The 57,671-nt window shown below is 41.9% G+C and carries 42 protein-coding genes, 1 tRNA gene and 2 pseudogenes (1 of these 45 running past the window's edge); 30 read left to right on the forward strand and 15 right to left on the reverse strand.

Annotated elements, in window-relative coordinates; translation table 11 throughout:
• Positions 1-347: 347 nt before the first annotated feature.
• The 3 genes and pseudogenes from uvrB (at position 348) to Q0017_RS03490 (ending at position 5,165) form a co-directional block, all read left to right on the forward strand.
• A complete protein-coding gene (gene uvrB / locus Q0017_RS03480) occupies positions 348-2,369 on the forward strand; it encodes an excinuclease ABC subunit UvrB (protein ID WP_298142739.1) in 2,022 nt (673 codons plus the stop codon).
• 152 nt (positions 2,370-2,521) lie between these two features.
• Positions 2,522-3,456 (forward strand): annotated as a pseudogene (gene rarD / locus Q0017_RS03485) (EamA family transporter RarD).
• Between the two features lie 251 nt (positions 3,457-3,707).
• Positions 3,708-5,165: a glyceraldehyde-3-phosphate dehydrogenase gene (locus Q0017_RS03490; RefSeq protein WP_298142743.1), complete on the forward strand. Its 1,458-nt coding sequence runs from the start codon at positions 3,708-3,710 to the stop codon at positions 5,163-5,165.
• A gap of 52 nt (positions 5,166-5,217) precedes the next feature.
• Here the strand turns inward: Q0017_RS03490 and Q0017_RS03495 are convergent, their stop codons facing one another.
• The gene (locus tag Q0017_RS03495; protein WP_298142862.1) at positions 5,218-6,402 is read right to left on the reverse strand and encodes an MFS transporter; all 1,185 of its coding nucleotides are present in this window, start codon (positions 6,400-6,402) and stop codon (positions 5,218-5,220) included.
• Between the two features lie 255 nt (positions 6,403-6,657).
• Between Q0017_RS03495 and cgtA the strand changes: the two genes are divergently transcribed.
• Together cgtA and proB are read left to right on the forward strand one after the other, a co-directional pair.
• Positions 6,658-7,878, forward strand: coding sequence for an Obg family GTPase CgtA (gene cgtA / locus Q0017_RS03500; protein ID WP_298142746.1), 1,221 nt, complete (start codon positions 6,658-6,660; stop codon positions 7,876-7,878).
• 28 nt (positions 7,879-7,906) lie between these two features.
• On the forward strand, positions 7,907-9,040 hold the full coding sequence (proB, locus tag Q0017_RS03505) for a glutamate 5-kinase (RefSeq protein WP_298142749.1): 1,134 nt from the start codon (positions 7,907-7,909) through the stop codon (positions 9,038-9,040).
• A gap of 42 nt (positions 9,041-9,082) precedes the next feature.
• Here proB and Q0017_RS03510 read toward each other — a convergent pair whose 3' ends face one another.
• A complete protein-coding gene (locus tag Q0017_RS03510) occupies positions 9,083-9,784 on the reverse strand; it encodes an SIMPL domain-containing protein (RefSeq protein ID WP_298142752.1) in 702 nt (233 codons plus the stop codon).
• A 456-nt stretch (positions 9,785-10,240) separates the two neighbouring features.
• Between Q0017_RS03510 and Q0017_RS03515 the strand changes: the two genes are divergently transcribed.
• The 9 genes and pseudogenes from Q0017_RS03515 (at position 10,241) to Q0017_RS03555 (ending at position 23,267) form a co-directional block, all read left to right on the forward strand.
• The gene (locus tag Q0017_RS03515; RefSeq protein ID WP_298142754.1) at positions 10,241-11,608 is read left to right on the forward strand and encodes a diaminobutyrate--2-oxoglutarate transaminase; all 1,368 of its coding nucleotides are present in this window, start codon (positions 10,241-10,243) and stop codon (positions 11,606-11,608) included.
• Positions 11,609-11,610: 2 nt separating this feature from the next.
• The gene (locus tag Q0017_RS03520; protein WP_298142757.1) at positions 11,611-13,143 is read left to right on the forward strand and encodes an aspartate aminotransferase family protein; all 1,533 of its coding nucleotides are present in this window, start codon (positions 11,611-11,613) and stop codon (positions 13,141-13,143) included.
• A gap of 183 nt (positions 13,144-13,326) precedes the next feature.
• Positions 13,327-14,601, forward strand: a complete 1,275-nt coding sequence (locus Q0017_RS03525; RefSeq protein ID WP_298142761.1) for an amidohydrolase family protein — start codon at positions 13,327-13,329, stop codon at positions 14,599-14,601.
• A 578-nt stretch (positions 14,602-15,179) separates the two neighbouring features.
• The gene (locus Q0017_RS03530) at positions 15,180-16,202 is read left to right on the forward strand and encodes a substrate-binding domain-containing protein (protein ID WP_298142764.1); all 1,023 of its coding nucleotides are present in this window, start codon (positions 15,180-15,182) and stop codon (positions 16,200-16,202) included.
• A gap of 92 nt (positions 16,203-16,294) precedes the next feature.
• Complete coding sequence (pstC, locus tag Q0017_RS03535; RefSeq protein WP_298142767.1) at positions 16,295-17,674, forward strand: phosphate ABC transporter permease subunit PstC; 1,380 nt, start codon at positions 16,295-16,297, stop codon at positions 17,672-17,674.
• Positions 17,671-19,059, forward strand: a complete 1,389-nt coding sequence (pstA, locus tag Q0017_RS03540) for a phosphate ABC transporter permease PstA (protein WP_298142770.1) — start codon at positions 17,671-17,673, stop codon at positions 19,057-19,059. Before pstC ends, pstA begins: the two co-directional genes overlap by 4 nt.
• A gap of 80 nt (positions 19,060-19,139) precedes the next feature.
• Positions 19,140-19,952: pseudogene (gene pstB / locus Q0017_RS03545) on the forward strand (phosphate ABC transporter ATP-binding protein PstB); the annotation flags it as partial.
• 113 nt (positions 19,953-20,065) lie between these two features.
• Positions 20,066-21,028: a protease SohB gene (gene sohB, locus Q0017_RS03550; RefSeq protein ID WP_298142776.1), complete on the forward strand. Its 963-nt coding sequence runs from the start codon at positions 20,066-20,068 to the stop codon at positions 21,026-21,028.
• A gap of 124 nt (positions 21,029-21,152) precedes the next feature.
• Positions 21,153-23,267, forward strand: coding sequence for an Ig-like domain-containing protein (locus Q0017_RS03555; protein ID WP_298142780.1), 2,115 nt, complete (start codon positions 21,153-21,155; stop codon positions 23,265-23,267).
• Between the two features lie 49 nt (positions 23,268-23,316).
• On the opposite strand, the gene purB is transcribed toward Q0017_RS03555, so the two are convergent.
• The 6 genes from purB to dacC form a co-directional block, all read right to left on the reverse strand.
• The gene (purB, locus tag Q0017_RS03560; protein WP_298142783.1) at positions 23,317-24,705 is read right to left on the reverse strand and encodes an adenylosuccinate lyase; all 1,389 of its coding nucleotides are present in this window, start codon (positions 24,703-24,705) and stop codon (positions 23,317-23,319) included.
• A 46-nt stretch (positions 24,706-24,751) separates the two neighbouring features.
• Positions 24,752-25,489: a high frequency lysogenization protein HflD gene (gene hflD / locus Q0017_RS03565; RefSeq protein ID WP_298142786.1), complete on the reverse strand. Its 738-nt coding sequence runs from the start codon at positions 25,487-25,489 to the stop codon at positions 24,752-24,754.
• A gap of 10 nt (positions 25,490-25,499) precedes the next feature.
• Positions 25,500-26,633 (reverse strand): tRNA 2-thiouridine(34) synthase MnmA, encoded by a 1,134-nt coding sequence (gene mnmA, locus Q0017_RS03570; protein ID WP_298142788.1) that lies wholly within the window; start codon positions 26,631-26,633, stop codon positions 25,500-25,502.
• Positions 26,634-26,637: 4 nt separating this feature from the next.
• Positions 26,638-27,123, reverse strand: coding sequence for an NUDIX hydrolase (locus Q0017_RS03575; RefSeq protein WP_298142791.1), 486 nt, complete (start codon positions 27,121-27,123; stop codon positions 26,638-26,640).
• A 266-nt stretch (positions 27,124-27,389) separates the two neighbouring features.
• Positions 27,390-27,929: a gamma carbonic anhydrase family protein gene (locus tag Q0017_RS03580; RefSeq protein WP_298142792.1), complete on the reverse strand. Its 540-nt coding sequence runs from the start codon at positions 27,927-27,929 to the stop codon at positions 27,390-27,392.
• A 76-nt stretch (positions 27,930-28,005) separates the two neighbouring features.
• Positions 28,006-29,154 (reverse strand): D-alanyl-D-alanine carboxypeptidase PBP5/6, encoded by a 1,149-nt coding sequence (gene dacC / locus Q0017_RS03585; protein WP_298142795.1) that lies wholly within the window; start codon positions 29,152-29,154, stop codon positions 28,006-28,008.
• Between the two features lie 327 nt (positions 29,155-29,481).
• Between dacC and surE the strand changes: the two genes are divergently transcribed.
• From surE to Q0017_RS03600, 3 genes are all read left to right on the forward strand, one after another.
• Positions 29,482-30,261, forward strand: coding sequence for a 5'/3'-nucleotidase SurE (gene surE / locus Q0017_RS03590; protein WP_298142798.1), 780 nt, complete (start codon positions 29,482-29,484; stop codon positions 30,259-30,261).
• A 104-nt stretch (positions 30,262-30,365) separates the two neighbouring features.
• Entirely contained in the window at positions 30,366-31,196 is an 831-nt protein-coding gene (locus tag Q0017_RS03595) for a peptidoglycan DD-metalloendopeptidase family protein (RefSeq protein WP_298142801.1), read from the forward strand.
• 99 nt (positions 31,197-31,295) lie between these two features.
• Positions 31,296-32,225 carry a LysR family transcriptional regulator gene (locus tag Q0017_RS03600; protein WP_298142804.1) on the forward strand — a complete coding sequence of 310 codons (930 nt, stop codon included), beginning with the start codon at positions 31,296-31,298 and terminating at the stop codon, positions 32,223-32,225.
• Positions 32,226-32,283: 58 nt separating this feature from the next.
• Here the strand turns inward: Q0017_RS03600 and Q0017_RS03605 are convergent, their stop codons facing one another.
• The gene (locus tag Q0017_RS03605) at positions 32,284-33,495 is read right to left on the reverse strand and encodes an aspartate aminotransferase family protein (protein ID WP_298142807.1); all 1,212 of its coding nucleotides are present in this window, start codon (positions 33,493-33,495) and stop codon (positions 32,284-32,286) included.
• Between the two features lie 195 nt (positions 33,496-33,690).
• Between Q0017_RS03605 and grxD the strand changes: the two genes are divergently transcribed.
• Complete coding sequence (gene grxD / locus Q0017_RS03610) at positions 33,691-34,032, forward strand: Grx4 family monothiol glutaredoxin (protein ID WP_297424426.1); 342 nt, start codon at positions 33,691-33,693, stop codon at positions 34,030-34,032.
• A gap of 47 nt (positions 34,033-34,079) precedes the next feature.
• Here the strand turns inward: grxD and Q0017_RS03615 are convergent, their stop codons facing one another.
• Positions 34,080-36,671, reverse strand: a complete 2,592-nt coding sequence (locus Q0017_RS03615) for a Lon protease family protein (protein WP_298142809.1) — start codon at positions 36,669-36,671, stop codon at positions 34,080-34,082.
• A 185-nt stretch (positions 36,672-36,856) separates the two neighbouring features.
• Between Q0017_RS03615 and Q0017_RS03620 the strand changes: the two genes are divergently transcribed.
• The 4 genes from Q0017_RS03620 (at position 36,857) to rpmE (ending at position 40,966) form a co-directional block, all read left to right on the forward strand.
• On the forward strand, positions 36,857-39,010 hold the full coding sequence (locus Q0017_RS03620; protein ID WP_298142811.1) for an MFS transporter: 2,154 nt from the start codon (positions 36,857-36,859) through the stop codon (positions 39,008-39,010).
• Positions 39,011-39,090: 80 nt separating this feature from the next.
• A complete protein-coding gene (gene gloA / locus Q0017_RS03625; protein ID WP_298142864.1) occupies positions 39,091-39,492 on the forward strand; it encodes a lactoylglutathione lyase in 402 nt (133 codons plus the stop codon).
• Between the two features lie 80 nt (positions 39,493-39,572).
• Entirely contained in the window at positions 39,573-40,544 is a 972-nt protein-coding gene (locus Q0017_RS03630) for a bile acid:sodium symporter family protein (RefSeq protein WP_298142814.1), read from the forward strand.
• Positions 40,545-40,738: 194 nt separating this feature from the next.
• The gene (rpmE, locus tag Q0017_RS03635; RefSeq protein WP_298142816.1) at positions 40,739-40,966 is read left to right on the forward strand and encodes a 50S ribosomal protein L31; all 228 of its coding nucleotides are present in this window, start codon (positions 40,739-40,741) and stop codon (positions 40,964-40,966) included.
• A 73-nt stretch (positions 40,967-41,039) separates the two neighbouring features.
• Here rpmE and Q0017_RS03640 read toward each other — a convergent pair whose 3' ends face one another.
• The 3 genes from Q0017_RS03640 to epmB are packed head-to-tail and all read right to left on the reverse strand — an operon-like array spanning position 41,040 to position 45,862.
• The gene (locus Q0017_RS03640; RefSeq protein ID WP_298142819.1) at positions 41,040-43,124 is read right to left on the reverse strand and encodes an EAL domain-containing protein; all 2,085 of its coding nucleotides are present in this window, start codon (positions 43,122-43,124) and stop codon (positions 41,040-41,042) included.
• Positions 43,106-44,839 (reverse strand): GTPase, encoded by a 1,734-nt coding sequence (locus Q0017_RS03645; RefSeq protein WP_298142822.1) that lies wholly within the window; start codon positions 44,837-44,839, stop codon positions 43,106-43,108. The genes Q0017_RS03640 and Q0017_RS03645 overlap by 19 nt, the downstream gene beginning before the upstream one ends.
• A gap of 9 nt (positions 44,840-44,848) precedes the next feature.
• Positions 44,849-45,862: an EF-P beta-lysylation protein EpmB gene (gene epmB / locus Q0017_RS03650; protein ID WP_298142825.1), complete on the reverse strand. Its 1,014-nt coding sequence runs from the start codon at positions 45,860-45,862 to the stop codon at positions 44,849-44,851.
• Between the two features lie 336 nt (positions 45,863-46,198).
• Here epmB and efp point away from each other — a divergent pair, with 336 nt between their 5' ends.
• From efp to Q0017_RS03690, 8 genes are all read left to right on the forward strand, one after another.
• On the forward strand, positions 46,199-46,768 hold the full coding sequence (gene efp / locus Q0017_RS03655) for an elongation factor P (RefSeq protein WP_297424396.1): 570 nt from the start codon (positions 46,199-46,201) through the stop codon (positions 46,766-46,768).
• A 166-nt stretch (positions 46,769-46,934) separates the two neighbouring features.
• Entirely contained in the window at positions 46,935-49,034 is a 2,100-nt protein-coding gene (locus Q0017_RS03660; protein WP_298142828.1) for a carbon starvation CstA family protein, read from the forward strand.
• Positions 49,035-49,044: 10 nt separating this feature from the next.
• A complete protein-coding gene (locus tag Q0017_RS03665) occupies positions 49,045-49,347 on the forward strand; it encodes a CstA-like transporter-associated (seleno)protein (protein WP_298142832.1) in 303 nt (100 codons plus the stop codon).
• A 115-nt stretch (positions 49,348-49,462) separates the two neighbouring features.
• On the forward strand, positions 49,463-50,380 hold the full coding sequence (locus tag Q0017_RS03670) for a MoxR family ATPase (protein ID WP_298142834.1): 918 nt from the start codon (positions 49,463-49,465) through the stop codon (positions 50,378-50,380).
• A gap of 1 nt (position 50,381) precedes the next feature.
• The gene (locus tag Q0017_RS03675) at positions 50,382-51,287 is read left to right on the forward strand and encodes a DUF58 domain-containing protein (protein WP_298142837.1); all 906 of its coding nucleotides are present in this window, start codon (positions 50,382-50,384) and stop codon (positions 51,285-51,287) included.
• 3 nt (positions 51,288-51,290) lie between these two features.
• Complete coding sequence (locus tag Q0017_RS03680; protein ID WP_298142840.1) at positions 51,291-53,240, forward strand: DUF3488 and transglutaminase-like domain-containing protein; 1,950 nt, start codon at positions 51,291-51,293, stop codon at positions 53,238-53,240.
• A 33-nt stretch (positions 53,241-53,273) separates the two neighbouring features.
• A tRNA-Val gene (locus Q0017_RS03685) sits at positions 53,274-53,350 on the forward strand.
• 320 nt (positions 53,351-53,670) lie between these two features.
• Complete coding sequence (locus tag Q0017_RS03690) at positions 53,671-55,908, forward strand: NADP-dependent isocitrate dehydrogenase (RefSeq protein WP_298142843.1); 2,238 nt, start codon at positions 53,671-53,673, stop codon at positions 55,906-55,908.
• A 52-nt stretch (positions 55,909-55,960) separates the two neighbouring features.
• On the opposite strand, the gene Q0017_RS03695 is transcribed toward Q0017_RS03690, so the two are convergent.
• Positions 55,961-57,460 carry a gamma-aminobutyraldehyde dehydrogenase gene (locus Q0017_RS03695; protein ID WP_298142846.1) on the reverse strand — a complete coding sequence of 500 codons (1,500 nt, stop codon included), beginning with the start codon at positions 57,458-57,460 and terminating at the stop codon, positions 55,961-55,963.
• Positions 57,461-57,491: 31 nt separating this feature from the next.
• A protein-coding gene (locus Q0017_RS03700) for a hypothetical protein (protein WP_298142849.1) crosses the window boundary here: on the reverse strand, positions 57,492-57,671 show its 3' portion. Its footprint extends 120 nt past the window's final position; the window shows 180 of its 300 coding nt (coding positions 121-300); its start codon lies beyond the right edge, outside the window; it ends in the stop codon at positions 57,492-57,494.

The raw sequence follows: 57,671 nt of genomic DNA on the forward strand, positions 1-57,671 counted from the left end.
AGATTAACACTCATGGTGCAGTTGCCAAGTCTATTGGTCAAGTGATGATGGTTATTTTTTATTGCAAATTGCAATCAAACACAGTTGCTGTGGAAGAACTTTACTGGATGAAATTTTAAACATAGCGCGCAACACATCTTAGCAATCAGTTTAAGTATTGTGGTGGCATCAACAACTAAGTTGGCTACCTCAAGCTATTTTTGACGATAAAAACCATTATATGAGCCTTATACAGCTGGCTAGCCAAAGTTACGAAGTTTAGCAAAACAAAGCCAAGAATAGCATTGTGTGCACAGGCTTGAGGCTCGTACAATGCAGAACTTGTCCTTGTTGAAGTTTTGATTGTTATGCATGAGCGTCAGCCGTTTCAATTAGTTACCGATTATCAACCTGCAGGTGATCAGCCACAGGCAATTGAAAAGCTTGTACGAGGCGTGCAACAAGGCATGCACGATCAGTTGTTGCTTGGGGTAACAGGTTCGGGTAAAACCTATACCATGGCCAATGTGATTGCCCAAACACAACGTCCGACCATTGTCATGGCGCATAACAAAACTTTAGCGGCACAGCTTTATGGTGAATTTAAGGCATTTTTCCCCAACAATGCGGTGGAATATTTTGTGTCTTATTATGATTATTATCAGCCAGAAGCTTACGTGCCTTCATCAGATACTTTTATTGAAAAAGACTCTGCCATTAATGATCATATCGATCAAATGCGTTTATCGGCCACGCGTGCTTTGTTAGAGCGCCGTGATGCGATTATTGTGGCTTCGGTTTCGGCAATTTATGGTTTAGGTGACCCTGAAGCGTATATGAGTATGTTGCTGCATATTGTGCAAGGTGACCGTGTGCATCGTGACGATTTGATTCGTCGTTTGGTCGAAATGCAATATACCCGCAACGAACTTGAATTTTTACGTGCGACCTACCGTATTCGTGGTGAAGTGATTGATATTTTCCCTGCCGAATCGGACCAACATGCCATTCGTGTGGAACTGTTTGACGATGAAGTCGATTCCATTCGTTGGTTTGACCCACTCACCGGTAAAATGGTGAAAAAAGTACCGCGCGTCACCATTTATCCCAAAAGCCACTATGTGACGCCAAAACATAATTTAGAACGTGCCATTGGCACCATTAAGACTGAACTTAAACAACAATTAGAATTTTTCCGCGCTCATGACAAACTGCTTGAAGCACAGCGTATTGAACAACGCACCCGTTATGACATTGAAATGATGCAACAGTTGGGCTATACCAACGGTATTGAAAACTATTCACGCCATTTATCCGGTCGTCCATCCGGTGAAGCACCGCCCACTTTATTTGATTATGTACCCGAAGACGCTTTACTGATTATTGATGAATCCCATGTCACCGTGTCACAAATTGGCGCGATGTATAAAGGTGACCGCTCGCGTAAAGAAAACTTGGTCAATTATGGTTTCCGTTTGCCAAGTGCCCTAGACAACCGCCCAATGAAATTTGAAGAATGGGAGCGCATTGCACCGCAAACCATTTATGTGAGTGCTACACCGGCCAAATATGAGCTTGAAAAAGCCGAACAAATTGCTGAACAGGTGGTACGCCCAACAGGCCTAGTTGACCCTGAAATTGAGATTCGTCCGGTGTTAACCCAAGTGGATGATGTGCTCTCAGAAATTAATTTACGTAAAGATTCTGATGAGCGTGTATTGGTCACCACCTTAACCAAACGCATGGCTGAGGATTTAAGTTCTTATTTAAAAGAATACGGCATTAAAGTTGCTTATTTACACTCAGATATTGATACAGTGGAGCGAGTGAAAATCATTCATGAGCTGCGTACTGGCGTTTATGATGTCTTGGTGGGAATTAACTTATTACGTGAAGGTTTGGATATGCCAGAGGTGTCTTTGGTGGCCATTTTAGATGCCGACAAAGAAGGTTTTTTACGTTCTGAGCGTTCTTTAATTCAAACCATTGGTCGTGCAGCACGTAACTTAAAAGGCAAAGCGATTTTATATGCCGATCGCATCACCGACTCTATGCAAAAAGCCATTGATGAAACTGATCGTCGTCGTCGCAAGCAAATAGAATTTAACGAGTTACATGGCATCACGCCACGCAGTGCTAAACGTCAGGTAATTAAAGAAATTGATACTGGTGAAGTGTTAGATGACGATCAAATTGATGCAAACATCTCAGCACAAGCCAAAGCTTTAAATGCCGACGAGCAACACTTATTGGCCAATCCAAAAGTGTTAGCCAAACATATGGCCAAACTTGAAAAAGACATGCTAAAAGCCTCTAAAGAATTGCAATTTGAGCAAGCAGCACGTTTACGCGATGAAATCTTACGTTTAAAAGCGCAAATGTTGCAATAAGCCCTTAGGTGGAACATACAGATGCTGACGAAATTTTGCGTGATGGCACTATTGATCCGCCATATTTATCATTAGACACTGACAATTTTTTATAAAGACCAAATTGGGGTTTAGCATCTATACTACAGCTACGTCTTCAAGGAGCATAAACGATGTATAAGGGCGTGATGTTGTCAGTATTGGCATCGTTTACCTTTGGGGTGTTGTATTTTTATACCGAATTTTTAAAACCGCTTGATAGTGAACAGACCTTTGCATGGCGGATGTTGTCGACTTTGCCATTTTTAACGTTGTTTATGTGGTGGAGTGGTGATTTAAGTCGTGTTGCAGAGGTTTTTCAGCGCGTCATTAAACAACCCAAAATGTTGCTGTGGTTAATGTGTAGTTCATTTTTATGTACCACGCAATTGTGGTTGTTTTTATGGGGACCTATTAATGGTCGTGGCTTAGAAGTTTCCTTGGGCTATTTTTTACTGCCGTTGGTCATGGTTTTGGTGGGTTGCCTGCTGTATAAAGAAAAACTCAGCGCGTGGCAAATTGCTGCCATTGGTTTGGCATTGTTGGGTGTGTCACATGAAATTTGGCGCATGGGCTATATGGCATGGGAAACTGCCTATATTGCTGTGGCTTATCCTTTATATTTCTTTTTACGCCGTGTGTTTAAAACTGATCATTTAGGTGGGATTTGGCTTTGGTGATTCCGGTTGCCATTTATTTAGCCTTTATGCACAGCGATAGTTTTAGCATTATTGTTGATGTTCCATATTTGATTTGGGCGGTGATTGGACTTGGCTTTTTAAGCTGTTTGGGATTGGGCAGCTATATGTTGGCCAGTCGTTATTTGCCATTTGTGATCTTTGGTTTACTCAGTTATTTAGAGCCAGTCCTGTTGGCATTTTCTTCAATGATGTTGGGTGAGCGTATTGCCCATGATGAATGGTTGACCTACATACCCATTTGGTTGGCAGTATTATTATTGGTGATTGAAGGCAGCTTACACGTGATTAAACAGCAGCAAAAACAACGTGCTTTAGCCAAAAATAGTCAGGCTTTAGCACTTGAAATTGAAAAAAATCAGCAAAAATAGTGCTTATGTGTCTTTTGTGTAATTAAACAGCACTTGGCTGATGTTGTAATTTTACTGAAAAATAAGGATTTTTTATTTTTCTGTAGAGAAATCATTTAAATAATTACAACTATTTTGCAGCTTTATAGTGAATATCGTACAAAATTGCCGAGCTTTTCCGAGCTTTTGATTCAAACTTGCTAAGAATTCCATTACAATTGTCAGGTTTTGAAATTTATGCCTAGATATACAATTAATTAGAGGACGTATCTGTGAGCAAAGAGACTATCATCGCCCTACATGCAGAGCACCAAGGTCGCTGGAAAAACCGTGAAGAACTTGCGGAACAAATGATCGCATTAATCGGTCAGTTATACCGTGAAAAAAATATCGTGGTTTCAGTATTCGGTCGTTCTTTAGTTAACCGTTCTGTGATCCAGATTTTAAAAGCACACCGTCGTACACGTGTACTTGATGTTGAGCTTTCTGTTGTCAACACTTTCCCAATCTTAGAAGCATTGGCACAAGTGGACAACATTGGTACAGCTGAAGTTGATCTAGGTAAACTTGCAGTTGCATTTGCAGCACAAGGTGGCGATGTAAATGCATTTGTTGCTGACGCAGTAAAAGCAGCTGAAGGTCGTCCAACATCTGTTGAAGGTCGTGACGTTGTGCTTTACGGTTTCGGTCGTATCGGTCGTATCCTTGCACGTTTAATCATTGGTCAATCAGGTCTTGGCCGTGGCTTAAACTTAAAAGCAATTGTGGTACGTAAAACTGCAGATGGCGATTTAGAAAAACGTGCGTCTTTATTACGCCGTGACTCAATCCATGGTCCATTTGCAGGCACGATTTCTGTTGATGAAGAAAACGAAGCAATTATTGCTAACGGTCAATTCATCAAAGTGATCTATGCATCTAAACCAACAGAAGTAGATTACACCGCTTATGGTATCAACGATGCATTAATCATTGATAACACAGGTAAATGGCGTGATGCAGAAGGTCTTGCACAACACCTAGAATGCCCAGGCGCGGCGCGCGTGATCTTAACTGCACCTGGTAAAGGTGAGATGAAGAACGTGGTATTTGGTGTGAACCAAGCGGACATCTTAGATGAAGATAGCATCATCTCTGCTGCAAGCTGCACAACCAATGCCATCACACCAACACTTAAAGTGTTAGATGACAAATACAAAGTGATCAATGGTCATGTTGAAACAGTTCACTCGTTCACAAACGACCAAAACTTAATCGACAACTACCATAAAGCGGATCGTCGTGGTCGTGCTGCAACATTAAACATGGTGATTACTGAAACAGGTGCAGCTAAAGCAGTGGCTAAAGCACTTCCTGCACTTAAAGGTAAGTTAACAGGTAACTCGGTACGTGTTCCAACACCTAACGTATCGCTTGCTATTCTTAACTTAACTTTAGACCAAGAAGTTGATCGTGACGAAGTGAATGAATACATTCGCCAAATCTCAATCAGCTCAAGCCTTCAAGGTCAAATTGGCTATACCAACTCAACTGAAGTGGTATCGTCTGACTTTATTGGTTCACGCACTGCAGGTGTATTTGATGCGCAAGCAACGATTACCTCTGGCAACCGTTTAACAGCATATGTTTGGTACGACAACGAAGTGGGTTATAGCTGCCAAGTATTACGTATCGCTGAACAAATGGGTGGCGTAACCTATCCAAAAATTCCTGCTGAAACAAATGCATAATTTGTAAAGCTAAGAAAAAGCGCCTCTTGAGGCGCTTTTTTTATTTTAAAGATTATGTGTTTTGCATGTGTTTAAAATCAAAGCGATCAATCATCAAAATGCCCACAGAAAAAATTGAACCCAAAACCACACAGCCTAACCATTGATAATGTTGCCAAGCATAGACTGCGCCTAATGAACCTAAGGCAGCGCCAGTAAAATAAATGGTCATATAAACCGCATTAATGCGTGAGCGTGCTTTGCCATCTATACGATAAACCAAGTTTTGATTTAACACATGAAAAGCGGTTAAACCAAAATAGCTCATTAAGACCCCAATGGCATAAATGATTAAACTGTGTTGCGCAAAATATAAGGGTATGCAAGACAACAGCATTAACGTAATACACAGTTTTGCGACAAAGTTTTCTTTACCTTGTCCAACCGTTTTGCCTGACCAACTCGATGAATAAATGCCAATCACACCCAGTAAGCCAAATAAGCCAATTTCAAAGTCGCTAAAGTAATATGGTGCACTGCCCAAGACAAAAGTCATTGAGGTAAATACCATAGACAACACGCCAAAACCTAAAGCACCGGCACTAGCACGACGAATTAAATGTGGATTTTGTCGAGCTAAACTAAACAATGAGCGATAAATATCACCGATCTTTAAGCTAGCTTGACGTTGGGTGTCGGGGAGTTTTTTCCACATCAGCCCGGCAAATAACAAGGTTAAAATCCCACTACTCAAATACACCCCTTGCCATGACCAATAGGTCGAGACAAAACCTGCAAAGGTGCGCGATAAAATAATCCCCATCACCAAACCACTCATGAGTTTACCCACTGTGGCAGCACTTGATGCAGGTGGACTAATGCTGGATGCAAATGGAATTAACACTTGTGCTGAAATGGCGCCAAAAGTGGCACATAAAGTAAAGACATATAAACTGCTTAAACTGCTGCTTGTGGACAATAAAATTTGTGAGATGCCTGCAAAGCACATGAGGCTGACCACAAGTTTACGTTTATTAAAAAAGTCGCCTAAAGGCACCAATAACATTAAACCAAGCATATAGCCAATTTGCGCCACCACCACAGCAAAACCGGCTTGACTGGTCTGAATATTAAGACTTTTTTCAATTGAATAAATGAGCGGTTGGTTAAAATAGGCTGAACCTGCACATAAACCGCAAGCCAGCGCCATGATAAGTACAAATTGCGATGAGAGTGCTTGAGTTGGAGAAGAAGACATGTTTGGCATGGAAACACTTAAACAAGATTTGTAAGTGACTATAGAGGCTCATTCTGCCTACAACAAATAACAAAAAACGATCAATTGATTGTTATAGCGAATATAGATCTTTGAAAAAGCATCAAAACGAGGAATAAAAAATAAAATTCTTAAAAAATAACCGCGCTTATCACAGAGCATGTACTGAATATAGTCGAGAAATTTTGAAAAATATGGCAGAATAAGCGGTTTTAAAGTTTTTAGAGGATTGGCAGTATGCGCTTTGTTGATGAAGCAGTCATTACCGTAGAGGCTGGCGACGGTGGCAATGGCGTAGCCAGTTTTCGCCGTGAAAAGTTCGTACCATTTGGTGGTCCAGATGGTGGTGATGGTGGTCGTGGCGGTAATGTCATTATTGAAGCCGACGAGAACACAGGCACCCTAGTAGATTATCGTTATACCCGTAGATTCCGTGCTGAGCGCGGTAAAAATGGTCGTGGCGCAAACTGTGCTGGCCGTGGTGGAGAATCTGTAGTTCTTAAAGTTCCGGTGGGAACCACCATTGTCGATATTGAATCTGGCGATATTATTGGCGATTTGGTAGAAGCAGGTCAAAGCGTAATCGTGGCACAAGGCGGTGATGGAGGTTTAGGGAATACCCACTTTAAATCATCAACCAACCGTTCACCACGTAAATGTACGCATGGTTTTAAAGGCGAATTTCGTGAAGTTCGTCTTGAATTAAAAGTATTGGCAGACGTAGGTTTGTTGGGTATGCCAAATGCGGGTAAATCAACCTTTATCCGTGCGGTGTCGGCCGCGAAACCAAAAGTAGCTGACTATCCATTTACCACCATGGTGCCTAACCTAGGTGTGGTGGATGCCGACAGTCATCGCTCATTTGTCATGGCTGATATTCCAGGTTTGATCGAAGGGGCATCGGAAGGTGCAGGTTTAGGGATTCGTTTCTTAAAACACTTAGCCCGTACGCGTATTTTGTTACACATCGTTGATGTACAACCGATTGATGGTTCTGATCCTGCACATAATGCCAAAGCAATTTTAGCTGAATTGAATAACTTCTCGTCAACGTTATCTCAATTGCCAATTGTGTTGGTATTGAACAAAGTCGACCAGTTGGCAAGCGATACCCGTGATGAGTGGTGTGATCACCTGCTTGCAGAAATGCAGTGGACAGGTCCGGTGTTTAAAACCTCTGGTTTAACCTTTGAAGGCACCAAAGACGTTGTGTATTACTTAATGGATCAAATTGAGCAGCAACGCGAGCGTGAGCTTGAAGATCCTGAATATGCAGCACAAATGAAAGCGTTCCGTGATCAGCTTGAAGCTGAAACACGTGAGCAAACCATTGCCGCCAAAGAAGCGTATCGTGAGATGCGTCGTCAACAACGTCTTGCTGGTATTTTAGGTGACGACGAAGATGATGAAGATGGCGATGACCAAGACAATGGCGTAGAAGTGTTCTACGTACGTTAATCGGTAAAAGTAAGAGTCTGAGGACAAGATGATAGAAGTGGTAGATGGGCAACGTCAGCTCAAGGATTGCAAACGAATCGTTGTAAAAATCGGATCATCTTTACTCACAGCAAACGGGCAGGGTTTAGATCTAGATGCCATCTCGCATTGGGCGGGACAAATCGCAGATCTACATAATGCCGGACACGAAATTATTTTAGTGTCCTCAGGTGCTGTGGCTGAAGGGATGGTACGTATGAAGTTTGACAGCCGACCCACAGATTTACCTAGTCTTCAGGCGTGTGCCGCGATTGGTCAAATGGGCTTAATTCAAACTTGGTCAAGCGTGCTTGAACAACATGAAATCGGTAGCGCACAAGTGCTGCTGACCCATGATGACTTAGCGGATCGTCGTCGTTATCTCAATTCATGTGATGCCTTGCAGCACCTGATTGATTGGCGTGTGATTCCTGTGATCAATGAAAATGACACGGTTTCAACCGACGAAATTCGCTTTGGTGACAATGACACACTTGCTGCGATGGTTGCCGGTCAAGTGCATGCCGATCTTTTGATTATTTTAACCGATCAAGAGGGCATGTTTGACGCCGACCCACGATCTAATCCAAATGCCAAACTGTTTAGTACAGTGCGTGCCATGGACGAAAGTTTGTTTGACATGGCAGGTGGTGGCGGTAAATTTGGCCGTGGCGGAATGCTGACCAAAGTTCGTGCAGCACGTTTAGCCGCTAAATCGGGTTGTCCAACCTTAATTGCCAGTGGCGACAGTGATGCAGTATTGTCACGTCTCATGGCAGGTGAGATGCTGGGTACCTTATTTATTACCGACGATGATCGCATCACTGCACATCAGCAATGGTTAGCGGCACATTTACAAACCGCAGGTCGTTTGGTGATTGATGATGGTGCCATTCAAGCCATTAAAGATAATCATCGTAGTTTATTGCCGGTTGGTGTAAAAGCCGTAGAAGGGCACTTTGAGCGTGGTGATGTGGTGGAATGTGTGGATACACAGGGTCATCGCATTGCAGTAGGACGCGTTAATTTTAGCTCGCGTTCTGCTGACATTGTTAAAGGTTTAGCTTCAGATAAGGTACATCAGGTCTTAGGTGAAGCACGCTCTTTAGAGATGATTCATCGTAACCATATGGCGATTTACTAATTTAAAAAAATCCCGCTTTCGAGCGGGATTTTTTTATTGATGTTATTGCAGTTGAATTGAGCCGCTAGCACTGACACTCATTTTTGAATCACCGGCTGCCACATTTTGTTCTGTCACACTATTATCAGCTGATGCTTTCATCATCGCGACACGTGGCACAGCAGCGGCATAATAATAGTTATTGCTACTGATGTTTAAACTGACCAACTGATAATTGGCCTTATTCCACGCTTTTGCCATGGTCTTGGCACGTTGTTGAAAGTTCTGAGACGCTTCCATGATCAATTCATTTTCAACCTGTTTACGTTTCTGATCGGATACCGAAAAATGAATCGAACTGGTTTGTAAGTACTGCTGTAGTTCACTAATCAGTTGGCTTGAGGCTCTAAAATCAGCACTTTCTAGGCGAATCTCACTGCGTCCACGCCATTCTTTAAGCTTACGATTGTCCGTGTCATAAATTGGATAGGTGCTTTGAGCACCTGTTTCAATTTTAACTTGCGGGTATTTTTTAGCAGCAAGCGTGGCTTGATTGAGCAATTGGTTAATATCATTGGCCAATTGGGCAGGTTGTTTATGTGATTTTTCTACATACAAGACGGCGTGCATTAAATCATTAGACACTTCGCGTTCAGCTTCAGCTTGAATATTAATCAGGTTGTAATGTAAGTCATTGTCGTTGGCATAGCTGGTTATAGGTGATAAAACAGTCAAACTTAAAGCAGCAAATAATATTTTATTCATAGCAGGCATAATCAATCGAGGAAGGAACGGATTGTTCCATCTTAGGCTGCATTTTAGGCATAAATAAGCAGAGTTTGTGGTAGGAATGTAAAAAATATAAGAGCATTAAATTTTGATAAACATAAACAAAAATAGAGGTTTATAAAAATCGTATTTAGTTTGCTACCAAACGGTTAAAAAGTGGTTAAAAAAATTATAAAAAATAAGCATTTCTTTCAATTGTCATAATGTGCGATGATAATTCAATCTATTGGTTAGTATGATCAGTTTTTTGAATGAATTTGAGCATGATAAAACACCGAAAATTGTTTATTTTTCGCAAAAATTCGGTATCATCGCGCTCCTAGTTATGACGAATAACAAGTGATCGTCTAACAAGTATATAAAGCACCGAGTCAAAGACCGAAAGTCCCCCGACTTATTCCTTTCAACCCATATCAGAGATGGTAATTCGATATGAGCGTTACTTCAGTAAACCCTGCCTCTACTAACGAGTACTATTTGACTCGCCAAAGTCAAATGGAATCAAATGTGCGTAGTTATCCACGTAAATTACCGTTAGCGATCGCAAAAGCGCAAGGGTGTTGGGTTGCCGATGTTGAAGGTACACAGTACCTTGATTGTTTAGCTGGGGCAGGTACCTTGGCGTTAGGTCATAACCATCCTGCGGTTATTCAAAGTATTCAAGACACGCTTGCAAGCGGTCTACCATTGCATACTTTAGACTTAACGACTCCTTTAAAAGATGCCTTTACCGAAGCGTTGCTTGAGCAATTGCCCGGTGGCAAAGAAGAATACTGTTTACAGTTCTGTGGTCCATCTGGTGCAGATGCAACAGAAGCTGCGATTAAACTGGCTAAAACCTTTACTGGTCGTGGCACAGTGATCAGCTTCTCTGGTGGTTACCATGGTATGACGCACGGTTCATTGGCAATGACAGGTAACTTGTCTGCAAAAAATGCAGTCAACAACTTGATGCCAGGTGTGCAATTTATGCCATATCCGCATGAGTACCGTTGCCCATTGGGTCTAGGCGGTGAAGCGGGTGTAGATGCGTTAACATATTTCTTCGAAAACTTTATTGAAGATGTAGAAAGCGGTGTAACTAAGCCTGCAGCTGTGATTCTTGAAGCAATTCAAGGTGAAGGCGGCGTGGTGACTGCACCTGTAAAATGGTTAAAGAAAATCCGTGAAGTGACTGAAAAGCACAACATCGTGCTTATTCTTGACGAAGTTCAAGCAGGCTTTGCACGTTCAGGTAAAATGTTTGCCTATGAACACGCAGGTATTGAACCAGATGTTGTGGTAATGTCAAAAGCGGTAGGTGGTAGTTTACCACTTGCAGTATTGGGTATTAAACGTAAGTTTGATGCTTGGCAGCCAGCAGGTCACACCGGTACATTCCGTGGTAACCAGTTGGCAATGGGTACAGGTCTTGCAACGATTAATACCATTAAAGAACAAAACCTTGCCCAAAACGCGCAAGAACGTGGTGATTATCTACAAGCTGAATTTAAAAAATTAGCAGTAGAATTCCCATGTATCGGTAACGTTCGTGGCCGTGGCTTAATGATTGGTGTTGAAATTGTGGATGAGCGTAAAGCTGCTGATCACATGGGTTCATTACCGGCTGATTCTCAATTGGCGGCTGCGATTCAAACTGCATGTTTCAACAACAAATTGTTGTTAGAAAAAGGTGGTCGTAACGGTACAGTGATTCGTTTACTTTGCCCACTCATCATCACTCATGATGAATGTGTTGAAGCTGTTGCTCGTTTCAAGAAAGCACTTGCTGAAGCGCTTGTTGCAGTTCGAGGTGCATAATAATGGTTGATTTTGCAGAACATCGTAAAGCTTTGCTCTGTAATGATGCTGCCTCTATTGCTGACTATACGTCAGCAATGGAGCAAGCAACCCAAGCGGTTGCAGCATGGTTACAAAATGACAAAATGTACACAGGCGGTAGCATCAATGAGCTACGCAGTGCCATCGCGTTTAATCCTTCTAAACAAGGTTTGGGCGTAGAAAAGTCGCTTGAGCGTATGGTTGAGCTTTTTTTAAACAAAAGCTTAAAAGTACATCACCCGCATTCGCTTGCGCATTTGCATTGTCCAACCATGGTCACAAGCCAAATCGCGGAAGTGTTAATTAACGCGACTAACCAATCAATGGACTCTTGGGATCAAAGCCCAGCCGGTTCATTGATGGAAGTGCAACTCATTGATTGGTTACGTCAAAAAGTAGGCTACGGTGCAGGTCAAGCTGGTGTATTCACCTCTGGCGGTACCCAGTCTAACTTGATGGGTGTGCTTCTTGCGCGTGATGCATGCATTGCAAAAAACTGGAAAGACGAAAACGGCAAGCCGTGGTCTGTTCAGCGTGATGGCGTGCCATCTGATGCAATGCGTAACGTGAAAGTCATTTGTTCTGAAAATGCACATTTTTCTGTGCAAAAGAACATGGCGATGATGGGCATGGGTTTCCAATCAGTTGTGACTGTTCCTGTTGACGCAAATGCGCGCATGGACATGGATGCACTTGAAAAAACCATGGCGCACCTTCAAGCGGAAGGTAAAATTGTGGCATGTGTGGTTGCAACTGCGGGTACAACCGATGCAGGCGCAATTGATCCACTGAAAAAAGTACGTGAAATCACCAATAAATATGGCGCGTGGATGCATATCGATGCGGCATGGGGTGGTGCTTTAATTCTGTCTAACGATCACCGTGATATGTTGGATGGCATTGAGCTATCTGATTCGATCACGCTTGATTTCCATAAGCATTATTTCCAAACCATTTCTTGTGGCGCATTCTTACTCAAAGATGAAGCGAACTATCGTTTCATGCATTATGAAGCAGAGTATTTGAACTCAGCTTATGATGAAGAGCATGGCGTACCAAACTTGGTGTCGAAGTCACTCCAAACAACACGTCGTTTTGATGCGTTGAAATTGTGGATGACGATTGAAGCACTTGGTGAAGAGCTTTATGGTTCAATGATTGACCACGGTGTAACGCTTACTCGTGATGTTGCGGCGTATATCGATGCAACTGATGGTTTAGAGATGTTGGTTGAGCCACAATTTGCATCGGTATTATTCCGTGTGATTCCTGAAGGTTACCCAACAGAATTACTTGATACCTTAAACCAAAACGTGGCAGATGAATTGTTTGCACGCGGTGAAGCCAATATTGGTGTGACTAAAGTTGGTCAAGTTCAATCTTTGAAAATGACCACTTTAAGCCCAGTGGCAACGTTAGACAACGTGAAGAACTTGTTGGCACTTGTGCTAAGCGAATCTGATCGTATTAACGTGTCAATTGCAGATGGTACTTATACACCACCAATTGCTTAATTAGATGCTGTGTAAGAAAAAGGAGCTCAATTGAGCTCCTTTTTTATGTGCTATTGGTCGTGGCATGGCAATGTTTTGCGAGTGATGAGCATGTTTTTGAGAAAATCTTATATAATTTTTAAATTACAACCAAAACCCCAAAAGTATAAATAAACCAAAAACTAGAATGAATGGATGGAAAAAATGAATATTAAAAATATTGCACTGCAAACTTGCTTTATAAGTGCATTGCTCAGCTCTCCTGCCTATGCTGCAGATCTGATGATTAAAAATGCGACTGTCTTTGATGGTACAGGTTCAGCATTAATTAAAAATGCGCATGTACTGATTGAAGATGGCAAAGTAAAAGCAGTTAAAACTGGAAAAATCAAAGACAAAGCCGATCGAGTGATTGATGCTCAGGGCAAAACTGTGATGCCAGGTTTAATTAATGCACATTTGCATCTTTTTTGGAATTTTTATGACTTTCCTATAAAAATGCCCGCGACCAGTAATGCTGAGGCAAAAACATTTATTCAGGGTGAATTAACTGAGCGATTAAATGGACATTTACAATATGGCATTACCTCTATCTTATCGCCGATTGATTTTGCACCCTATATTTATGAAGTCAGAGAGTTGGTTGAAAAAGGTGAAATTAAAGGACCACGCATCATCGCAGCAGGGCCGGTATTGCTGAAATCTGGTGACTATTATGCTTGTGCAGGATTAACAGGCAAACAAGAGCAATGGTGCAATACCCATGTCCGCTTATCAATAGATACACCACAGCAAGCGCGTGCGTCTGTGCAAAAGCTCGTGCAAGATAACGCAGATGTGGTGGTTTTTGATGGTGTCACCAATCAAACGCAATTGAGTAAAGCGGTGATGAGCGCCATTGTGGATGAAGCGCATAAGCATAAATTGAACGTTTTAGCACATAATGCCGATGCCAAAGATGTGAACATGTTGTTAGAGGTTGGGATTGACGGCTTTGTTCATCCACCCACTGTAACCAAAGATACCGATGGCAGCTTATTACTCAAAGCCGGTCAGCAACAAAAGCCGGTTGCCATTACATTGGGTTTTTTACAGCGTTTTATTGGTTTAGGTTATGCCGAAGATAAAGACAAACACGATTATGATGTGCTGCGCAATAATGTGCAGGTCATGCTCAAAGCGGGAGCACAGCCATTATTTACCTCTGATATGCCAGGTATTCCTCCCAAAGAGGTAGTTCCAACCGTGACTCGAGTCATGAAAGGTGAGGGTATTGATAATCGAAGCATATTGTTATCTGCAACCTCTATTGCAGCCAAAGCACTAGGACAACACAATTTAGGAACCTTAGAAAAAGGTAAAATAGCCGATCTGATTATCTTGGATGGCAATCCGCTTCAAGATATTAGTGCCTTAGAACGTGTAGAGGTGGTTATTAAGGATGGTCGAGTTGAATTTGATCAATTTAAGGCAAAATAATTACAGATACATGAAAAGACGAAAGGCTGATCAAGCCTTTCCTCTTTTTGTAATGATATGTCAGTCAATTAGAAAAAATCTTTGCGCAATTTTTGGGTGTTATGCTTTAAATCTACTAAATATGACCTAACTGGATGAGTAAGTTTACGCAAAATAGCGTAAATGACGTGCTGTGTCGGCATGTATTTGTATTGTAAAGACGCTTCAATTGTTTAGTCATTGTTACAATGTTTAGAGGTGGGTGTTGTAGTCACTAGCACAAAGATTAATCACTCAGTGTTTAATTGTGTAATCAAATAGATGCTCATTGACTGAGCAAAGCCAAAATCATGTGATGATTTAATTTTTTAAAATATAAATAAAATACAATTATTTAAGATAAAGTCACCTTAATACATGGATTTTTTTTGAGGAAACATAAAACCTTGCTTGTTCAAATGTCAGGCACAATTATCATAAAAGCGTCATATTGCTGTAACCTCACTGTCATATTTTAAAATCAAAATGCTCATATCGAAAAAAGTACACAACTTAACAATTCTGATGCTGTACTTTCGGCCTAATCAAGAGAGATGAGAATGCGTTTAACCCACATTGCAATCGCCCTGACCGCTTGTACTTTGGCAGCAACGACTGCAAATGCAGCACGTGACACTATTCAAATTGCCGGTTCTTCAACTGTTCTGCCATATTCAAGTATTGTTGCAGAAGAGTTTGGCAATACGTTCCCTCAATTTAAGGCACCTGTTGTTGGCTCTGGCGGTTCATCAGGTGGTTTAAAACAGTTCTGTAATGGTGTAGGCGACAATACAATTGATATTGCCAACTCATCGCGTCAAATTAAATCAACAGAATTAGAAAGCTGTCATCAGGCAGGCGTAAAACAAGTTTTAGAAATTAAAATTGGTTATGACGGTATTGTTTTTGCGTCAAATGCTCAAAAAAGCGAATATAAATTAAAGCCTTATCATGTTTTTGCAGCATTAGCAGCACAGTTGCCGTCAAAAGGCACAATGGTTGATAACCCATATACCCATTGGAACCAAATTGATAAAAGCTTACCAAATGAGCCAATTACTTTAGTAATTCCAGCATCTAACCATGGTACGCGTGAAGTGTTCCAAGAAAAAATGGTAGATGCAGGTTGTAATGCTTATGCAGCGATTAAAGCGCTTGATAAAGATGCACATAAAGATGCATGTACAACATTCCGTAAAGATGGTCGTGTAGTTGAAATTTCAGGTGACTACACAGAAACATTGGCACGCTTAACCACATCGCCAAGCGCGGTGGGTGTGTTTGGTTTAGGTTTCTATGACCAAAACCGTGACAAATTACGTGTTGCGACAGTAAACAATGTGGTGCCATCTGAAAACACGATTTTAAATGGCGCGTATCCTGTTTCACGTCCGTTGTTCTTCTACGTGAAAGGCGAGCACTTAAAGTCAATTAAAGGTCTAAACGAATTTACTGAATACTACCTGAGCAAAAAAGTATCAGGCAAAGGTTCAAAGCTTGAAAAAGCGGGCTTAATCGCATTGTCAGATGCTGAGCGTGCACAAATCTTAAGTGATTTTAAAGCAGGCAAAGCTGTAAAATAAGTTAAGCGTAAAACGGCCAATGCAGGGTATATCCCTTCATTGGCTTTTTTTAAATTTTTTTTCAAGTCACTTGAAAAAATGCTGGAGAAGACATGAATCTGCTACTTATAGGCGTATTATTGGCGTTGATTGCCATTGGCTATCAGCTCGGTTTACGTAAAAGTCGTCAATTAGCAGGTCAGGGGAATAACTCGGCAATGCTGCATTCGCGCCCAGGTTATTATGGTGCGTTGGTGGCGTTATGGTGTGGTATCCCTGCAATTTTAATTTTGTTGCTATGGAATGTAATTGAGCCAAGTATTTTGCGTCATGTGGTCATGGATAATGTACCAAGTGACATTGCAGCAGGTTTAGACCCTGCAAGTACAGCAGTACTCATGGATCGTGTACAAGCGATTGCGTCAGGTTTCGGGGTGAGTGATCAACCGCTCAGCTACGAGTTGGCAGCAGCAACGGAACTTGCAAAAATGGCCACAGTTGCCTCTTTTGCAAAATTTGCAGTGGTGTTATCGGCAGCGATTGCAGGTTTATTATTGGCGAAAAAGCGTTTAAGCCAACATTACCGTGCACGTAACCAAGTCGAAAAAACCATTAATGTCGCTTTAGCATTATGTTCAGGTGTGGCAATTTTGACCACCATCGGCATTGTCATGTCGATGTTTAGTGAAGCCATGCGCTTCTTTAGTTTTGTTAGTCCGCTCGATTTCTTCTTTGGAACCGAATGGAACCCAGGTTTTAGCACATCAGGTTCAGCCGACGGTCAGTACGGTTTATTGCCGCTGATTTGGGGTACTTTAATGGTCAGTGGTATTGCCTTATTGGTGGCAGTACCTGTGGGTTTGATGATTGCGATTTACTTAGCAGAATATGCATCATCAAGTTTCCGTGCTTGGGCAAAACCTGCCATTGAAATTTTGGCGGGTATTCCAACGATCGTTTATGGTGTATTTGCCTTAATGGTGATTGGTCCTTTCTTAAAAATGTTAGGCAGTCAAATAGGTTTAGACATTAATGCCACCAGTGCACTGACCGCAGGTTTAGTGATGGGTATTATGATCATTCCTTTTGTTTCATCATTGTCGGATGACATTATTACGCAAGTACCACGCGCATTACGTGATGGTTCTTTAGGCTTAGGTGCAACCAAATCAGAAACGATTCGTCAGGTGGTGTTGCCTGCAGCATTGCCGGGTATTATCGGTGCATTCTTATTGGCAGCGTCGCGTGCCATTGGTGAAACCATGATTGTGGTACTTGCCGCAGGTAATAGCCCACTGTTGCACGCCAATCCTTTAGAAGCAGTATCTACGGTCACCATTACCATTGTGAATCAATTAACAGGTGATACCGACTTTGCTAGCCCGCAAGCCTTGGTTGCCTTTGCACTTGGTTTAACCTTATTTGTGATTACATTGGGTCTCAACATCATTGCACTATACATTGTGCGTAAATATCGCGAGCAATACGAATGAGTACATCAAATCAATCTACGCTGCCACAGTTTGATCCTAAGGCAGCAGCGGTCGCACGCGATAAGCGCAAACAAGTGATTGCAAACTCATTGGCTAAACGTCACCGTAAAGAAAAAGCCTTTAAATTTTTTGGCTTTACTGCGGTACTGTCAGGCTTATTCTTTGTTGTATTACTATTTAGTAGTATTTTATACAAAGGTTTGCCGGCATTTTGGCAAACCAGTATGACGCTGCCGATTACCTTCGATGCGCAAGTTATTGACGTTGGTCCAAAACCTGTTGCCATGGAAAACGAAAATCCTGCACAATATGAACAGCGTTATATTGATTGGCAAATGAAAATGGGTATGGTCGATTGGGATGCCTTGATCGTAAATGCCATGATTGCCAAAGACCCAAGCATTGCTGCGTATCGTGATGATTTATCGGGCTTGTATACCAGTTCTGAATCTTATCGCTTACGTGATATGGTGTTTAAAGATCCAAACTTAATTGGTCAAACCAAAGACATTAACGTGTTGGCCGATGCAAATGTTGATGTTTGGTTGGCAGGAAATATTGATCGTTCATTGCCTGATGCACAGCAACAATTAAGCCCTGAAATTCGTCAACTTGCCGATGACTTAAAAGCCAAAGGCCTGTTAGAAAATACCTTTAATACCAATATTTTCTATAGCGCAGACTCACGTAGTTCACCTGCAACCTCAGGTTTGGCTGGTGCGTTCATGGGCTCGCTGTTTATGATGCTGATCGTGATTTTTATCTCGATTCCAATTGGTGTGGCATCTGCGATTTACTTAGAAGAGTTTGCGCCAAAAAATGTCATTACTGATATTATTGAAGTTAACATTAACAACCTTGCGGCTGTTCCTTCAATTGTATTTGGTTTGTTAGGTGCAGCAATCTTTATTGGTTGGATGCATTTACCACTTTCAGCACCTTTGGTCGGTGGTTTAGTGCTGAGTTTAATGACCTTACCGACCGTGATTATTACCACGCGTGCTTCATTAAAAGCGGTACCTCCTTCGATCCGTCAAGCGGCATTAGGTTTAGGTGCATCGCGTGTACAAACGGTATTTCACCATGTATTACCGTTGGCCCTACCGGGTATTTTAACCGGTGCTATTATTGGGGTCGCGCAAGCTTTAGGTGAAACAGCACCGTTATTGTTAATCGGCATGAGTGCCTTCGTATCGAGCGTACCTACAACGCCGTTTGATCAATCAACAGCATTACCTGTGCAAATTTTCTTATGGCAAGGTAATGAGTTACGTAACTTCTTTGAAGGACGTACCGCAGCCGCGATTATTGTGTTGTTGGCGATGATGATTAGTTTAAATGCCTTTGCAGTTTGGTTACGTAAGAAATTCGAAGTGCGTTGGTAATTGAGGATAAATTGATGAATACAGTTGTAAAAGATAACGTGAATCCAGTGAATACCGATGCAAATGCTGCATCAACAGGCAGTAGCTTCAGCGCGCAATTTGATATGCAGCCAAGCAAACAAAAGCCTGCAAATGCTAATGTTAAAATCAGCACTTCAGATGTTCATGTGTATTATGGTGAAACTGAAGCGATTAAAGGCATTGACTTAAATATCTACGAAAATGAAGTGATTGCATTCATTGGGCCATCAGGTTGTGGTAAATCGACATTCTTACGTACCTTAAACCGTATGAATGACACGATTGATAGCTGCCGCGTAACCGGTAAAGTGATGCTTGAGAGTCAAGATATTTATGATCCAAATCTTGATGTGGTGTTATTGCGTGCGCAAGTGGGTATGGTATTCCAAAAGCCAAACCCATTTCCAAAATCTATTTTTGAAAACGTAGCCTATGGACCAAAATTACATGGTTTGGCACGCGATAAATATGATTTAGAAGAGATTGTAGAAAGCAGTTTACGTAAAGCCGGTCTTTGGGATGAAGTGAAAGATCGTTTGAATCAACCAGGTACGGGTTTATCTGGTGGTCAGCAGCAGCGTTTATGTATTGCACGTACCATTGCAGTCAGCCCTGATGTGATCTTAATGGATGAACCATGTTCAGCCCTCGATCCGATTGCAACGGCAAAAGTGGAAGAATTAATTTCTGAACTTTCTAATCAATACACCATTGCGATTGTCACCCACTCGATGCAACAAGCAGCGCGTGTGTCTGATCGTACAGCATACTTCCATTTGGGTGACTTAATTGAAGTGAACTCAACTGAAAAAGTCTTTACCCAACCGGATCATCAATTGACCGAAGCGTATATTACTGGACGTTTTGGTTAAGCTTGAATCAGTTAAAAAGAGCCTACGGGCTCTTTTTTATTTGTAAAAAAACATTGAATTTTCTTTGATTTGACCTCATGTTGATGAGGAACATAAAAATATACGAGAGCGTTATGCTATTTCATGCCCCTAAAATTGCTGCAGAACTTTCGATTCGTCATTTAAATGCCCGCGTGAATGAGCAGCGTAAAAAAGTGGCACAGATGACGGCATCTAAGCTAGAACTGTTACAGTTAAGTCAGCAGCTGGCTAAAGAGGCGCGTGCGCGCAAAAAGAATAATGAAAAAGTCTATGTACTTGACTTTAAAGGTGACACTGCTGCGTCTGCGGTAGAAAGTTTACGTGAGGAAATTACCCTGATTTTAGCCACTGCTGAAGCTGGGCGTGATCGTGTGGTGGTTCGTTTAGAAAGCCCCGGCGGTATGGTACATGGCTATGGTCTTGCAGCTGCACAATTGGTACGTTTACGTGAAGCTGGTTTTCATTTAACCATTTGTGTCGATAAAGTGGCTGCTAGTGGTGGTTATATGATGGCCTGTATTGCCAATCATATTATCTCAGCACCGTTTGCTGTGGTCGGTTCAATTGGTGTTGTGGCACAAGTGCCTAACTTTAATCGTTTACTGAAAGAACACAACATCGATTTTGAGCTTTATACGGCAGGCGAGTACAAACGTACCGTGACCATCTTTGGTGAAAACACTCAAGAAGGTAAAGCTAAATTTGAACAAGAGTTACAACAAACGCATGCCTTATTTAAGCACTTTGTTGAAAAATACCGTAATCAATTAAACATTGAACAAGTTGCCACTGGTGAGCATTGGTATGGTCAAGACGCTTTAGATTTAAACTTAGTGGATGAGCTGAAAACTTCCGACGAATACTTACTCAGCTTATTGGCAGCGCATGACGTTTATAGCATTGAAACGCGTAAAAAACCGACCTTAGGTGAAAAGTTAGGTCTTCAAGCTGCACAGGTGGCTGACCATGTAGTACCTACTTTGGTCAATAAAGTTTTACAGACCTTAAGCCAAGCCAACAGCAGTTTAGTGCAATTACGTGACCCAAAACTTTGAGTCACTTGACTTCAAAAGAAACCAGCATCTTGCTGGTTTTTTTTGTTTTAAGCATTGTTGCTTTTTTAGGCTTTTGCTAAGTTAGATGCTTGAGCATGATGCTATAAAAAAAATTGAGGAATCTATGGCGATTATCGTCGTTTTAAATAAAGAAAATTTAGCCACTTTACATAATACCGATACCCAATGGGTGGCATTAAATCAGGCATCTATTGTACAACTGAGTCATAGTCGCGAAGATATTAGTAACATAGTACGTTCAGGTCATCAACTGATTATAACTTTAAAGAATGGTCAAAAAATTACCCTTGAACAGTTCTTTCACGCGGATGGTTCAACAGCACATAGTTTGGTTTTACCTGAGCAAAATGGCACATTTAATGTGGTGGAATTTGATCAAAAGGGTAAGGTGATTGACTATAACCCGATTCAGTATCTCAATCAGTTGGCAAGCGGTCAAACTTGGCTAAACCCACAACCTAGCACGGTCGTGGCACAAGAACCGATGGAAAAAACCGCATGGTATGACAAATCTTGGGTCAAACCAGCTTTAGTGGTGTTAGGGGTGGAAGCCATTTACCTCACCGCATTTGATGATGACAACAGTACTGACCAAGTAAAAGATACCACTGCACCTACAGCACCAAGCGCGAGCATAGATGCCCAAGGTCAAGTGGTGACAGGTAAAACTGAAGCCAAAGCCAAAGTTTATGTACAAGATTTACAAGGTAATTTGTTAGGAGAGACGACTGCAGATGCCAGTGGTAATTACAGTGTTCAATTAAAACGTGATGTCACCGATGGTGAAACTGTGGCTGTGTATGCCAAAGATGCTGCAGGCAATCAATCCAATTTGGTGGCTGTTAAAGGTGAAAAAGACACCATTGCACCTCAAGCAGTAGAAGCACAATTTAATGATGCTGGCAGCATCGTATCGGGTCGTGCTGAAGCAGGTACTCAGGTTCGCTTATACAGTGCAGATGGCAAGACTGTATTGGCAGGTCCAGTGACAGCAGGCTCAGATGGTTCATTTGCCATCAGTGTAAATCCGCCTTTAACTACAAATACCGCGGCAAAAGTCATTAGCCAAGATGCTGCAGGTCATCTATCTGTAGACACTATTGTAATTGTTGGGCAAGATACTTTAGCACCCGCTCAACCAACATTAGAAGTCAACAGTGTAGGAACTCAAATAAAAGGCTATGCCGAAGCCAATAGCAGCATTGAAATCCAAGATGAGCACGGTCAAGTTATTACTAGCACAACAGCCAATGCTGAAGGTTATTTTGAGATTCAGCTCACAGCTGCATTGACAGATGCTAGTACAGCCCAGCTTGTTGTTAAAGACGCCGCAGGTAATAGTAGTGATGCGCTGAGTTTAAAGCCAAAGCTTGACACCTTAGCACCTGAGGCAGCTAAAACGACGATCAATGCAGAGGGTACACAGGTCACAGGTACAGCTGAGCCAAATAGCAAAATTAAAATATCAATCATCAGCAATGGACAAGAAAGTACCATTGGCTCAGGTCAAGCTGACAGTACAGGTCAATTTAGTATTAACTTAACGCAGCCACTGATCAATAACAGCATCGCCAATCTGTATGTCATAGATGCTGCCAATAATCAGTCAGTTGCCAGCCAAGTGATTGGGCGTAAAGACACCATTGCACCAAGCAAAATTAATTTAAACACGCTGAGTGTGCATGATGGCGTGGGGGATAAAACAGGCAATCTGAGCCAAAATGCCCAAACAGATGATGCACGCCCCAAATTTGAGGGACGCGCTGAAGCCAATGCCACCTTAACTATTTATGATCAAGGCATTGCTGTGACAACTGTAAAAGTTAAATCCGATGGTACGTGGAGTTATACGCCTGATGCTGAATTAGCTTTAGGCTCCCATCAGTTTAGCTTTACTCAAATGGATCAAAGTGGCAATACCAGTGCTATGAGTGATACCTTCAAATTGAATATTGTGCCCGTTGTTCAGCCAACTGTAGCAAGCCTAGATTTTGATACGCTCAGCTTGGATTTTGTTACACAAGAGAGTAGCTTTTTTTATACCACAACCCAAAGTCTAGTTTTGGAGCAGCCTCAAGACAATAGCATTGAACCGATTTTGGCCACTTTGTTGGGTGGGGCAGAGGCTTTAAGTAGTACTAGTGTATTGATAGAACCTGTTGTGCTCACCACAACTTTCAAACAAGATGATTGGTTACAAGCGTACAGCTATATTTAAAGTGCATAAAAAAAGCGGCGTTTAAACGCCGCTTTTTTAGGACAACAGTTTAGATTTTTGAGATTAAATCTTGAACTTGTTTAGCTTGTTCAGCGGCATTACCTGTATAGGTTGCCGGTGTCATGGTTGCTAAACGCGCACGATCTTCAGCAGGTACGGCTTGTAATTCGTTACCGTTGACAAAATCAACCATCATCTCGCGTGTCATCGCTTGACCACGAGTAAGGGCTTTTAGTTTTTCGTAAGGTTTTTCAACGTTGTAACGACGCATTACAGTTTGGATTGGTTCAGCCAATACTTCTTGCGCATTGTCTAAATCTTCGTTAATGCGTGCAGCATTCAATTCAAGTTTACCAATACCTTTGGCACATGCTTCAAATGCGATTAAGCTTTGTGCAAAACCAACACCCATGTTACGAAGCACAGTTGAGTCAGTTAAGTCACGCTGCCAGCGAGATACTGGAAGTTTTTCGCCAAGGTGAGCAAGCACTGCATTCGCAATACCTAAGTTACCTTCTGAGTTTTCAAAGTCAATTGGATTCACTTTGTGTGGCATAGTTGATGAGCCCACTTCGCCATCTTTTAACTTTTGTTTGAAGAAACCAAGTGAGATATAACCCCAAACGTCACGGTTAAAGTCGATTAAGATGGTGTTGAAACGACGTAGAGCATCAAACAATTCAGCCATATAGTCATGTGGCTCAATTTGTGTGGTGTACGGGTTAAATGTCAAACCTAAAGATTCAACAAATGCTTGTGAATGCGCAGGCCAGTTGATATCTGGGTAAGCAGAAAGGTGAGCATTGTAGTTACCTACTGCACCATTGATTTTACCTAATAATTCAACATTGTTGAATTGTTTGATTTGGCGCGCTAAGCGATACGCAACGTTTGCCATTTCTTTACCCAATGTAGTTGGGCTTGCAGTTTGACCATGTGTACGAGACAACATGGGTTGGTCTGCATGTTTCTCAGCTAAAGCTACAATTGAATCAATGATTTGTTGCATAGATGCTGCAAGCACTTCACGACCGCTTTTGAGCATTAAAGCATGCGACAAGTTGTTGATGTCTTCAGAAGTACATGCAAAGTGAATGAATTCGCCTGCATTTTTTAATTCTTCAATACCCGCAATTTTTTCTTTTAAGAAATATTCAACCGCTTTTACATCGTGGTTGGTAGTACGTTCAATTTCTTTAATGCGGTTAGCGTCATCTTCAGAGAAGTCAGCTACGATGGCATCTAAAGCTGTATTTGTTTCGCTTGAGAACGCAGGAACTTCAGTGATTTCTGGGCGGTTGGCAAGTGCTTGCAACCAGCGTACTTCAACAGTCACACGGGCATGGATGAGACCAAACTCAGATAGGAAAGGACGGAGAGCATCACATTTGCTCGCATAGCGTCCATCTAATGGAGAAAGTGCAGTTAAAGCGTTCATAGCAATTCCTTAAACTTTGGAATGAAACGTAAAAAATCTAAAAACATCAAGTTGCTGTCTGATATTGCAGGCGAGCAAGGTCTTGAATATCGCGTACAAGCTTGCGCTTGCCTAAAAAAATAAGATTCCATGAACTTCCGCCCACTTGGCGCCATAAATGCGCCATTTGTAAGCCAGTAAATAAAGAGGCACGAATCCGATTGGTATGTGCTACATCTTTAAATGCTTCGGCATTGCCACGCACCATAATGCGCGGATTGATTGATCCGGCAGTCTCTACATAGGTTTGGGCAAGATTAGCGATAATACTGGGGTGGGAATAGTTGTGATCGAAAAAAGACAGCTGTTTTAATATTTTTTGCTGAGATTGCTCAATAATTTTAACAAATTCGGGGTTTTGATAGACTTTCTTTTCTAAATGCAATAAAGCCATAGCATAGCTCATGGGTAATTTGGTGTTGGCTAATTTTGGCAGTCTAGATTTTGGTGCAGTATTAAATGGTTGGTTTAAACAGTTTTCAAAGGATTTTAAGCCTAAGGACAGATCGGACAATTGATGAAAAAAATCTAAGGTTTGTTGGCTATTATGGGTGGGGCGAATATTGAGACTGGCTTTAATCAGCTGTTCAAAATAGAACTGACCACTGTCTCCCATACCCTGTCGACCACCTAAAGCGGTCATATGGGTGAGTTGGGTGGCTTGAAAGACACCGGCTAACGCCAAGGCACGGTTTTGCCGTGGCGTTAATGCTATGGTCGACTGCTGAAAAGGCAAGCCAGTCATGTTGAATCCTTTAGATAAATGCTGGTGTTGGTGCATTGGTATGGTGAATGACACCACCACCTAAACACACTTCACCTAAATAAAACACCACACTTTGTCCGGGTGTGACTGCGCGTTGGGGTTCATCAAACTCAACCCGTACACCATGTTCAGAATTTTCATCTTTAAATACAGTACAGGCTTGATCTGGCTGACGGTAGCGTGTTTTGGCGGTGCAGCGGAATCCTGTGGTCGGAATATCTTGTTCGCCTGCCACCCAATCAATGCTTTGGCTCCAAAGCATGCTGCTTTGCATCAGAGGATGCTCATGTCCTTGACCCACCACCAAACGATTGCCCGGAATGTCTTTATATAAAACAAACCATGCGCCTTCTGCTGCACCTTTTAAGCCGCCAATGCCAATACCACCACGTTGACCTAAGGTGTAGTACATGAGGCCGTGATGTTCACCAATTTCGGTGCCGTCTTCTAAGACAATTTTACCCGGTTGTGCCGGTAAATATTGCTGTAAGAAATCGTTAAAACGGCGTTCACCAATAAAGCAAATACCGGTTGAGTCTTTTTTCTTAGCAGTGATTAAATCGAGTTCTTCGGCAATTTTGCGCACTTGTGGTTTTTCAATTTCACCTACAGGGAACAACGTCTTGTTAATTTCCCGACCATGTACCGCATGTAAGAAATAGGTTTGGTCTTTATTGTTATCGACACCACGTAACAGCGGTGCATATTCTTCACCGCGTGAATTGGTTTGGGTTTCACCACGACGGCAATAATGACCTGTGGCAATAAAGTCTGCACCTAAGTTCACCGCATGATCTAAGAAGGCACGGAATTTAATTTCTTTATTACATAAAATATCTGGGTTTGGGGTACGACCTGCGGCATATTCCGCTAAGAAATGCTCAAAGACACGATCCCAATATTCCATGGCAAAATTGGCAGTGTGTAATTTGATGCCAATTTTATCGCATACGGCTTGGGCATCGGCCAAATCGTCCATCGCTGTGCAATATTCCGTGCCGTCATCTTCTTCCCAGTTCTTCATGAACAAGCCTTCAACTTGATAACCTTGTTGAAGTAGAAGGGCAGCAGACACAGATGAGTCTACACCACCAGACATACCGACGATGACACGTTGTTGCATAGGATTAGGCATCCAAATTTGAAATTAAGGGAGAGTTTTGGTGCTCATCAATGAGCGATAAAGGATAACGCTTGCCGGCTTTGGCATCTTGAATTGCTTTAATGACCAAAGGACTACGCGCGCGTGCAGTCTCTAACAGTTCATCTAAGCTCATCCAAACAGCACCTAAAATACCTGTATCGAGTTGAGCATCTGGAATTTGCTCAAGTACTTTGCCAATAAAACAAAAGCGATAATAAGTACGATCAGGAAACAAAGGTGGGGTATAGGTATAAATGCCAAGTAACGATTCAATCTCGATACGGTAACCGGTTTCTTCCATGGTTTCACGGATTGCAGCGTCTATAATCGTTTCGCCTGCTTCAACGTGGCCTGCGGGTTGGTTAAATACGCTATGCACAACGCCTTCGGTCTGTTCTTCAACAAACAAAAATTTACCGTCTTGTTCAATAACGGTGGCAACAGTCACATGCGCAGTCCAAGCAGTCATCGCAAAGCACCATGGAATAAAACGCATATTCTACGCAATTTCTATGAAGTTGGCTATGCTCAGCTCTGATTTGTTGCTTAGATGGCTGATTTTTGATGAAAATAGGTCAAAATAAGTTGCTGTTAACATTTAGTTTAATCGCAATGATATGCTTTAAAAGCCCATTATTTTGAGCAGTTAGCCAAAAGCTCAGCATAGTTTTGAGGTGAATTTTAGCATTTTCATAACAAGTTAAGCTGAGTACTTGAGCACTCAGCAACAGTCGCTTAATTTTGCTGTAAATAATCGCGTGACACTTTGACATAATTTTGTGCAGAATAAGGTAAAAATGCGCGTTCTTTTTCAGTGAGCTCACGTACTTTTTTGACCGGACTGCCCATATATAAATAACCACTTTCTAAGCGCTTACCCGGTGGCACTAAAGATCCTGCCCCAATCATCACATCATCTTCAATCACCACATCGTCTAGTACCACTGTATTAATGCCTACCAAGACACGATTGCCAATGGTGCAGCCATGTAAAGTCACATGATGTCCAATGGTGACATCTTCACCAATAATTAAAGGTGAGCCTTGTGGTTTGGTGGCAGTTTTATGACTCACATGCAGCATGGCATGGTCTTGTACATTGGAATTTTTGCCAATTCGAATATGATTGACATCGCCACGGATACAGGCAAATGGCCAAACCGAAACATGATCGGCTAAATGCACATCACCAATGACCACAGACATCGGGTCAAGATAGCAATTGGGTGCCACTTGTGGATAAACATTTAAATAGGGACGAACAGAAGCAGCCATCGATTTTTTCCTTAAAGTCGTTTGTGAAGATAAAAAAAAGCATGCTCAAGAGCATGCTTAATGTAGCGTGTTTTAATTAAAACAAGTTACTAAAAAATTGTTTAATGTGATCAAGCATACGTGCAAAGAAGCCGGCTTCTTCAACTGGTTTAAGCGCAACCAGTGGTTTTTCAGCAATCACTTTGCCATCTAAAGATGCCACATATTTACCAACCACTTGACCTTGCGTTAAAGGTGCGGTGAGTTTAGGTTGCACCACCAATTGGGTTTTAATGGCGTTGGCCTGACCTTTGGGTAAAGTGACACTAAAGTTTTCGGCTAAGCCAATCTCTACGTCATTGGTTTGGCCGTACCATACTTTGGCTTTGGCTAAAACTTGATTGGCAGGTTGTACTTTTACAGTTTCAAAATTGGCATAGCCCCACGCCAACAAATCACGGGTTTGTGTGGCACGTTGTTGGATGTTGGGTGCACCAAAGATCACCGAAATAAGGCGCATTGGACCACGTTTAGAAGATGTGGTTAAGCAGTAACCTGCTTCTTCGGTGTGACCTGTTTTTAAACCATCGACACTTGGGTCGGTATACAACAGGGCATTACGGTTGCCTTGCTTGATGCCATTAAAGGTGAATTCTTTTTCAGAATAAATTGGATAATATTTTGAACTGTCATGAATGATATGCTGGGCCAATGTCGCCATATCTTTGGCAGTTGAAAAATGCCCTTCAGCTGGCATACCCGTCGAGTTCATAAACTGAGTATTGCTCATGCCTATACGCTTGGCTTCTTCGTTCATCATATGTACGAAGGTGCCTTCATTGCCAGCAATATGTTCAGCCATAGCTTTAGAGGCATCATTGCCTGATTGCACAATAATACCGCGCAGCATTTCAAGTACCGTCGCCGTGCCATCTAAAGGCACATACATACATGATTCAGTACTGCTGCCACGGCACCATGCCGACTCATTCATACGAACTTTTTCGTCTTCGGTGAGTTCACCTTTCAATAGTTTTTGTTCGATGATGAAGCTGGTCATCATTTTGGTCATTGATGCGGGTGCTAATTTTTCATTTTCGTTTTTTGAAGCAAGGATTTGACCTGTTTCATAGTCCATCAAAACATAAGATTTGTTATTGAGTCCTGGTGGTGCTGATAACACAGTTGCTGCATATGAAAAACTAGGCAAGAGCAAGAATGCAGCAAGGGCACTTTTACGGGTCATTCTAGAGGGTTCCAATATCATGAGGTGAGCACAATGAGCCTAGCATTCTAGGACAAACGACACACAACTGCTATGGGGCAAAGCCAGTCAGACTCAACATATTGTTCGCATTTTGTGAGATTGCCTTAAAATGGGCGTAGATGCCTGATCCTAAAATGCAATAATTGAATTTTTAATTGATACCTAGATGACTAAGCTACTCAAAAATCAGGCTATAGCATGATAAAAATAACCAAAGATTAAACATTGTGCCAGCATTTTAGATTGAGAAAAAGGCAATGCGCTTTAGAATAAGCCAAACAGTATTTGAGTATAAAGGATCAGAATATGAATATTTTAATTGCCAATGATGACGGAGTATTTGCACCCGGCATTCAAGCCCTAGCACAGGCATTACGACCTTTAGGACGAGTGGTGGTAGTGGCACCTGAAGCAGAACGTAGTGGCTATTCATCGGCGCTGACCTTAGATCGTCCTTTACGTCCTGTTGAAATTTCCCCTGATGTATGGGCAATTAATGGAACGCCCGCTGATTGTGTCTATTTATCGATGAATGGCTTATTTGATTTTGAATTTGATTTGGTGGTCAGTGGGATTAATAGTGGTGCCAACTTAGGCGATGATGTGTTGTATTCAGGCACGGTGGGTGCAGCTTTTGAAGGGCGTTTAATGAAACAACCGGCCATTGCAGTATCTTTAGCAGGCGCCAATGTACGTGGTTATTTAAGTCCACAAGATTATCAAGTGGCTGCAAATTGGGTGCATGATTTTATTGCCAAAGGCATGCCTGAGCTACCAGCGCGCCATATTTTAAATATTAATATTCCAGATGTGGCGAAGCTTAAAGGACATAAAATTACCTATCAAGGACGTAAACATTTATCTAAACCGATCACCAGTCAAGTCGATCCACGCGGGCGTCAAGTATTTTGGATTGGTTTATCCGGTGAGGCAGTGACTGAGGCCAAAATGGGTTTAGGTGAAATTGGTTCAGATTTTGCAGCGGTGCAACAAGGTTATGTCAGCATCACACCAATTCAAATGGATGCGACCAATTATGCAGTTCTACCTGACTTATATCAGCAATTTTGCGCAGATTTAGCGTGAATGTTATAACTTTGTGATAAAAACAAAGAACTGAAGATTTACAGCTTTTATTTTTGTTAGTCTGCTTTATTCTAACTGAATTTACTTTGTGGAGAGTTTGATTGATGTCCATCCTACATATGGTGCAAAACACGCCAAATACGGTGTTTAAATCGGTTTTTTTATCTGCAGCATTGCTTGCAGTCGTAGGTGTGACGGGATGTGCGTCAAAACCACAAGTCAACAATAGTGCGCGTTATGCTGTAGCCCCTGACTTTTATACGGTACGCTCAGGCGATACTTTAAGTGGGATTGCAGCACGCTATGGTCTCAATTATCAAAGCATTGCTGATATGAATGACATTGCCGCGCCGTACCGAATTTTTGTGGGTCAGTCATTGCGCTTAAAAAATACCGGTGCTAAGCGCAGCATCAGTACACAGCCAATCACACAAACTGCGCCTATTCAACGTCAAAGTATTGCGCTACCAAGCACCACTACCACTGTGACCCAAACACCTAAAGCCCCAACCACGCCTACAGTGGTCACGCCAAAAACACCAGTGGCTACAGCGACCACCCAACAAAACTTGCGTTGGGTACGTCCAAGCCAAGGCACTGTATTACAAGGCTTTGATGTAGCCAAAGACGTTAAGGGTATACGTTTTGGAGGCAAGATTGGTGATCCAGTATTGGCTGCGGCACAAGGTCAAGTCATTTATGCGGCTGATGGTTTAAAAGAATACGGTCAATTGGTGTTGATTAAACATGTAGATGGTTATATTACTGCCTATGCACATAACAATAAGTTATTGGTGAGTAGCGGCCAGCAGGTTACAGCAGGGCAAAAAATTGCTGAGATGGGCAATAGTGGGACCAATCAAACCATGCTTGAATTTCAAGTACGTTTAGATGGAAAACCAGTGAATCCAAATAGTGTTATACGAATTGATTAAATTTAACGAATACAAAGCATAAATTTCACCGTATAATACAACGAGTTGCTTTTATCAATTTCTTTTGTTAAAAGCACTCATAAGTTCAGAGGGAAATTTATGTTAGATCAACTTCGAGCAATGGGAGTATTTGCTTGTGTGGTTGAAAAAAGCTCATTTAGCGGTGCTGCGCGTGAACTTGGAATCACGACCAGTGCGGTGAGCCAGCAAATTCGTTCGCTTGAACACGAGATGGAAGTAACTCTACTGCATCGTTCAACACGTAAATTGAGTTTGACTGAGGCCGGACAAGCCTTTTTTTATAGCTGCCAAGAGATGCTTGCTGCTGCAGAGCGCGGTAAAGTCCGCATTAATGAATTGCGTGATGACTTAATTGGTGAATTACGTATTTCAGCCACACCAGAACTTGCAGCACAACATGCTGTACCGGCATTATCGCATTGGATGCAGGCACATCGTGGTTTGGCGGTACATTTTGAAACTGATAATGACAATGTTGATTTAATTGATAGTCGCATTGATATTGCCTTGCGTGTTGCTACAGAAATAGATGATACGCAATTTTGTGTACAACCATTATTACGCGCAGAACAAATTTTGGTGGCGTCGCCGAGCTATTTAAATCAAAATAATCCGGTATCTCGTCCAGAAGATTTAAAGCAACATGATTTATTGTTGGTCAATACACTTAAAAATCAGCACGAACTGAATTTTACCCATGTGACCAAAGCAGAGCAGCTTAATTTGAGCATGCATAATCGTTTAAGTAGCAACAGTGCTGCCGTAGCGCGTGCTTTATGCTTACATGGTCATGGTATTGCTCGAGTCTTTTATTTAGATGTACAAAAAGATTTAATGAGTGGCGCATTGGTAGAGGTATTACCCGAGTGGAAACTACCGCCTTTAAATCTGTATGCGGTCACCTTAAAGCATGAACAATCTCCAATGAAAGTGGATCGTTGTTTAGATGCCTTAAAACAATACTTTTGCCAAATGGCAGCAGGGCGTGTTTACCAAGAAGCCAGTTAAAAAATAAAGTTTTATCCTAAAAAAAGCCGCATATTGCGGCTTTTTTTATGTGGGTGTTTTAAGCCAAGAATTTTTTAATCATGCTTACTAAGCGTTCAATCAGTTGATCCGCTTGGGCTTGGGTAATGTTTAATGTTGGTAATAAACGCACCACATTACCCGCAGTCACATTAATGATCATATGATATTCATCACGTGCAACATCGACCAATTCAGCGCAAGCTTTTGGTAATTCAATGCCAATCATTAAACCAAAACCGCGTACAGTCACGCTGTGATCGGCAAGTTGTTCACGTAATTGATTGACAATATAGGCGCCTTGTTGTGCTGCATTTTCAACTAAGTTTTCTTTTTGCAGGGTATCAATCACCGTATACACCACGCGTGAACCTAAGGCACTACCGCTATAAGTTGAACCATGGTTACCTGCTGTAAGTACACCCACGCCACGACCTTGAGTCATGACAGCACCAATTGGGAAACCATTGCCTAAGCCTTTAGCTGTGGTGAGCACGTCTGGCACAATGTTGGTGTGTTGATAAGCAAAGAATTGACCTGTACGACCATTACCGGTTTGCACTTCATCAAGCATCATTAACCAATTGTGTTGGTTACAGAGATGACGGATATCTTCTAAATAGCTAAAGCCTTGCGGTGCTGTGTTGACACCACCTTCGCCTTGAATCGGTTCAACTAAAATTGCCACAATATCCGGATGATTGATAGCAGCTTCTTCAATTGCTTCGATGTCACCAAACGGTACACGGATAAAGCCTTCAACAAGCGGGCCAAAGCCTTCTTGTACTTTTTTATTGCCTGTAGCTGACAAGGTTGCCATGGTACGACCATGGAATGAATGATCGGCTACAATAATTTTTGGATTATTGATGCCTTGCATATGACCAAATTTACGTGCAATTTTAATCGCGCCTTCATTTGATTCAGCCCCACTGTTAGAGAAGAACACTTCTTCCATTCCAGCAACTTCAGCTAATTTTTGTGCTGCTGCAATCTGCCAAGGCACTTCAAATAAGTTACTGGTGTGAATTAAAGTGGCTGCTTGTTCAGCAATCGCCGCACTCACCGCAGGGTGTGCATGACCTAAACCACACACAGCAATACCCGTTAAAGCATCAAGATATTCTGTACCATCTTCTGTATATAAATATGCACCTTGTCCTCGCACAAAGCTGATCTTTTGGCGGCCAAAGACCGGCATCAAATGCGAGGGTTGATCAGTTTGTACGGGCGCAACGGTGAGATTATTCATGACGAACTCTTATCTGAGGAATAAAAAAAATAAGTCTGTACTGTGCCAAAAAGGCGTAAAATACAGAGTCTATATAAGCAAAAAGTGTTTCATATTGAAAGTATAATTGGAAATAAAAATAGAAATATTGCTTTTGTCATACTGTTTTATACGGTTTTGGGTATAATGCAGCACAGATTAGTTGAGGATTTATCAATGACTGAACAAGTACGCGATACTGAAGCGTTAATTCGCGATCAAATTGCTAAACATGCAGTATTACTTTACATGAAAGGCACACCACAATTTCCACAGTGTGGTTTCTCTGCGCGCGCGGTTGAAGCTCTCAGTCAAATTGGCCGTCCGTTTGCTTATGTAAACATTTTAGAAAACCAAGACATTCGTGCAACTTTACCGCAAATTGCAAATTGGCCGACTTTTCCACAATTGTGGATCAATGGCGAGTTGATCGGCGGTAGCGATATTATTCTTGATATGTTCCAAAAAGGTGAATTACAACCTTTAGTTGAACAGTACAGCCCAGCGCCTGAAGCTTAAGCTTTGTGTTGAGTGATAAAAAAAGCGCCCGAAGGCGCTTTTTTTATTTATGGGGTTTCTGTGACATGCTCAATTGCATCTTCAACCGCATTTTTGGCTTTTTTATCTTTAGCCTTTTTCTTGTTCTTTTTTTTCTTTTTCTTCGGTTCTTCCTCAAAAGCTGCACCATCTTCTAAGGCTTGCCAATATTCCAACTGATTCATCACTGCTGCAAAAATAGAGCCTTTAGTGTAACGACCTTTTTTATTGAGTTGTCCCACAGGACGCGCCATTAAAATTTCTAAGGCTTGGGCAATATTATCAATGGCATGAATATGGAATTGACCTAAATTCACCGCTTCAATCACGTCTTTACGCAGCATTAGATGTTGCATGTTTTGACGTGGGATAATCACACCTTGTTTGCCCGTTAAACCTTGTAATTTACACGCATCAAAGAAGCCTTCAATTTTGGCATTTACACCACCAATCGGTTGAACTTGCCCCAATTGGTTCATAGAGCCAGTAATGGCCCATGACTGATCAATTGGAATTTGACTGATGGCTGAGATCAGAGCAGACAGTTCAGCAACGGTGGCGCTATCGCCATCAACTTGACCATAACTTTGTTCAAAGGCAAGGGCAGCTGAAAAGTGTAAGATCTGTTCACGACCAAAGTGGGCTTTTAAGAAAGACGACATCAATAACACGCCTTTGGCATGTAAGGAGCCGCCCAATTCCACACTGCGCTCAATATCTAAAATATCGCCGCCACCTTGATACACCGATGCGGTTAAACGCGAAGGTAAACCAAATTCCACATCTGCATAATGAATCACCGACAAGGCATTGATTTGCCCTAAACGATGACCTTTGGTTTCAATCAGTTGTGTACCACGGGTTAAATCTTCCCAATACAACTCACGTAAATAGCCTAAGCGATACTGACGGTGTTGTAAGGCCATATTAATATGCTGCTCAGTCACCATTTTATCAGCGGATTTTTCCGCATGATGATGCGCTTCACGAATCAAATCACCTAAGGTTAAAGCATGCAATGACAACGAGCTTTGATCTTCTGCTTGACGGCTTGAGTCAGTCAGCAACGCGGCAAGGGCAGAGCGATCAAAAGGCAGCAATTTATCGCTTTGTACATAATCGGCAATCAGCTGCATATAGGCTTGTTCGTTGCTTTCATTGCGTTGCAAGGTGTCGGTAAAATCGGCACGGATTTTAAACACGCTGCCAAGCTCAGGCTCAACTTCTAAAATTTGATAATAAATTTCAGGCTCAGCCAACAACACCACTTTAATATTGAGTGGAATCGCGGCCGGTTCAATCGAAATACTGCCGGTTAAGGTCAGCATATGCTCAAGCGATGAAAGTTTGAGTTGCCCTGATTTTAACGCACGTTTAAGCCCTTGCCATGCATACGGCTGTTCAAGCAATTGCTCGGCTTCTAGCATTAAGAAGCCACCGTTGGCACGATGCAGGGCACCGGGGCGAATTAAGGTAAAGTCGGTGGTAATGCTGCCGTGGCGTGTCAGTTGTTCTACATGACCCAATAAATTGTAGTGCGTTGGAAAATCTTCAAACACCACCGGTGCACCAGCATTGGCTTTGTTGCTAATTACCACATTGGCATGGTAACGCGCAGGGACACGGCTAAAATGACTTGGGCTGAAATCATCTTCTTCTTGATCTAAAATCAGCTCTACGTGCTGAATAATGTCATCGCCATAATCAGTTAAGTAGTCTTTTAAACCTTTAACCTCTTTAAATTTATTGGCAAGCGCGGTCATACGTGGCATTACCACTTGCTTGGCAATATCACGATTGAGCACTTGGACTTGATCGCGTGCATCATCCTCTAAATCACCCAAATGTAAACCTAAGCGATCGAGTTTTTTGTCCATATAACGCATGTTGGCGGCAATTTCTTGCTGCCGATCAATGCTCAGTTGCGCCAAGTCTTGTTGGGTCAACTCAATGAGTTTTTGCTCATGATATTTCACCGGTACAAAACAATGCGCTTCATCGCGAGTTACCAGTTTTAAATCCAGCTCGGTGCCTTCTTTGGTCAATTCAATTAAGGCTTGTTGCTGTTCTAAACCGGTTTGTTGACGAATCAGGTCAAGGCGTTGTTCATAGCTTTCGGTGCTAAAGCGACGTTGTAGTTGTTTTAAAATGGTTTGCCAACTTTGGTGCAATTGTGCTTGGAACTTCACCCCTTGACCAGCAGGCAGCTCAAGTGCAATTGGTTGGCGAGCTTGTTTAAAATTATTGACATACACCCAATCACTTGGTGTTGGCATATCTTTGGCATGTTGCTCAAGTAAACGCTTGACCATGGTGCGTTTACCTAAACCTGCTGTACCTACCGCAAAAATATTGTAGCCAGAATACGGCAAAGCAATTCCTGCTTCTACCGAAGCACGGGCACGATCTTGACCTAAAAAATTATTCAGCGGTTTAATGCGTTTGGTTGATGCTGGAATTTTGGTGTAATTGGGAATATGCGTCAGCTCACTTGAGCGTAGACGGGTGCCACTTAAGGTGTTTTGAATATCCTGTTGATCGAAAGCAGAGACGAATCCTTTAGGCGAGGGTTGTAATTGTGGTTGGCTTGTGGCGTTATTTTGCTCAAGTTTTTCGGTCACTGTATAGAATCCAAAACAATAAATAAAAGTAAAAGGAAGCCTTAAGGTATATGGGTTAGCCCTATAAATTCAAGCAAAACTACATTGGATTGATGAAAATATTGCACAGGATGCTCAAATACAGTTGAAAGCCTCGCCGTTAAGCGGTTGAATAGCGCTATTCATTTTGCAGAAAATAATAAGCAATGACCACACAATCGACTGGATGGAAATCAGCATTTGCCGCATTTTGGGATCGACGTGCGCTGATCATGTTGTTTTTGGGTTTTTCAGCAGGTATTCCAATCCTGTTGATTTTCTCAAGCTTATCGCTTTGGCTAGGCGAAGCAGGCATCAGTAAAAGTGCAGTGACGTTCTTTAGTTGGGCGGCTTTAGGCTACTCATTTAAATTTGTGTGGGCACCTTTAATTGATGAACTGCCACTGCCATATTTAACGCAAAAATTAGGGCGTCGCCGTGCATGGTTGTTGGTTGCACAAGTTTTAATTATTTGCGCTATTGCCATCATGGCATTTTCAGACCCTGCTTTAGGTCAAAGCCAAGTCTATCAAATGGCGATTGGTGCGGTATTGCTTGGCTTTGCAGCGGCCACCCAAGATATTGTCATTGACGCTTATCGGATTGAGTTGGCCGAAACCCAAATGCAAACCGTGTTGGCATCTACTTATAATGCCGGTTACCGGATTGGCATGATTATCGCAGGTGCAGGCGCGCTCTTTTTAGCAGCATCATTGGGTACGGCCAAAGGCAATTATATTTATGATGCGTGGAAAATCACCTATTTAGCCATGGCAGGCGTGATGTTAGTGGGGATTGCCACTACTTTGGTGATACGTGAGCCCAACGTGGCACGCGTCAATAAAAACTACCAACGCCGTGACTATTATCGTTTGGTCATGGTGTTTTTTGTGGCAGTGGCGAGTTTTGTTCTAAGTTATATCTATTCAGGTAATTTGGTCGAGCTAATAAAACAGCAATCACAGATAAAAGACACGTTTGTATTGTTTAGCTTAGAAAGTTTACGCTTTTTAACAGCAACAGCTGTAGCTTTATTGGTGGGTTCAAGTTTAGTTAAATGTGGTGCGGTCAATCGTGATATGGCCTATGCCACATGGGTCCATCCGATTGCCGATTTCTTTAAACGTTATGGGTTAAAACTCGCCTTAGTCTTGTTACTGCTCATTGGTTTTTACCGTATTTCTGACATTATCGCGGGGGTAATTTCCAATGTGTTTTACCAAGATTTAAACTTTAGCAAAGAACAAATTGCCGAAGCAGTTAAAATCTATGGGGTGATTTTTAGCTTAGTCGGTGGCTTCTTAGGGGGCTTGTTGGCACAGCGCTTTAATATTATGAAATTGATGTTTGTCGGGGCAATTTTAGCCTCTTCAACCAACTTAATTTTTATTGGTTTGGTCAAATCAGGTCAGCCTTTAAGTGCTGTGCAATTAGATGTCGCTGGGCAAAACTACTTAGTCAATCCAGATGAAGTCGGCTATTGGAGCGTACCAGTTGATGTGCAAGATTTAAAAGCTGCACAACATATTGATGTCACAGTGGGTTATGCCAATCCAGCAACAGCCACACAAGCGCCTGTTACGTTGTCCATGCCATATCTAGTACAAGACCAGCAGCATCCTCAATTACAGATTTTACCCATCACCAGTGACAATACTTTAACCCTGCACGAGCAAGACGCCACCATTGTGGTACGTGGACAATATACAGGTCAGGCATTAACACAGAATCAGCAGTTGGTATTTGCCTTAGATCAACAGCAATTTCCGGCCAAGTTAGAAAGTCATGGTGTATTTAGTGCTGCCATTCCTGCGCAAAAATTAATAACGGCACAGCAGCCACGTTTAACTGCATTATTGCTCGATCAAGCTCAAGTACTTCAGCAAAGCACACATGCTTATAAAGTCAATCAACAGTTAACTTTGCCACAAGATTTAGATATTGATATTCAGCCCATTCACCCAGTGAATCTTGATCAGCAAGAGCAAGTTGAAATTAGCGGTAAGGTGATTAAACCCTATAGTGATGGTTGGCTGTATTTTGCCATTATTGTGGATAATTTAGCTTCAGGCCTTGCAGGGGCTGCATTTATTGCCTTTTTATCAAGTTTAACCAGTGTGTCATTTACAGCGGTGCAATATGCCATTTTTAGCTCACTGATGACCTTAACCCCTAAAATTTTAGGGGGTTACTCAGGCACCATTGTGACCAATATTGGTTATCCAAATTTCTTTTTAATGACCACGTTAATTGGGATTCCCATTTTATTTTTAGTGATTTGGGTCGCACGCTTATTGGCCAAACATCAACAAAGCAATTAAAGCACTCGGGCGTTCAAATTGAATTTTGCGTGTGAACTGCCTATAGTAGCTTGAGCAAATTAATCAAAAGGAAAAACATGATGCGTATGTTACATACCATGTTGCGCGTAGGCAATTTAGAGCGTTCATTGGCGTTTTATACTGAGGTGCTTGGTATGACTTTACTTCGTCAACGTGATTACGAAGAGGGTCGTTTTACCTTGGCTTTTGTTGGCTATGGCGATGAAGAAAATCATACTGTGCTTGAATTAACGCATAATTGGGATACACCAAGTTATGAATTGGGTAATGCGTATGGTCATATTGCTATTGCAGTAGATGATGCCTATAAAGCTTGTGCAGAGATTAAAGCCCGTGGTGGCAATGTGGTGCGTGAAGCCGGCCCTATGAAAGGTGGTGTGACAGTCATTGCCTTTGTTGAAGATCCAGATGGTTATAAAATTGAGTTGATTCAGCAAGATGACAACGCGCGCAACAACTAAGTGTTGCCACTAAAATTATAGATCAAACAAAGCCCAATTTTTTGTATTGGGCTTTTTTATGGAATATTCAAGGATGATGTATGCTTAAACTCTTGGCGCTTGATCGCTTTACCATTTTATTGTTTGTGATGGTGCTTTTGGCTAGCTTTATACCAGTGTCAGGGCAAGCAGCAGTATGGTTTGGTCATTTCACTACAGTCGCGATTGCCATTTTATTTTTCTTACATGGTGCCAAATTATCGCGTGAAGCAGTCAAAAGTGGCATGTTACATTGGAAGTTACACGGTTTAGTATTTGCTTTTACCTTTATCTTATTTCCAGTGTTAGGGTTATTGGCCAAACCTGTGTTGCTGCCACTGTTGGGGCAAGAGCTATATTGGGGGTTTTTATTCTTATGCTTTTTACCGTCCACCGTACAATCCTCGATTGCTTTTACCTCAGTGGCCAAAGGCAATGTAGCAGGCGCGGTATGCAGTGCTTCGTTTTCTAATTTAATGGGTATGTTTATTACTCCAATTTTGGTCAGCGTATTTATTTTAGGGCAAACCCAACACAATTTTGATCCCACCCAATCGATTGTGCAGATTACTTTATTGTTGTTGGTGCCGTTTATCTTGGGGCAAATCCTGCGTCCTTGGGTATTTCCCTATATGCAAAAACGCCCTAAGTTGGTCAGGGTTTTTGATCAAGGCTCGATTTTAATGGTGGTTTATGCTGCATTTAGCAGCGCCGTGGTGGCAGGGCTGTGGCAGCAAGTGGGACTCGGGAGTTTGTGTGTTTTGATTGTGCTGTGTTCTGTGTTGTTAACCATTGTGATGCTTTTGGCACTGTGGCTGCCCAAATGGCTTGGTTTTAATCATGCCGATCAACGTACGATTTTCTTTTGTGGTTCAAAAAAGACTTTAGCCAGTGGTGTACCTATGGCACAAATTTTATTTATTGGTCAGCCCTTGGGGATGATTGTGCTCCCTATTATGATTTTCCATCAAATTCAGTTGATGGTCTGTGGGGTAATTGCCAATTACTGGAGCAAACAAGCCGACACAGAATAATTCGCTTTTTATAAGTGATGAGCGTATAATACGCGCAGCTTGTTGTGCTTAGCTCTGACGGTATCCGTCTCGGTGGGCCAAAAGAATGGTCTGTTATGGTGTTGATCTGCTAATGTTTTAGCCATTCCTCAGTTTTGAGAGTGATCAATTGCGATGACAGCAAAACCTTCTTACACTTTATGGAGTAATCGACCATGCGCGCCGATATTCACCCAAAATACGAAAACATCGTTGCAACTTGTTCATGTGGTAACGTAATCGAAACTCGTTCTGCTCTTGCAAAAGAAACGATTTACCTTGACGTATGTTCAGCTTGCCACCCGTTCTACACTGGTAAACAAAAGAACGTGGACACTGGCGGTCGTATCGACAAGTTCAAACAACGTTTTGCTGGTATGTCACGTTCAATCAAACGTGGTTAATCCAAAGCGAAAAAAACGAGCCATTGGCTCGTTTTTTTATGCAAAAAAATGCGGGCAATGCCCGCATTTTTTATTAATCATCGACTGCAATTAAATGATCGAGTTTCTTTTGGAAGTAATCGCCTTGAATAAAACGGGCATCTAAATTCCAAGAATTGGCAAACAACGTCATATCGTCTAAACCATGTAAGATAATATCCACTGGTTTAATTTCACTAAATTCAGTTAAACGTGCTTGTAATTCAAGGGTTTGCTGCTCATCGTGTAAGGCTAAAGTTAAGTCATTGTGTAAGGTCACGGCACGAAAATCAATTTGCGTTAAAATCGATTCGCTATACATAGAATAACCAAAATCACGCGCGCTAATTGCCGCACCATGCTCAATCAGCACTTGGGTATGTTTTTGTGCTTCGGCAAAATGTTCACTCAAATCTCGCTCGGAGAATTGTAACCAAATCGGCTGTTTTTCTTTGCTACCGACAATACTGAGTAATTTTGTAACGAGCTCGGCAAGGGTTTGATCTTCAAGTAAAACATGTTTGTTTAAATTCACAATCAGCTTGGCTTTTGGATATTGGGTAATGAAGTTATGTAGTTGTTTACATGCTTCGACCAAAATCCAACGATCAAGTTGAATAGAAAGTGCTGGGTCTTCATTTAAGTCAGTTAAATTTTCAAGCGATAACCATTTGTTTTCATAGATAAAGCCACTGGTGACTTCATATACATGCAGTTCACTGTCGTGCTTATCATAAATTTGTTGATATTTAAGATGCACCTGTCCATTACTTAGATTTTGGCGCAAGGTGTCAAGCAAACCTAAATGCTCTTCAACTACAACTTCATCTAAATTTAGTTCTAAAGCGTCCTCGCGTGAATTGTTTGGCAGTGGTTGAGCAAATGCATCTTGCATGATTTGCCTTAAATGCGTCTCATCTTCAAACTCTCGCTCCATAATGCGATAACCAATACTTAAATGTAGCGGATAACTCTGCTGTCCCACCACTAAAAGTTGCGGTTTTAATAAACTGGTCAAACCAATGAGTTTGGATTCAAGCTTTTCTTTACTCTCAGCTTGTAAAACACTGATATACACTGGCGCATCCATTTCAAAAATGGGTGCATGTGTTTGTTCGCTTAAAAAGGTTTTCATGCTCACGATATAGTCATGAGGGGTATGCCATTTGTATTGCAGAACTTCAATGGGAAAAGAGGTCAGTGAAAATAATACTAAGGCATTAAAACTTGCCGGTTGCTGTTGCACATGACGATTGATCTGTTGATAGGTACTGACTTTAGCAACAGCTGCTGTTTCAACAGCTTTGGCTGTAACCGGTGCAAGCGTTAAAATGTGATGACCTTGATCAATGCTCAGTTGTAGAGCATCATCATGTTCAACCGCGCTTAAAAATTCAAGATTCAAGGCGCCATCTTGCCCAATGGAAGGGTGATTGCTTTGGATGCTAAAGCGCCCAAGATCAAGCTGACCTTGGCTGATTTTTTTAAAACGTGTTTTAAACTCGGTGGCATTTTGCGGTTGCAATACATCCATAAGCGGCAAACCAATCAGGTCATCTTCATCTTGAAAACCGAACAAGGTCAGATATTCAGAATTGGCATGCAGATGAATACCTTCTTGAATAATTGCCACAGCACTTTTTTTCTCTTCAACCAAGGCTTGAGCTTGGCTTTGTACGATTTCAAGCTCGTTCAGCAAGTGGCTTTGGTTTTGCTGTAAACGGCTAAAAGACAGCGCGCGTACTAAACTTAAGTAAAAATGATCAGGTGTATTTAAACTCACCACATCATAGACGCCTTTATGTAAATAACGGCTATATTGTGCTTCGTTATAGTCTTCAGGATGTAACAATAGCACCGGCAAATAAGCTTGCTTTGACGCATGAATTAAGCTTAATGCCTGTTCAAGACGTAAATCATAAGCACGACCAAAAATGACTAAATCCCAAGGGAGATGTAATTGCTTTTCAAAGCTATTGAGGTCGTCAAGCAACAGACCTTCAACTTGATGTTCATGGACATTGAGTAAGTCAAAAATTTGATTAAAACCAATTTGGTTATCATCAATAATCAGAAGCCTAGTTTTGGTCTGCTTTAACTTTTTTGACAAAAGTGGATTTCTCATTTCAATGCTTCCCATAAATGATGATGTTTTATCTCGTGCTGCTGTTGGTGAATAAAGTTTTCCAAGATGGAACTTTGTCCCTCATCAAGGAGTTCATATTCAAACTGCATAAAACTCTGTGTAATCAACAAAGTTTTCACCAGATAAACTTTAATCTCGGTATTCCCCAAGCGCAAAAAGACAGTTTGCTTTTCTCTAAAAATTGGTAGACCCGGTAAGATCAAGCTGTTTTTAACTAAATCTAACTCAATATTTTGCGTCAACAGCGCAACGTGATAATTATTAATGGTGTTTTCATTGCGAATATGCAGCGCACATGGGTACATGTGTTGTGCCAATATTTCAATTCCAAGTTCTAAGCTTTTGTCAGTGGTTTGTTTAATCCAACGAATCGTGGCACAGCGCCATAAGCTTTGTGTATTTTCTTGGACTAAAATGAGTTCACCCGTTTTTAGGTTTTTAGGGGTTTCACCGCTCCAACGAATGCGATAGCCATTTAAGCTAATGTTGACCACATCGGCTGAATAAATCTGACGTGCTTCACGATCAACCAGTTTAGGTTCTTGTAAGTCTGCTTTGCTGACAGTCCCCACAATATTGGCATTATTATGCAATTTGTAAGGGGTATCTAATTCTAAGGTGTCATAAAAGGCTTTGCCACGAGACAAATAATAGTGTGCCACCGCTAAACCAAAACAAATTCGTAAAGGGGCTGAATAATCATAGCGTTCTGAGCGACGCCCGGTTTGATTGCTCAGTAAATTGTGAATATGAAAATGCAGCGCAGGGGTTAACAGCATTTTTTCATTGCTTGAGAGGTATTCACTTTGTTTACGTTGTAAATCACTAAAGTGTTCAAGTAGTTTTTGCGTGGCAATGAAGATATTGGGGCTTAAAGCTTTGGCATGATTATTGTTATATACCGGTGGATGATCTTTAAGGGTGTCCACGGCATAACGCGATAAAGTGGTTTCTTTGGGTAAAATTTGAATTAAACGCGCCCAATCTATACTGCATAAATATAGACCTTGGATTTCGGCAGGGCGAATTTGATGAGTGTTAAAGACTTCAAGTAAAATCAAGCGTGCATAGGCTTGTGCAATGGTACTGAGTTTATGTTCAGTGCCTTGAATATGGTTAATATTGCTATGTTCAAAATCATTTTTAATTGCCCAATTTAGCAATTGATGTGCAATTAACCACTGTCCTGGTAAAGGCGCGCTATAGAGCATGTGTTGTTGATAAAACAATGCAGTAATCTGTTGCAAAGCATAATAGGTGGCCATGGTGCGCACAGTATTTAAATTGCGCTTTTTACGAAAGGCAAATAAAGAAAATGACTGTTGCAGCTGTTCTTGTGTACGTTTGGTAATATCAATATAAATTTTACTAAAGTAACAACGAATAAGCGTGGCCAACTCAATAATATGGTCATTACGATCGCTTGAGATTAAGCCTTGATTCAAAAAATGTTTCTCTAGACTCGCAAGTACATTTTCAAGGGTGGGATGCAAGGTTTGAATTAAGTCAAAACGCAGTGTTTCTGAACACTGTAATTCAGAAATTTCTAATAAAGCATTAAACAGCGTTTTAGAAGAATCACCCAGTTGTAAAATGGACAGGGTACCCACCCAATCTTGTACACTTTGGATGTTAGGTTGGCAAAAGCTAAGCTTGTCTAATTTAAGCTGCGTTGGAGTCTGAAATAAATCCGAAGTTTGCATCATCATGATCTTAACTCAATAATTCGTTGTGCCAAAAAGCGGTGTTTTATTGTTTTCACCCGCAATTTCTCGAACTAGTTTTGGAACCAAATATCCCGGTAGGTTCGCTAAAACATCCTCATAAATGTGCTCAATGTGGCTTGAGTCTAAGTCAAAGTGTTGTGCACCTTTGACTTTGTCGAGTACGTGTAAATAGTACGGCATGACCCCGGCATCAAATAAACGATAACTTAAATCGATCAGCGTTTTGGCTGAATCATTGACGCCTTTGAGCAATACTGCTTGATTTAAAACGATTATTTTTTGGTCAACAAGTTGGCTTAATTTGCTACAGGTAAAATCGTCTAATTCAGCAGCATGATTGGAGTGTACCACTACAATAATTCGTAGCCTACTGTTTTTTAAGATGGAAATGAGCACTTCATCGACACGGTTGGGGATTACGATTGGAACCCGTGAATGAATTCGCAGAAATTTAAGTTGTGGGATGCTTGATAAGTGATCAATCCATTCAGCTAACTTACGATTAGATAAAGTTAAGGGGTCACCACCGCTTAAAATCACTTCATTAATGTCAGGTTGGCTCTCAATATACTGTTTGATATTTGGCCAATCTTGCTGTTTAGGTAGATTCTCTTGATAGGGAAAATGCCGACGAAAACAATAACGACAATGCACCGCGCAAGCACCGGTTAAGGTCAATAAAAATCGACTTTTATATTTATGTAATACCCCAGGTTGCTGATTGGCTTGTTCTTCAGCTAAAGGATCAGTTACAAACTCTGGGTGTTCTTCAAGTTCTAAGTGATGTGGTAGGACTTGTAATAATAAAGGATCATGTGGATTGCCAATTTGCATTTTAGCGACAAAAGCACGTGGCACACGCAATTTAAAACTTGCTGTTGCTAAGTGGGCACCTTGTAATAAGGTGTTAGAAAGTTGCAAGGTATTGAGCAATTCTGCTGGATCGGTAATTAAATCACTCAATTGTGATTGCCAGTTTTGCTCTTGATATAAATAGTTTATCATGCGGGATGCTTAAAATAATGCTCAGAGAGATGAAAGGGCGACACTGGTTTTTGCTTGAAATTTCAGCAAAAAACGCGCTTAAGATAAACCTGAGTGACTAAAAAAGGCCACCCTTTTTTTGTCTGTCGCTAAAGTATGCGATAATTCTACCCATAAGCGCGGGACGGATAAACCTAGGTTTGCTCCGATCCGTGCGTAACATAAGCAGTCATGCTGCAAAAAGCGAGAATTTTTCTGTTGGTTGAAATTAATCCGCAGTAAAATGCCGATCTTGTGCGATGTAAATGCTGATTAGGCATTTATAGATTTTATTAGTTAGTTTGGAGTGTGCCAGTCATGGCCTATTATTCTACGAATGATTTCAAGTCAGGCCTTAAGGTTATGCTTGATGGTAACCCATGTTCAATCATGGAAAACGAATACGTAAAACCAGGTAAAGGCCAAGCTTTTAACCGCGTAAAATTACGTAACCTTAAATCAGGTAAAGTGTTAGAAAAAACCTTTAAATCAGGTGAGTCTTTAGAAGCGGCTGACATCCAAGAAGTAGAAATGGAATATTTGTACAACGACGGTGAAATGTGGAACTTCATGGATCCTGTATCGTTTGAACAAATTGCAGCTGATAAAGTAGCTATGGGCGACGCTGCAAAATGGTTAAAAGACGATTCTAACGAAAAATGTACCATTATGTTGTTCAATGGCGTGCCATTAAACGTGGTTCCACCAAACTTTGTAGTTTTACAAATTGTTGAAACTGATCCGGGTGTACGTGGTGATACGTCTGGCGGTGGCGGTAAGCCTGCAAAACTTGAAACAGGTGCTGTGGTACGTGTTCCATTGTTTGTTCAGCAAGAAGACAAAGTTCGTGTAGACACGCGTACAGGTGACTACTTAGAACGTGCATAATGGTTTAAAAATAGACTATTATCAAAAGGGGTGATGAAAATCACCCCTTTTTTTATGCCAAAGTAGGAGATAAAAATCATAACAACAGGGGTAAAGTCACCTAAACAGCAGAACCTCGAACAAAAATAATCAAGCTGATTGACATGCAAAACAAATGAGGGATGAAATGGAAAATGTAAAACAGAAGATGAGTCTATCTTCAAAAATGATGTGGCTGCTTGTCGCCGTGATCGGCGCAGTCTCATTTGGAATCTTGGCCTTAAGCCGAGGTGAACAGGTCAATGCGGTGTGGTTGGTGTTGGCTGCAGCCTGTGTTTATAGTATTGCCTATCGTTTTTATAGTTTATTTATTGCCAACAAAGTCTTTGAATTAGATGCACGGCGTTTAACCCCAGCGCATCGTTTAGCCGATGGCTTGGACTATGTCCCCACCAATAAAGGGGTATTGTTTGGTCATCACTTTGCAGCGATTGCCGGTGCCGGTCCTTTGGTCGGTCCGATTTTGGCAGCGCAAATGGGTTATTTGCCCGGCACCATTTGGTTGCTGGTGGGTGTGGTATTGGCCGGCGCTGTACAAGACTTTCTAGTACTGTTTATCTCTACGCGCCGCGATGGTCGCTCCTTAGGTGAAATGGCCAAGCAAGAACTGGGCACTTTTGCTGGTGTCACAGTGATGCTGGGTGCGCTTGGGGTAATGATTATTATTTTGGCAGTACTGGCACTGGTGGTGGTGAAAGCACTGACCAACAGTCCTTGGGGGGTGTTTAGTATTGCAGCCACCATTCCAATTGCCATCTTTATGGGCATTTATATGCGTTTTATCCGTCCGGGTAAAATTGCAGAAGTTTCCATTATTGGTTTTGTGTTGATGATGCTCGGCATTATCTATGGTGAAAATATTGCGCAGCACCCCTATTGGGGACCTTTATTTACCTTATCTGGTACAGAGTTGACATGGGCACTCATCATTTATGGCTTTGTGGCCTCGGTATTGCCGGTTTGGTTGCTGCTTGCACCCCGTGATTATTTATCAACGTTCTTAAAAATTGGTGTGATTGCAGGTTTGGCATTAGGCATTGTTTTTGCCATGCCTGAGATGAAATTACCTGCCATTACCCAATTTGTGGATGGAACAGGTCCTGTATTTGCAGGTTCTATGTTCCCATTCTTATTTATTACCATTGCCTGTGGTGCGATTTCAGGTTTCCATGCTTTAGTGTCGTCGGGGACTACGCCAAAATTGGTCAACAATGAACGTGATATCCGAATGATCGGTTATGGCGGGATGTTGATGGAATCTTTTGTGGCCATCATGGCGCTGATTTGTGCTGCGGTACTTGACCCTGGAATTTACTTTGCGATTAACTCACCGGCGGCCTTATTGGGTACGACAGCTGAATCTGCAGCTGAAGCAGTGCGTAACTTAGGATTTGTGGTTACACCCGAAGCATTGACCTTGTTAGCTCAAGAAGTGGGTGAAAGCTCAATTTTATCACGTACCGGTGGTGCACCTACTTTTGCCATTGGTATGGCACATATCATTACCGAAATCTTTAATAGCCGTGAAATGATGGCATTTTGGTATCACTTTGCCATTTTATTTGAAGCATTATTTATTTTAACAGCAGTCGATGCCGGTACCCGTGCGTGTCGTTTTATGGTGCAAGATACCGTAGGTATTGTCATTCCTGCGGTTAAAAATTCATCGAGCTTCTTTGGTAATTTATTGGGCACAGCCGTTGCCGTGTCTGGTTGGGGTTTCTTTGTTTATCAAGGCGTGGTTGACCCACTCGGTGGTATTAATAGCTTGTGGCCATTATTTGGTATTGGTAACCAAATTTTAGCGGCTATGGCACTAATGCTAGGTACCGTGATTTTATTTAAAATGAAAAAACAAAAATATGTATGGGTCACAATTGTCCCAACCATTTTCTTGTTTATTACCTCGATGACCGCAGGTTGGCAGAAGATTTTCCATGAAAATCCAAAAATTGGTTTCTTGGCCCAAGCTGAGCGTTTTAATACAGCAATTGCCAACAATGAACTGCTCGCTCCAGCAAAAAGTGTTGCAGAGATGCAAACTGTGGCATTGTCCAATCAAATTAATGCAGGTCTGTGTGCCTTCTTTATGATTGTGGCGTTTGTGATGTTATTTGCAGCCATTAAAGTGGTGCGCCGTGCTTTGGCAAATCCTGAGCCAAGTGTGAATGAATCCGAAGCGATTTATCGTGATCCTGAAGAAATCAAGCCTCAAGCCCATCATTAAGGAGTAGTCGATGAAACTTAAATTTGCACAAAGTGGTAAAACGGTCATTTATAAGATCATTAAAATGACCATCATGTCGCAAAAAGAGCTGATTTTTAATCCTAAAAATTGGTCACGTATTGCAACGCTTTGGCAGCGCTTACAGCAAAGTTTTCGCTTAATGGTGGGCGTGCCAGATTACGATAATTACGTAAAACATATGCAGCAGCACCATCCGGATTTAACGCCTATGGATGCCAAAACATTTTACCGTTATTGTGTCGATGCACGTTATCCATCGGCAGGTGCTGGGATGAAAAAATGTCCGTGCTAAGTGGTACATGTAAATAAAAAAGCGCCTTTCGGGGCGCTTTTTAAATCTTGTTTTACCCCAATCAAAAAGCCGTGTATGTTAAAGCCACACTATTTTTGATTGAGGATGAAAATCAGTGATTTGGGGCACACAAACACACACGACTGTACAACATGACAAAATTGCGCAATTTTTACAGCAACTCAATCAAATCATTTTAGATAAACCACAACAAACCAAATTGGCTTTAACCTGTTTGTTGGCAGGTGGTCATGTCTTGTTTGAAGATTTACCCGGTTTAGGCAAAACCACATTGGCCAGTAGTTTGGCGCATTTAACTGGGCTTGACTTTCAGCGCATTCAATTTACCAATGACATGTTGGCCAGTGACGTGATTGGGATTAATCTGTTTAATCAGCATAGCCAGCAATTTGAGTTTAAAAAAGGTCCGGTGTTTAGCCAAATTTTATTGGCCGATGAAATTAACCGCTGTAGCCCTAAAACCCAAAGTGCCTTACTTGAGGCCATGGAAGAAGGCTATGTGAGTGTAGATGGAGTGCGCTATGCTTTACCGCAGCCATTTTGGGTCATTGCCACGCAAAATCCATTGTTTCAAAGTGGCACTTATGCTTTGCCTGAGTCGCAACTCGATCGCTTTTTAATGCGTTTATCTTTAGGTTATCCGTCGCGCCAAGCCGAACAATTGTTATTACAACAACGTTCACGCCAAAGCCTATTGTCTGAGTTAACCGCAGTTTTTAGTGCTGATGAAATTATGGCATTTAAGCTTAAGGTGGAGCAGGTGCATTTAAATCAGACTGTGATTGATTACTTACTTGATCTTGCTCAAGAAACCCGAAAAAATCGGCATGGTTTATCTACCCGTGGTGTGTTGGCCTTAAAAAAAGCTGCGCAAGCGTATGCCTTCATTGAAGGGCGTGATTTTGTCAGCAGTGATGACGTGCAAGCGGTATTTGTGCCGGTGGCTGCGCATCGTTTGGGTTTGACCGATGAACAAACCCGTACTCTTATGCAACAGGTTTCGGTGGTTTAAAATGCGGCAGCGTTGGCAAAGTTGGCTTGAACAACGTTTTTTGTGGCAAGGTCAAAAACGCTTGCAGCATAAGGACATCTTGGTGTTTTTGCATCGCTCAGGCTATCTGTATGTGTTACTCATTTTGATTACCTTTATTGCTGGCGTCAATTATGCCAATAACCTGATTTTAGGCTTTTGCTTTTTGCTCAGTGCAATACTTGCGATCAGTTTTTACTTGGCGTATTTACAACTCAAAAATCTTGATATTCAAATTGATTGCGCTGAAGTGTCACAAGTGGGGCAGTCTATACAATTAACGATAAGTTTAAGTCAATTAAAGCCATACTCGCGTTATTTACTGATTGAATGTAATGCCCAACTTCAGCACATTTATCTACAAGATACACGCCAACAATTGCACTTTAGTTTTGACGCACAAATGCGTGGTGCATTTTATTATCCTCGCCTTCGGATGAGTTCAGGTTATCCTTTGGGCTTAGTGCGCGCGTGGAGTGACTTTTATTTTAAAGACAATTTAGTCACTTGGATTGCACCATCGCCTGAACTGCTGGAGCAGGAGCAACGCCATGCTATTCAACACGCAGGGTTTGATGAATTTTATGAGCTCAAAACGTATCAAATTGGTGACCGATTGAGTCAAGTGGCTTGGAAGCAATTGGCGCGTGGACAAGGCATGCAAATTAAAAACTTTGCCCCACATGCGCAGCAGCAACATGTTGAGATTGACTATATGCACATGCCGGCCGTTGGTCATGAGCAAAAATTGAGTTTGATGATGGGCTTGGTTGAACAATGCGAGCAACAACAGCTTGCTTATACGCTGCAACTGCCTCATACCCAATTGAGCTTAGGGCAGGGGACCTCACAATTACAGCGTGCCAAACGTATATTGGCAGAGGCTTAAGCGATGCCAAAGACCATTCGCAATGCAATTTTGCTGACCTTAACACTATTGCTGATTGCACAAGCCATGTTTATGCCGATGCTATTGGTAGGATTACTACTTGTAGTATTGCTACTTTTTGCTTTGAGCAGCCAAAAAAATTATCGCTTACCCAAAGCTGTCAATTTTGCTGTGATTTTATTGGCTTTAGCCATTATTTACATACAATACGGCACGTTTTTAGGTGTAGAAGCTGGCGTTGCCATTTTAATCAGCTTTTTATTTGCCAAAGTATTAGAGAGTCATCAACCACGTGATTGGTTGGTGGTGTTTAACTTCGCTTTATTTGTCAGCGCCAGCAGTTTTTTATATAGCTTAAGTGTTTGGATGACACTGTTGATGCTATTAAGTTTAACCAGTTGTTTGATCGGTTTTTATCGTTTACATCAGCTTAAATTTCAAGTGACAGCAGATTTCCCTCAAGATGCGCGGCAGGTTGCCAAAGTCTTGGTGTACGCACTGCCATTTTTTGTGCTGTTATTTTTATTTTTCCCACGCTTGCCACCGCTTTGGCATATGCCACTGCAAGGTGGCGATGCCACTACAGGCATGAGTGACAGCATGGCACCGGGTGATATTGCTAATTTGTCGCAATCGAGTGAATTGGCATTTCGTATTGTGACCAATGTTGCTGCTTTACCTGCACAGTCGCAGCTGTATTGGCGTGCCATGGTTTTGGATGAATATGATGGGCGTACTTGGACTGCAAGTCAGCGCAGTCAACAACCGCTATTTCAATATGCTGAGCAACCCATAGCACGTTTAAACTATCAATACCTTGCCGCAGAAAAACAGCCCAAATGGATTATGGGCTTAGAAACCTCGGTGCCCAGCCAGCCGGGTTACTATGTGCAACACGATGGCGCAATTCGTAAAGGTTTACAACGCCATACTGGTCTTGTTGATTTGGTTTGGTTAAATCAGCAAAACATACACCCCATTTCTGCTCATGTTTTAAAAGCCAACCAAAATTATTTAAGTCGCAAAGACTTACAAGCACAGCGTTTGGCTCAAGAGTTATTTAAGCAAAGTGGCGCTCAGCCTGAGGTATACATTGCTCAGGTATTAAACTGGTATAAATCCCAAGGCTTTGGCTATAGCTTAAACCCCGGACGGCTGCAAAATGATCATATTGATGACTTTTTATTTCGCCAACGCCAAGGGTTTTGTGAGCATTATGCTTCAAGCTTTGTCATGCTGATGCGTTATGTGGGTATTCCGGCGCGTGTGGTGGTGGGCTATCAAGGTGGGCAAGCAGCACCAGATGGTAAAACATGGGAAGTGCGCCAACTTGATGCCCATGCATGGAGTGAAGTTTGGCTTAAGGGGCAATGGCAGCGTATTGACCCCACTGCTGTAATTGCACCTGAGCGCATTGAAGCTAGCATTCAAAGCAGTGTGTTGCAACAATCTGCATTTAAACAACAGCAGTGGGCATGGCGTAACCGTATTCAGGTGTGGAGCGACTTTGTGGCTTATCAGTGGCAAAGTAAAGTAGTGGGTTATGACCAAAGTCGTCAACTCAATTGGCTATCTCAATTTGGCTTATCCACGCCATTACGCTTAGCGTTGTTTATGATCAGTGCCATTGCGCTACTGATTATATTGGTAGTGGGTTATCGTTATGTTCAGATGTATCGGCAGCAATCGCCTTATGAGCGCAACTTACATCGCTTTAACCATCAGCTAGCTGTGCCTTTGCAAAAGCAACATGCCGAAAGCTATGCCGCTTGGCTGCTTCGCTTAAGTCAACAACTCGATGCTGATAGTGCACAATTTTTGCTAAATTTGGCAGCCTACGACCAACAGTGGCGTTATGGGCAACACAACCCCCAAAAGTTAGCGCCTGATGTTAAGAAAATGCTTAAAAAGTGTGCGCTTGAGTTAAATCAAACTCAAAAACCCTTGTTTTAGTTCAATGATTTGCATTAATATGCTTGGCATTCTAGGTGTATAGCTCAGTTGGTTAGAGCGCTACGTTGACATCGTAGAGGTCAGCAGTTCGAGTCTGCTTATACCTACCAAGATTTTAAAAAACCACGCGCTTGCGTGGTTTTTTTATGCCTATGGCTTTTGCATAATTGAAGTTGATTGATCGGCATTTTTGGCTTAAATTGAAGGCGTATATTTTTTATACACTTTGTGTATGCTTTGACTTAGAATATAACACCGATAAAACTGAAAAATACGTATAAAATTTCAGCAAAATCGCGATCTAAAGGCATATTTCGTTGACTGAAAAGCCCTGAGGGACGATACTCTCAGGGTTTTATTTAAGCAAACCGGTTCTAGGGGCTGTGCCACAAGCGTGGCTCTTAAAAACACAATCCAAAAGGGGATCTATATGGCTGGTGGAAAGTCAAAAATCATTTACACTCTAACTGATGAAGCACCATTATTAGCGACCTACTCGCTATTGCCGATCATCGAGACTTTTACTAAGCCTGCTGGCGTTGAGATTGTTAAAACTGACATCTCTGTTGCAGCTCGTGTACTTGCAGAATTTTCAGAATTTTTAACTGAAGAGCAAAAGGTTACCGATAACCTTGCTGAATTGGGCCGTTTAACCCAAGATCCAGACACTAACATTATCAAATTGCCAAACATCAGTGCGTCTGTTGCACAGTTAACGGCGTGTGTGAAAGAATTACAAGCAAAAGGCTATGCAATTCCGAACTACCCAGAAAACCCAACTTCTGACGAAGAAAAAGCACTTAAAGCACGTTTTGGTAAGTGCTTAGGTTCTGCGGTAAACCCTGTGTTACGTGAAGGTAACTCAGACCGCCGTGCACCGACTGCTGTTAAAAACTACGCGAAAAAACACCCACATTCTATGGGTGAGTGGAAACAATGGTCACAAACTCACGTATCGCACATGCAAGAAGGTGACTTCTATCATGGCGAGAAGTCAATGACTTTAGACCGTGCGCGTAATGTGAAAATGGAACTCATCACAACTGCTGGTGAAACCATTGTTCTAAAAGACAAAGTGGCGTTACAAGACGGCGAAATCATCGATTCTATGTTCATGAGCAAGAAAGCGCTTTGCGATTTCTATGAAAAAGAATTGGCTGATTGTAAAGAAGCAGGCATTTTGTTCTCTTTACACGTGAAAGCGACCATGATGAAAGTTTCACACCCGATCGTATTTGGTCACTGTGTGAAAATTTACTACAAAGAAGCATTTGAAAAACACGGTAAGCTATTTGAAGAGCTTGGCGTAAACGTAAACAACGGTATGGCTGGTCTTTATGAAAAGATCGCAACTTTACCAACATCTTTACGCGAAGAAATCGTTGCTGATTTACATGCATGCCAAGAACACCGTCCTGCGCTTGCAATGGTAGATTCTGCTAAAGGCATCACTAACTTCCATTCTCCAAACGACGTAATTGTAGATGCTTCTATGCCTGCAATGATCCGTGGTGGCGGTAAAATGTGGGGTGCTGACGGCAAGCCTTACGACTGTAAAGCAGTAATGCCTGAATCAACTTTTGCGCGTATCTACCAAGAAATGATCAATTTCTGTAAGTGGAACGGTAACTTTGATCCTAAGACCATGGGTACTGTACCTAACGTTGGTCTTATGGCGCAAAAAGCTGAAGAATACGGCTCACACGACAAAACTTTTGAAATTTCAGCAGCAGGCGTTGCCAACATCACTGATCTTGAAACAGGTGAAGTGTTGATGTCACAAAATGTTGAAGAAGGCGATATCTGGCGTATGTGTCAGGTGAAAGACGCACCGATTCAAGATTGGGTTAAACTTGCAGTAACACGTGCACGTAACTCAGGTATGCCAGCCATCTTCTGGTTAGACCCGTACCGTCCACACGAAAACGAAGTGATCAAAAAAGTTGAAAAATACTTAAAAGATCATGACACGACTGGTTTAGACATTCACATTATGTCACAAGTACGTGCAATGCGTTTCACACTTGAACGTGTAGCGCGTGGTCTAGATACCATTTCTGTAACAGGTAACATTTTACGTGATTACCTCACAGACTTGTTCCCAATTATGGAATTGGGTACATCTGCGAAAATGTTATCTATCGTGCCATTAATGGCAGGCGGTGGCATGTACGAAACAGGTGCAGGTGGTTCGGCGCCAAAACACGTACAACAACTTGTTGAAGAAAACCACTTACGTTGGGATTCTTTAGGTGAGTTCTTAGCACTTGCTGTATCTTTAGAAGAAATGGGCATTAAAGAAGACAACGCAAAAGCGAAACTTCTTGCGAAAACTTTAGATGCTGCAACAGGCAAATTGCTCGACAACGACAAGTCTCCATCACGTCGTACAGGCGAACTTGACAACCGTGGCAGCCACTTCTACCTAGCGAAATTCTGGGCTGAAGAGCTTGCAAACCAAGATCAAGATGCAGAGCTTAAAGCACAATTTGCTCCACTTGCACAAGATTTAGCTGCAAATGAAGACAAAATTGTGGCTGAGCTTGCACAAGTTCAAGGTCAATCTGTAGATATCGGTGGTTACTACGCGATTGATACAGCTAAAGTAAATGCAGTGATGCGTCCAAGCACAACGTTAAACACTGTGTTAGACACATTTAAAGCTTAAATTTAAGCTTGCAAAAAAAACCGGTGCATTGCACCGGTTTTTTTATTGTATTTTAATGTTTAAACATGACATGACGAATTACAGTGTAGTCTTCTAAAGCATAGATCGACATATCGTTGCCATAACCTGAATGCTTCATACCACCATGTGGCATTTCACTGGTGAGCATAAAATGGGTGTTGACCCAAGTACAACCATACTGTAAACGTGCAGCTAAACGGTGGGCACGGCCAATATCAGATGTCCACACCGATGATGCCAAACCATATTTAGAATCATTGGCAAAGGCTAAGGCTTCTCCTTCATCTTCAAATTCAGTCACGGTGACCACTGGACCAAAGACTTCATTTTGTACAATTTCGTCATCTTGGCGTGCGCCTGCAAGTACGGTGGGTTCAAAGAAGAAACCCGCACGGTTGGCACGTTGACCACCTGTTACCACTTGAATATGGGGCTGTTGCTTAGCACGGTCGACAAAACCAATCACGCGCTCTAAATGACGAGCCGCGATCACGGGGCCAAGTTCTGTCTGTGGATCATCTTGCTCGCCATATTGAATGCTGCTAACCGCTTGCCCCAATTTTTCGACAAATTTGGCATAAATGTCTTTTTGCGCATAGATACGACAAGCTGCGGTACAGTCTTGACCGGCATTATAAAAACCAAACGTACGAATACCATCGACCACTTCATCAATATCGGCATCATTAAACACCAAAACGGGTGCTTTACCGCCTAACTCCATGTGCATTTTTTTCACAGAATCTGCAGTATTGGCAATAATACGGCTACCTGTGGCTACAGATCCGGTTAAAGACACCATCGCAATTTTTGGATGCGTCACCAATGGCTCACCGACATTGGCACCGCTACCAAACAACACGTTCACAACGCCGGCTGGAAAAATCTCATTTAAAAATTCAGCCAAACGCAGTGCTGTTAATGGTGTTTCTTCAGAGGGTTTTAGTACCACAGTGTTACCTGCGGCAAGTGCTGGGGCAAGTTTCCATGCCACCATCATCAGTGGATAATTCCATGGTGCAATAGATGCAATCACACCCAATGGATCACGACGGATCATGGAGGTATGACCTTCTAAGTATTCACCAGCAGCTGAACCTTGTAAGCAACGGCTTGCACCTGCAAAGAAACGAAATACGTCGGCCACCGCAGGAATTTCGTCATTCAAAACTGCACTATAGGGTTTACCACAGTTTTTTGATTCTAAACGGGCAAACTCTTCAGCATTGGCTTCTAATACGTCAGCCACTTTGAGTAAACATGCGGCACGGTCTTTGGGTGAGGTCTGTGACCATGCGTCAAAAGCCGTTGCTGCTGAATCAATTGCGCTGTTAATTTGCGCAAGACTCGCTTCAGCAATGTGAACTAAAGTTGTGCCTAAAGCTGGATTTACCACTGCCAAATGACGCCCTTGACCTTCTAGCAATTGACCATTGATCAACATTTTGTGTGATAGGTGCGTTGGTTGATCTGTCGTGTTTTGCTCACGATCTTGTTCAAGTTTAAATGCAGTGTTCAGTTCAGTTTGCATGTTTTTATTTCCTTTGGTTTTTTATGATTGTTTAAATTGAAGAGTTAGATTTTTTTGCCAAGATTACCGGTTCGGCATCTGGTGTTTTGTTTTTTAGTTGTTTTTGTTTTGAAAATGTCCAGGCATCACCAAATGGGTCATTGCCTTTGTCATACGGTTTTGCAAGCAGCATATATAAGAAGCCAACACCAAGTACGACAGCTGTGGTTAA

The sequence above is a fragment of the uncultured Acinetobacter sp. genome (genome assembly GCF_947624825.1).
Classification (GTDB): domain Bacteria; phylum Pseudomonadota; class Gammaproteobacteria; order Pseudomonadales; family Moraxellaceae; genus Acinetobacter.

What these genes read in the sequence shown, in the direction of transcription:
- Q0017_RS03595 (WP_298142801.1), top strand. Translation starts at nt 30,366, where the DNA reads ATGTCCATCCTACATATGGTGCAAAACACGCCAAATACGGTGTTTAAA.
- Q0017_RS03495 (WP_298142862.1), bottom strand. Translation starts at nt 6,402, where the DNA reads ATGTCTTCTTCTCCAACTCAAGCACTCTCATCGCAATTTGTACTTATC.
- Q0017_RS03510 (WP_298142752.1), bottom strand. Translation starts at nt 9,784, where the DNA reads ATGAATAAAATATTATTTGCTGCTTTAAGTTTGACTGTTTTATCACCT.
- surE (WP_298142798.1), top strand. Translation starts at nt 29,482, where the DNA reads ATGAATATTTTAATTGCCAATGATGACGGAGTATTTGCACCCGGCATT.
- mnmA (WP_298142788.1), bottom strand. Translation starts at nt 26,633, where the DNA reads ATGCAACAACGTGTCATCGTCGGTATGTCTGGTGGTGTAGACTCATCT.
- Q0017_RS03530 (WP_298142764.1), top strand. Translation starts at nt 15,180, where the DNA reads ATGCGTTTAACCCACATTGCAATCGCCCTGACCGCTTGTACTTTGGCA.
- Q0017_RS03640 (WP_298142819.1), bottom strand. Translation starts at nt 43,124, where the DNA reads ATGGGAAGCATTGAAATGAGAAATCCACTTTTGTCAAAAAAGTTAAAG.
- Q0017_RS03695 (WP_298142846.1), bottom strand. Translation starts at nt 57,460, where the DNA reads ATGCAAACTGAACTGAACACTGCATTTAAACTTGAACAAGATCGTGAG.
- Q0017_RS03660 (WP_298142828.1), top strand. Translation starts at nt 46,935, where the DNA reads ATGGAAAATGTAAAACAGAAGATGAGTCTATCTTCAAAAATGATGTGG.
- Q0017_RS03645 (WP_298142822.1), bottom strand. Translation starts at nt 44,839, where the DNA reads ATGATGATGCAAACTTCGGATTTATTTCAGACTCCAACGCAGCTTAAA.
- Q0017_RS03600 (WP_298142804.1), top strand. Translation starts at nt 31,296, where the DNA reads ATGTTAGATCAACTTCGAGCAATGGGAGTATTTGCTTGTGTGGTTGAA.
- efp (WP_297424396.1), top strand. Translation starts at nt 46,199, where the DNA reads ATGGCCTATTATTCTACGAATGATTTCAAGTCAGGCCTTAAGGTTATG.
- pstA (WP_298142770.1), top strand. Translation starts at nt 17,671, where the DNA reads ATGAGTACATCAAATCAATCTACGCTGCCACAGTTTGATCCTAAGGCA.
- uvrB (WP_298142739.1), top strand. Translation starts at nt 348, where the DNA reads ATGCATGAGCGTCAGCCGTTTCAATTAGTTACCGATTATCAACCTGCA.
- epmB (WP_298142825.1), bottom strand. Translation starts at nt 45,862, where the DNA reads ATGATAAACTATTTATATCAAGAGCAAAACTGGCAATCACAATTGAGT.
- Q0017_RS03580 (WP_298142792.1), bottom strand. Translation starts at nt 27,929, where the DNA reads ATGGCTGCTTCTGTTCGTCCCTATTTAAATGTTTATCCACAAGTGGCA.
- rpmE (WP_298142816.1), top strand. Translation starts at nt 40,739, where the DNA reads ATGCGCGCCGATATTCACCCAAAATACGAAAACATCGTTGCAACTTGT.
- purB (WP_298142783.1), bottom strand. Translation starts at nt 24,705, where the DNA reads ATGAACGCTTTAACTGCACTTTCTCCATTAGATGGACGCTATGCGAGC.
- gloA (WP_298142864.1), top strand. Translation starts at nt 39,091, where the DNA reads ATGCGTATGTTACATACCATGTTGCGCGTAGGCAATTTAGAGCGTTCA.
- Q0017_RS03690 (WP_298142843.1), top strand. Translation starts at nt 53,671, where the DNA reads ATGGCTGGTGGAAAGTCAAAAATCATTTACACTCTAACTGATGAAGCA.
- Q0017_RS03605 (WP_298142807.1), bottom strand. Translation starts at nt 33,495, where the DNA reads ATGAATAATCTCACCGTTGCGCCCGTACAAACTGATCAACCCTCGCAT.
- Q0017_RS03555 (WP_298142780.1), top strand. Translation starts at nt 21,153, where the DNA reads ATGGCGATTATCGTCGTTTTAAATAAAGAAAATTTAGCCACTTTACAT.
- cgtA (WP_298142746.1), top strand. Translation starts at nt 6,658, where the DNA reads ATGCGCTTTGTTGATGAAGCAGTCATTACCGTAGAGGCTGGCGACGGT.
- Q0017_RS03525 (WP_298142761.1), top strand. Translation starts at nt 13,327, where the DNA reads ATGAATATTAAAAATATTGCACTGCAAACTTGCTTTATAAGTGCATTG.
- sohB (WP_298142776.1), top strand. Translation starts at nt 20,066, where the DNA reads ATGCTATTTCATGCCCCTAAAATTGCTGCAGAACTTTCGATTCGTCAT.
- grxD (WP_297424426.1), top strand. Translation starts at nt 33,691, where the DNA reads ATGACTGAACAAGTACGCGATACTGAAGCGTTAATTCGCGATCAAATT.
- Q0017_RS03680 (WP_298142840.1), top strand. Translation starts at nt 51,291, where the DNA reads ATGCCAAAGACCATTCGCAATGCAATTTTGCTGACCTTAACACTATTG.
- dacC (WP_298142795.1), bottom strand. Translation starts at nt 29,154, where the DNA reads ATGACCCGTAAAAGTGCCCTTGCTGCATTCTTGCTCTTGCCTAGTTTT.
- proB (WP_298142749.1), top strand. Translation starts at nt 7,907, where the DNA reads ATGATAGAAGTGGTAGATGGGCAACGTCAGCTCAAGGATTGCAAACGA.
- pstC (WP_298142767.1), top strand. Translation starts at nt 16,295, where the DNA reads ATGAATCTGCTACTTATAGGCGTATTATTGGCGTTGATTGCCATTGGC.
- Q0017_RS03515 (WP_298142754.1), top strand. Translation starts at nt 10,241, where the DNA reads ATGAGCGTTACTTCAGTAAACCCTGCCTCTACTAACGAGTACTATTTG.
- Q0017_RS03575 (WP_298142791.1), bottom strand. Translation starts at nt 27,123, where the DNA reads ATGACTGCTTGGACTGCGCATGTGACTGTTGCCACCGTTATTGAACAA.
- Q0017_RS03675 (WP_298142837.1), top strand. Translation starts at nt 50,382, where the DNA reads ATGCGGCAGCGTTGGCAAAGTTGGCTTGAACAACGTTTTTTGTGGCAA.
- hflD (WP_298142786.1), bottom strand. Translation starts at nt 25,489, where the DNA reads ATGACTGGCTTGCCTTTTCAGCAGTCGACCATAGCATTAACGCCACGG.
- Q0017_RS03620 (WP_298142811.1), top strand. Translation starts at nt 36,857, where the DNA reads ATGACCACACAATCGACTGGATGGAAATCAGCATTTGCCGCATTTTGG.
- Q0017_RS03520 (WP_298142757.1), top strand. Translation starts at nt 11,611, where the DNA reads ATGGTTGATTTTGCAGAACATCGTAAAGCTTTGCTCTGTAATGATGCT.
- Q0017_RS03665 (WP_298142832.1), top strand. Translation starts at nt 49,045, where the DNA reads ATGAAACTTAAATTTGCACAAAGTGGTAAAACGGTCATTTATAAGATC.
- Q0017_RS03630 (WP_298142814.1), top strand. Translation starts at nt 39,573, where the DNA reads ATGCTTAAACTCTTGGCGCTTGATCGCTTTACCATTTTATTGTTTGTG.